Source organism: Mycobacterium hippophais (genome assembly GCF_027529605.1).
Classification (GTDB): domain Bacteria; phylum Actinomycetota; class Actinomycetes; order Mycobacteriales; family Mycobacteriaceae; genus Mycobacterium; species Mycobacterium arseniciresistens.
Map to the genome: position 1 here is coordinate 474,710 of NZ_JAPZPY010000003.1, position 57,017 is coordinate 531,726.

Annotated in this window: 56 protein-coding genes (1 of these 56 cut by a window edge); 31 read left to right on the forward strand and 25 right to left on the reverse strand. The window is 69.4% G+C overall.

The features are described 5' to 3' along the window. From O6P37_RS10820 to O6P37_RS10900, 17 genes are all read left to right on the forward strand, one after another. A protein-coding gene (locus tag O6P37_RS10820) for a type I polyketide synthase (protein WP_269894045.1) crosses the window boundary here: on the forward strand, nt 1-3,572 show its 3' portion. The gene continues 2,833 nt to the left of window position 1, outside the view; 3,572 of the gene's 6,405 nt are visible here — the last part of the coding sequence; the start codon falls outside the window, past its left edge; it ends in the stop codon at nt 3,570-3,572. Nucleotides 3,573-3,815: 243 nt separating this feature from the next. Further along, nucleotides 3,816-4,349 carry a hypothetical protein gene (locus O6P37_RS10825; RefSeq protein ID WP_269894046.1) on the forward strand — a complete coding sequence of 178 codons (534 nt, stop codon included), beginning with the start codon at nt 3,816-3,818 and terminating at the stop codon, nt 4,347-4,349. A 6-nt stretch (nt 4,350-4,355) separates the two neighbouring features. Beyond that, on the forward strand, nt 4,356-4,820 hold the full coding sequence (locus tag O6P37_RS10830) for a type II toxin-antitoxin system Rv0910 family toxin (protein WP_269894047.1): 465 nt from the start codon (nt 4,356-4,358) through the stop codon (nt 4,818-4,820). 38 nt (nt 4,821-4,858) lie between these two features. Next, nucleotides 4,859-5,707 (forward strand): NRDE family protein, encoded by an 849-nt coding sequence (locus O6P37_RS10835; protein ID WP_269894048.1) that lies wholly within the window; start codon nt 4,859-4,861, stop codon nt 5,705-5,707. Continuing rightward, nucleotides 5,704-7,371: a long-chain-fatty-acid--CoA ligase gene (locus O6P37_RS10840; protein ID WP_269894049.1), complete on the forward strand. Its 1,668-nt coding sequence runs from the start codon at nt 5,704-5,706 to the stop codon at nt 7,369-7,371. Before O6P37_RS10835 ends, O6P37_RS10840 begins: the two co-directional genes overlap by 4 nt. Further along, complete coding sequence (locus O6P37_RS10845) at nt 7,368-8,309, forward strand: metallophosphoesterase family protein (RefSeq protein ID WP_269894050.1); 942 nt, start codon at nt 7,368-7,370, stop codon at nt 8,307-8,309. Before O6P37_RS10840 ends, O6P37_RS10845 begins: the two co-directional genes overlap by 4 nt. A 17-nt stretch (nt 8,310-8,326) precedes the next feature. Beyond that, on the forward strand, nt 8,327-8,833 hold the full coding sequence (locus O6P37_RS10850) for a hypothetical protein (protein WP_269894051.1): 507 nt from the start codon (nt 8,327-8,329) through the stop codon (nt 8,831-8,833). Nucleotides 8,834-8,848: 15 nt separating this feature from the next. Then, a complete protein-coding gene (locus O6P37_RS10855; RefSeq protein ID WP_269894052.1) occupies nt 8,849-11,344 on the forward strand; it encodes an FtsX-like permease family protein in 2,496 nt (831 codons plus the stop codon). A gap of 17 nt (nt 11,345-11,361) precedes the next feature. Continuing rightward, a complete protein-coding gene (locus tag O6P37_RS10860) occupies nt 11,362-12,030 on the forward strand; it encodes an ABC transporter ATP-binding protein (RefSeq protein WP_269894053.1) in 669 nt (222 codons plus the stop codon). After that, complete coding sequence (locus O6P37_RS10865; RefSeq protein ID WP_269894054.1) at nt 12,027-13,493, forward strand: cytochrome P450; 1,467 nt, start codon at nt 12,027-12,029, stop codon at nt 13,491-13,493. The genes O6P37_RS10860 and O6P37_RS10865 overlap by 4 nt, the downstream gene beginning before the upstream one ends. Continuing rightward, nucleotides 13,490-15,067: a flavin-containing monooxygenase gene (locus tag O6P37_RS10870; RefSeq protein WP_269894055.1), complete on the forward strand. Its 1,578-nt coding sequence runs from the start codon at nt 13,490-13,492 to the stop codon at nt 15,065-15,067. The genes O6P37_RS10865 and O6P37_RS10870 overlap by 4 nt, the downstream gene beginning before the upstream one ends. A 32-nt stretch (nt 15,068-15,099) precedes the next feature. Then, nucleotides 15,100-16,542, forward strand: coding sequence for an amidase (locus O6P37_RS10875; protein WP_269894056.1), 1,443 nt, complete (start codon nt 15,100-15,102; stop codon nt 16,540-16,542). Further along, entirely contained in the window at nt 16,539-17,615 is a 1,077-nt protein-coding gene (locus O6P37_RS10880) for a TIGR03617 family F420-dependent LLM class oxidoreductase (protein ID WP_269894057.1), read from the forward strand. Before O6P37_RS10875 ends, O6P37_RS10880 begins: the two co-directional genes overlap by 4 nt. A 66-nt stretch (nt 17,616-17,681) precedes the next feature. Continuing rightward, complete coding sequence (locus O6P37_RS10885) at nt 17,682-18,293, forward strand: maleylpyruvate isomerase family mycothiol-dependent enzyme (RefSeq protein ID WP_269894058.1); 612 nt, start codon at nt 17,682-17,684, stop codon at nt 18,291-18,293. 236 nt (nt 18,294-18,529) lie between these two features. Next, nucleotides 18,530-19,615, forward strand: a complete 1,086-nt coding sequence (locus O6P37_RS10890) for an oxygenase MpaB family protein (protein ID WP_269894059.1) — start codon at nt 18,530-18,532, stop codon at nt 19,613-19,615. Between the two features lie 105 nt (nt 19,616-19,720). Continuing rightward, complete coding sequence (locus O6P37_RS10895) at nt 19,721-20,347, forward strand: TetR/AcrR family transcriptional regulator (RefSeq protein ID WP_269894060.1); 627 nt, start codon at nt 19,721-19,723, stop codon at nt 20,345-20,347. A gap of 19 nt (nt 20,348-20,366) precedes the next feature. Next, a complete protein-coding gene (locus tag O6P37_RS10900) occupies nt 20,367-21,929 on the forward strand; it encodes a carotenoid oxygenase family protein (RefSeq protein ID WP_269894061.1) in 1,563 nt (520 codons plus the stop codon). Here the strand turns inward: O6P37_RS10900 and O6P37_RS10905 are convergent. From O6P37_RS10905 to aroA, 3 genes are all read right to left on the reverse strand, one after another. After that, nucleotides 21,914-22,762: an aldo/keto reductase gene (locus O6P37_RS10905; RefSeq protein WP_269894062.1), complete on the reverse strand. Its 849-nt coding sequence runs from the start codon at nt 22,760-22,762 to the stop codon at nt 21,914-21,916. The two genes, O6P37_RS10900 and O6P37_RS10905, sit on opposite strands and share 16 nt — an antisense overlap. A 129-nt stretch (nt 22,763-22,891) precedes the next feature. Beyond that, entirely contained in the window at nt 22,892-23,872 is a 981-nt protein-coding gene (gene rsgA / locus O6P37_RS10910) for a ribosome small subunit-dependent GTPase A (RefSeq protein ID WP_269894063.1), read from the reverse strand. Next, nucleotides 23,869-25,176, reverse strand: a complete 1,308-nt coding sequence (gene aroA / locus O6P37_RS10915) for a 3-phosphoshikimate 1-carboxyvinyltransferase (RefSeq protein WP_269894064.1) — start codon at nt 25,174-25,176, stop codon at nt 23,869-23,871. Before aroA ends, rsgA begins: the two co-directional genes overlap by 4 nt. A 114-nt stretch (nt 25,177-25,290) precedes the next feature. Here aroA and O6P37_RS10920 point away from each other — a divergent pair, with 114 nt between their 5' ends. The 3 genes from O6P37_RS10920 (at nt 25,291) to O6P37_RS10930 (ending at nt 29,171) form a co-directional block, all read left to right on the forward strand. Continuing rightward, entirely contained in the window at nt 25,291-26,043 is a 753-nt protein-coding gene (locus tag O6P37_RS10920; RefSeq protein ID WP_269894065.1) for an SOS response-associated peptidase, read from the forward strand. A gap of 56 nt (nt 26,044-26,099) precedes the next feature. Continuing rightward, nucleotides 26,100-27,566 (forward strand): DUF7782 domain-containing protein, encoded by a 1,467-nt coding sequence (locus tag O6P37_RS10925; protein WP_269894174.1) that lies wholly within the window; start codon nt 26,100-26,102, stop codon nt 27,564-27,566. Nucleotides 27,567-27,647: 81 nt separating this feature from the next. Then, on the forward strand, nt 27,648-29,171 hold the full coding sequence (locus O6P37_RS10930; protein WP_269894066.1) for an aldehyde dehydrogenase family protein: 1,524 nt from the start codon (nt 27,648-27,650) through the stop codon (nt 29,169-29,171). A 10-nt stretch (nt 29,172-29,181) separates the two neighbouring features. Here O6P37_RS10930 and O6P37_RS10935 read toward each other — a convergent pair whose 3' ends face one another. Continuing rightward, entirely contained in the window at nt 29,182-29,961 is a 780-nt protein-coding gene (locus tag O6P37_RS10935; RefSeq protein ID WP_269894067.1) for a class I SAM-dependent methyltransferase, read from the reverse strand. Between the two features lie 78 nt (nt 29,962-30,039). Here O6P37_RS10935 and O6P37_RS10940 point away from each other — a divergent pair, with 78 nt between their 5' ends. Continuing rightward, nucleotides 30,040-30,759: a YqjF family protein gene (locus tag O6P37_RS10940; RefSeq protein ID WP_269894068.1), complete on the forward strand. Its 720-nt coding sequence runs from the start codon at nt 30,040-30,042 to the stop codon at nt 30,757-30,759. Here the strand turns inward: O6P37_RS10940 and O6P37_RS10945 are convergent. Together O6P37_RS10945 and O6P37_RS10950 are read right to left on the reverse strand one after the other, a co-directional pair. Continuing rightward, the gene (locus O6P37_RS10945) at nt 30,756-31,613 is read right to left on the reverse strand and encodes an SDR family oxidoreductase (RefSeq protein ID WP_269894069.1); all 858 of its coding nucleotides are present in this window, start codon (nt 31,611-31,613) and stop codon (nt 30,756-30,758) included. The two genes, O6P37_RS10940 and O6P37_RS10945, sit on opposite strands and share 4 nt — an antisense overlap. Nucleotides 31,614-31,634: 21 nt before the next feature. Then, nucleotides 31,635-32,123, reverse strand: coding sequence for a YbaK/EbsC family protein (locus O6P37_RS10950; protein WP_269894070.1), 489 nt, complete (start codon nt 32,121-32,123; stop codon nt 31,635-31,637). 220 nt (nt 32,124-32,343) lie between these two features. On the opposite strand from O6P37_RS10950, the gene O6P37_RS10955 reads away from it, so the two are divergent. Both O6P37_RS10955 and rsrA read left to right on the forward strand, forming a co-directional pair. Next, nucleotides 32,344-32,976: a sigma-70 family RNA polymerase sigma factor gene (locus O6P37_RS10955; RefSeq protein ID WP_269894175.1), complete on the forward strand. Its 633-nt coding sequence runs from the start codon at nt 32,344-32,346 to the stop codon at nt 32,974-32,976. Beyond that, nucleotides 32,973-33,293 carry a mycothiol system anti-sigma-R factor gene (gene rsrA, locus O6P37_RS10960; RefSeq protein ID WP_269894071.1) on the forward strand — a complete coding sequence of 107 codons (321 nt, stop codon included), beginning with the start codon at nt 32,973-32,975 and terminating at the stop codon, nt 33,291-33,293. The genes O6P37_RS10955 and rsrA overlap by 4 nt, the downstream gene beginning before the upstream one ends. A gap of 74 nt (nt 33,294-33,367) precedes the next feature. On the opposite strand, the gene O6P37_RS28510 is transcribed toward rsrA, so the two are convergent. Beyond that, nucleotides 33,368-33,460, reverse strand: coding sequence for a 50S ribosomal protein bL37 (locus O6P37_RS28510; RefSeq protein ID WP_003882799.1), 93 nt, complete (start codon nt 33,458-33,460; stop codon nt 33,368-33,370). Between the two features lie 145 nt (nt 33,461-33,605). On the opposite strand from O6P37_RS28510, the gene O6P37_RS10965 reads away from it, so the two are divergent. Both O6P37_RS10965 and O6P37_RS10970 read left to right on the forward strand, forming a co-directional pair. Then, on the forward strand, nt 33,606-33,821 hold the full coding sequence (locus O6P37_RS10965) for a biotin/lipoyl-binding carrier protein (RefSeq protein WP_264010909.1): 216 nt from the start codon (nt 33,606-33,608) through the stop codon (nt 33,819-33,821). Nucleotides 33,822-33,858: 37 nt separating this feature from the next. Beyond that, complete coding sequence (locus O6P37_RS10970) at nt 33,859-35,349, forward strand: sensor histidine kinase (protein WP_269894072.1); 1,491 nt, start codon at nt 33,859-33,861, stop codon at nt 35,347-35,349. A gap of 118 nt (nt 35,350-35,467) precedes the next feature. Here the strand turns inward: O6P37_RS10970 and O6P37_RS10975 are convergent, their stop codons facing one another. The 11 genes from O6P37_RS10975 to O6P37_RS11025 all read right to left on the reverse strand — a co-directional run bounded on the left by O6P37_RS10975 (nt 35,468) and on the right by O6P37_RS11025 (nt 45,149). Beyond that, nucleotides 35,468-35,722, reverse strand: coding sequence for a WhiB family transcriptional regulator (locus O6P37_RS10975; protein WP_110319505.1), 255 nt, complete (start codon nt 35,720-35,722; stop codon nt 35,468-35,470). Nucleotides 35,723-35,980: 258 nt separating this feature from the next. Then, the gene (locus tag O6P37_RS10980; RefSeq protein WP_269894073.1) at nt 35,981-36,934 is read right to left on the reverse strand and encodes a diacylglycerol/lipid kinase family protein; all 954 of its coding nucleotides are present in this window, start codon (nt 36,932-36,934) and stop codon (nt 35,981-35,983) included. Between the two features lie 52 nt (nt 36,935-36,986). After that, the gene (locus O6P37_RS10985; protein WP_372503643.1) at nt 36,987-37,655 is read right to left on the reverse strand and encodes a 3-oxoacid CoA-transferase subunit B; all 669 of its coding nucleotides are present in this window, start codon (nt 37,653-37,655) and stop codon (nt 36,987-36,989) included. Between the two features lie 5 nt (nt 37,656-37,660). Further along, nucleotides 37,661-38,356 carry a 3-oxoacid CoA-transferase subunit A gene (locus O6P37_RS10990; protein ID WP_269894074.1) on the reverse strand — a complete coding sequence of 232 codons (696 nt, stop codon included), beginning with the start codon at nt 38,354-38,356 and terminating at the stop codon, nt 37,661-37,663. Beyond that, entirely contained in the window at nt 38,353-39,597 is a 1,245-nt protein-coding gene (gene pcaDC, locus O6P37_RS10995; RefSeq protein WP_269894075.1) for a bifunctional 3-oxoadipate enol-lactonase/4-carboxymuconolactone decarboxylase PcaDC, read from the reverse strand. Before pcaDC ends, O6P37_RS10990 begins: the two co-directional genes overlap by 4 nt. After that, nucleotides 39,594-40,796, reverse strand: coding sequence for a lyase family protein (locus O6P37_RS11000; protein WP_269894076.1), 1,203 nt, complete (start codon nt 40,794-40,796; stop codon nt 39,594-39,596). Before O6P37_RS11000 ends, pcaDC begins: the two co-directional genes overlap by 4 nt. Then, entirely contained in the window at nt 40,793-41,350 is a 558-nt protein-coding gene (pcaG, locus tag O6P37_RS11005) for a protocatechuate 3,4-dioxygenase subunit alpha (protein ID WP_269894077.1), read from the reverse strand. Before pcaG ends, O6P37_RS11000 begins: the two co-directional genes overlap by 4 nt. Continuing rightward, nucleotides 41,347-42,144 carry a protocatechuate 3,4-dioxygenase subunit beta gene (gene pcaH / locus O6P37_RS11010; protein ID WP_269894078.1) on the reverse strand — a complete coding sequence of 266 codons (798 nt, stop codon included), beginning with the start codon at nt 42,142-42,144 and terminating at the stop codon, nt 41,347-41,349. The genes pcaG and pcaH overlap by 4 nt, the downstream gene beginning before the upstream one ends. A 16-nt stretch (nt 42,145-42,160) precedes the next feature. Beyond that, entirely contained in the window at nt 42,161-43,510 is a 1,350-nt protein-coding gene (locus tag O6P37_RS11015) for an MFS transporter (protein ID WP_269894079.1), read from the reverse strand. A 31-nt stretch (nt 43,511-43,541) separates the two neighbouring features. Then, a complete protein-coding gene (locus O6P37_RS11020) occupies nt 43,542-44,399 on the reverse strand; it encodes a shikimate dehydrogenase (RefSeq protein WP_269894080.1) in 858 nt (285 codons plus the stop codon). A 105-nt stretch (nt 44,400-44,504) separates the two neighbouring features. Continuing rightward, a complete protein-coding gene (locus O6P37_RS11025) occupies nt 44,505-45,149 on the reverse strand; it encodes a TetR/AcrR family transcriptional regulator (protein WP_269894081.1) in 645 nt (214 codons plus the stop codon). Nucleotides 45,150-45,238: 89 nt separating this feature from the next. Here O6P37_RS11025 and O6P37_RS11030 point away from each other — a divergent pair, with 89 nt between their 5' ends. Both O6P37_RS11030 and O6P37_RS11035 read left to right on the forward strand, forming a co-directional pair. Then, nucleotides 45,239-47,062, forward strand: coding sequence for a bifunctional sugar phosphate isomerase/epimerase/4-hydroxyphenylpyruvate dioxygenase family protein (locus tag O6P37_RS11030; protein ID WP_269894082.1), 1,824 nt, complete (start codon nt 45,239-45,241; stop codon nt 47,060-47,062). Between the two features lie 64 nt (nt 47,063-47,126). After that, the gene (locus tag O6P37_RS11035; protein WP_269894083.1) at nt 47,127-47,567 is read left to right on the forward strand and encodes a hypothetical protein; all 441 of its coding nucleotides are present in this window, start codon (nt 47,127-47,129) and stop codon (nt 47,565-47,567) included. Here the strand turns inward: O6P37_RS11035 and O6P37_RS11040 are convergent. From O6P37_RS11040 to O6P37_RS11050, 3 genes are read right to left on the reverse strand one after another with little or no spacing between them, the layout of a single operon-like run. Next, entirely contained in the window at nt 47,513-48,004 is a 492-nt protein-coding gene (locus O6P37_RS11040; RefSeq protein ID WP_269894084.1) for a GNAT family N-acetyltransferase, read from the reverse strand. The genes O6P37_RS11035 and O6P37_RS11040 overlap by 55 nt on opposite strands. After that, nucleotides 48,001-49,092 (reverse strand): isochorismate synthase, encoded by a 1,092-nt coding sequence (locus O6P37_RS11045; RefSeq protein ID WP_269894085.1) that lies wholly within the window; start codon nt 49,090-49,092, stop codon nt 48,001-48,003. Before O6P37_RS11045 ends, O6P37_RS11040 begins: the two co-directional genes overlap by 4 nt. Then, entirely contained in the window at nt 49,089-49,700 is a 612-nt protein-coding gene (locus O6P37_RS11050; RefSeq protein ID WP_264010878.1) for an acid phosphatase, read from the reverse strand. The genes O6P37_RS11045 and O6P37_RS11050 overlap by 4 nt, the downstream gene beginning before the upstream one ends. 50 nt (nt 49,701-49,750) lie before the next feature. Between O6P37_RS11050 and O6P37_RS11055 the strand changes: the two genes are divergently transcribed. Next, nucleotides 49,751-50,593, forward strand: coding sequence for a ParA family protein (locus tag O6P37_RS11055; RefSeq protein ID WP_269894086.1), 843 nt, complete (start codon nt 49,751-49,753; stop codon nt 50,591-50,593). Nucleotides 50,594-50,602: 9 nt separating this feature from the next. Next, nucleotides 50,603-51,310, forward strand: a complete 708-nt coding sequence (locus O6P37_RS11060; protein ID WP_269894087.1) for a PP2C family protein-serine/threonine phosphatase — start codon at nt 50,603-50,605, stop codon at nt 51,308-51,310. 15 nt (nt 51,311-51,325) lie between these two features. Here O6P37_RS11060 and O6P37_RS11065 read toward each other — a convergent pair whose 3' ends face one another. After that, a complete protein-coding gene (locus O6P37_RS11065) occupies nt 51,326-52,537 on the reverse strand; it encodes an Rv3212 family protein (RefSeq protein WP_269894088.1) in 1,212 nt (403 codons plus the stop codon). Between the two features lie 19 nt (nt 52,538-52,556). Next, nucleotides 52,557-54,029 (reverse strand): DEAD/DEAH box helicase, encoded by a 1,473-nt coding sequence (locus tag O6P37_RS11070; protein WP_269894089.1) that lies wholly within the window; start codon nt 54,027-54,029, stop codon nt 52,557-52,559. A 254-nt stretch (nt 54,030-54,283) separates the two neighbouring features. Between O6P37_RS11070 and O6P37_RS11075 the strand changes: the two genes are divergently transcribed. Next, nucleotides 54,284-54,988 (forward strand): ferritin-like fold-containing protein, encoded by a 705-nt coding sequence (locus tag O6P37_RS11075; protein WP_269894090.1) that lies wholly within the window; start codon nt 54,284-54,286, stop codon nt 54,986-54,988. Nucleotides 54,989-54,992: 4 nt separating this feature from the next. Here O6P37_RS11075 and O6P37_RS11080 read toward each other — a convergent pair whose 3' ends face one another. Beyond that, on the reverse strand, nt 54,993-55,826 hold the full coding sequence (locus O6P37_RS11080) for a hypothetical protein (RefSeq protein WP_269894091.1): 834 nt from the start codon (nt 55,824-55,826) through the stop codon (nt 54,993-54,995). 245 nt (nt 55,827-56,071) lie between these two features. Between O6P37_RS11080 and O6P37_RS11085 the strand changes: the two genes are divergently transcribed. Further along, a complete protein-coding gene (locus tag O6P37_RS11085; protein WP_269894092.1) occupies nt 56,072-56,329 on the forward strand; it encodes a DUF3107 domain-containing protein in 258 nt (85 codons plus the stop codon). Here the strand turns inward: O6P37_RS11085 and O6P37_RS11090 are convergent. Then, nucleotides 56,316-56,996: a TetR/AcrR family transcriptional regulator gene (locus tag O6P37_RS11090; RefSeq protein WP_269894093.1), complete on the reverse strand. Its 681-nt coding sequence runs from the start codon at nt 56,994-56,996 to the stop codon at nt 56,316-56,318. The genes O6P37_RS11085 and O6P37_RS11090 overlap by 14 nt on opposite strands. Between the last annotated feature and the right edge of the window lie 21 nt (nt 56,997-57,017).

Genomic DNA, 57,017 nt, shown 5'->3' on the forward strand with positions numbered 1-57,017 from the left:
TCGTGCCCGGGGCGATGCTGTTGGAGTTGGCGTTGCAGGCGGGCCACAAGGTGGGCAGCCCGCGGGTCGACAAGTTGACGATGCACACCCCGATCGCCCTACCGACGACCGGTGCGGTGCAACTGCAATTGCTCGTCGGTGAACCCAAGCGGGGTCGCAGGCCGGTCTCGATCTATTCGCGCCCGGAGCCGGAGAAGTCGTCGACCTCCGAGCCGCTCTACACCCTGCACGCCGACGGCGTGCTCACCACTCCCGCCGGCGACAGCGGTGATGCACCGGGCATGGAGTTCTGGCCGCCGACCGGGGCGAAGATGGCACTCGACACCACCGAGGCGTACACGATGCTGGCGGCTCTCGGGTACCAGTACGGCCCGGTTTTCCAAGGAATGCGCAATGTCTGGCGCCGTGGCGACGAGGTGTACGCCGAGGTGGCCCTGCCCGACTCGATCCGCGACGCCGACAAGTACGGACTTCACCCGGCCCTGCTCGACGCGGCGATGCAGACGATCGTCGCAGCCGCCGAGAGCACCGGGCTCACCGGGCTTGCACTGCCGTACCGGTGGGAGAACGTCTCTCTGTTCGCCGTCGGCGCCAGCGCGCTGCGGGTGCGCATCAGCCCCGCCGGGAAGGACCGGGTGAGCTGGCTGCTCTCCGACAGCAGTGGACGCACCGTCGGGACCGGGGTGCTGCAACTCCGAACCGTCGCGGTGGACAAGCTCGCCGAACGCGGATTGTCGGAGAAGAAGAACTCGCTGTTCCAGGTGGACTGGATGCGCGTGACAGTGCCCGCCGGTCGTCGCCCGAAGGCCGCGGAGTGGGCAGTGGTCACCGACCGGCATGCCGACACGGCCGCCGGCGAGGTGATCGCCGAGCGGCACGGCCTCCAGAGCCACCAGGACATCACCGCCCTTGCGTCGGCGATCGACCTGGGCCACCCCTCGCCGGCTGTCATCGTGTGGTCGGCGATCGAGGCGTCCACCTCGGTCGATGTGCGTGACCGCCTGGTGTGCACGCTCCAGCAACTTCAGCAATGGTTGGCCTCGGAACACTTCGCCAACAGCCGGCTGGTCATCCTCACGCGTGGCGTGCATTCGCTGGACAACAGCGGCGGCCTGACCGACCTCGCCGGCGCTGCGGTGTGGGGCCTCGTCCGCAGCGTTCAGTCCGAGAACCCGGACCGGATCGTGCAGATCGACCTCGACAACGCCGACATCACGTTCGACACCATCGCCACCGCGATCGCCGCCGAGGAGCCCGAACTGCTGTTGCGTCGTGGCGACTTCTACGGCAGGCGAATCCGGGCCGAGCTCGACAACGCGATTCAGGTCGGCGAGCGGCTGCGGTCGGGGTGGTCGCTGAACCTGCCGCAGACCGGAAACCTGGAAGATGCATCCATCGTCGCCGAAGAGCGGATCGCCGACGCGTCGCTCCCACCCGGGACGGTGTCGGTAGAGCTACGCGCGGCGGGCATCTCCTTTCCCGTGGTCCTCGCCGAACTGGGCCGCCCGGCGGGTGTCCCGTCGGTCAGGCACGGCGGCGCCGGCGTCGTGCGCGCTGTCGCCGACGGCGTCACCGCGTTCGAAGTCGGCGATCGCGTCTTCGGACTCGTCGACGACATCGGGGACACTGCTGTCGCCGACGAGCGCGTGCTGGCGGTCATGCCGCCGGCGTGGTCGTTCGCCGAGGCCGCGACGGCACCGGTCGCCTACCTCACCGCGGCCCACGCAATGGACATCGCCGAACCGCAACGGGGCCAGTCGATCCTGATCCATTGCGCCACGAGCGGGGTGGGTACCGCTGCCGTGAACCTCGCGCGACGGGCCGGTCTCGACGTGTTCGCCACAGCCAGCCGCGACAAGTGGCCGACGCTCCGCGATCGCGGTTTCGACGCCGAGCGCGTCGGTGATTCGCGGTCGGCGGCCTTCGGTCAGCAACTCTTGTCGGCACACGGGGGAGCCGACATCGTCTTCAACATGGTGACCGAGGACCTCACGGCCGCGGCCCTGGAGGTCGTCAAACCCGGTGGGCGCTTCATCGAGATCGGCCGCGCCACCGTGCTCGACGACCAGACCGCCGAGGTATGCCGGCCCGACATCACCTATCGCACATTCGAACTGACCGACATTGCACCCGATCGGGTGCGGACGATGCTGTCGGAGCTGGCGGCCGCCTTCGCCGGCGGGGAGCTTGCGGCGCTTCCGGTGACGTGCTTCGACGTGCGGCAGGCGGGGACGGCATTGCGCCATGCCGGCGAGTCGCACCGGGTCGGCACCGTGGCGCTGACCTGGCCCGCCCCCTTCGACCCAGCGAAAACCGTCCTGGTCACGGGCGGGACCGGCGCCATCGGCCGCGTGGTCGCCGGACACCTTGCGCAGCGCTACGGGGCCCGTCACCTGTTGCTCACCAGCCGAACCGGGCCGGCGGCAGAAGGCATGGAAGAGTTCGTCGCCGACATGGCCGCTGGCGGAGTGGACGTGGAGGTAGCAGCATGCGACGTGGCGGACAGGTCGGCGCTGGAGGGGCTGCTGAGCCGGATACCCACCGACCGGCCGCTCGGGGCGGTCATCCATCTCGCAGCCACGCTCGCCGACGCGACCCTGCCGAGCCTGACCGCTGAGCACATCGACGCCGTGCTTCCCGCCAAGGCCGTCGGTGCCCAGAACCTGCATGACGCGACCAGCAGACACAACTTGTCGATGTTCGTGATGTTCTCCTCGGCCGCAGGGACTTTCGGTGCGCCCGGGCAGGCGAACTACGCGGCGGCGAACACGTTCGTCGATGCGCTGGCGCAGCACCGCTACAGCCGCGGTCTGCCTGCGACGTCGATGGCGTGGGGCTGGTGGGCGGAGGTGTCGGCGAACACCAGCACCCTCGACGAGACGGACCGGGCCCGGCTGACGCGTATCGGCATCGTCCCGATGCCGTCGGCGGCGGCCCTGGACATGTTCGACGCCGCAGTCGCCACCGGTCTGCCCTACCTGGTGCCGATCGGGATGAATCTCGGCCTGCTGCGGGCCGCCGCGGCGGTCACCGAACTCCCGCCGCTGTTCCGCGCGTTGTTGCACATCCGGCCGCGAGCGACTCAGCAGATGGGTGACTCCGGCGAGCTGGCGAAGCGACTGGTGGGCCTGGACGCCGAGCAGCAGCACTCGACGATCATCGATCTGCTTACCGTCCCGATCGCCATGGTGCTCGGCTACTCATCGCCATCAGACGTGACGCCAGACCGCGAATTCCATGACATGGGAATTGATTCGCTGAGTTCAATAGAGTTGGGCACCCACCTGCGCGCCATCACCGGACTCAAGCTGTCCAACTCGGTGATCTTCGAGTATCCGACCGTCAGTCTGCTGGCCCGCCATGTGCTGAACCAGCTTGCGCCGGACGACGCGGACCGGTCCGACCCGATCCTGGCCGAGCTGGAGATGCTGCTCGAGAAGCTCTCCGACATCCATACCGAATCACCGGTACCAGTCGAGGTCGTCGATCGGCTCAGTGCATCGCTCGGACGCCTGCGGGTGGACACCGCCGACGGTACCGGGGATCGCCAATCCGTCAGCCTCGACGCCTGATCAGGGGAGACCAGTCATGACCCACGCAGAATCCACACAGTGTGACCTCGAGCGGGAATTGGGAATCGACTTGCCTGCGGCGCGTGGGCTTCCGCCGCAGGCGCGATCCGATTTTCTCTTCGTCGTCCGGACCGCACTGGAACGGGAACGGGCTCACGCCCGCTCGGACATGGACGCCAAGCTCGCGGGACGGTCGGCGCTGACCCGATTCGCCGTGCGCACAACGGTTATCGGGAGGCGCAAATGAGCGATCCGCTGGTCGACCACGAGATCAACGAATTGGCGGTCGTCACACAGGTTCCCGTCGACCGTATCGGCTACCTGGCCGTGCTCGGGGCCGACGACCTGCACATTCTGCGCAAAGCAGTCACCATCAAGCTGCATGAGCGATATTCGGCAGATTACCGCCGACTGGGCCTGATGGTCCGCTTCATGCCCAAGCGGATCGCAGCGCGGATCGGGGTGAAGCTCCTCCCGCCCCGTATCCTCGGCCGCGCGGCAGGCCCGGTGTTCCACAGCAGAACGGGGCGCACCCTGGCCAAGATGTCCGACATCCCGCCCGAGGTGATCGCGGAGGCGGCACCGTTCATGGACCCCCGCACCATCGGGCGGGTCGCCGCCGAAATCCCCACCAGCTCACGTGAACTGGTGAACGGGATCATGGACGAGCTGATCCGCCGCGATGATCTCGCGACCATCGACAGGCTGCTCCTCTACATGGGTGACGATGCCGACGAACCGCACGGGCCCGCGGCCGCCACCCACGACCGGATGTGAGCCGCCGTGGCGAAGATCGACGTCGAACAGACCTTCGCGGTACCGGCGGGTCTGCTGTACACCACCATCTGCGACATGGACTCCTGGAGCGAGTGGTTCAGCATGCACAGCGAGTTCGTCGAGAAGCCCCCGGACAAGTTGCGGGTCAACTCCCGCTACATCCAGGTCCTTCAGGTGATGGGTATGCCGTTCACGGTCGAGTTCACGGTCACCGAGTTTCGTCCGCCCCGCGAACTGGTCCTCGCCGGGCGGGGCTCTGCAGGCATGACCTGCACCTTCGCCTTCGGTGTGTCGCGCGCACCCGGGCCGGCCGGGACCACCTTGGCGATGACCGGCGAATTCGAGAGTCCGATGCTCAACGACCAGCTCGAGACGGTTCTCGTGGACACGCTGAGCAGCCAACTGACGCTGTCCCTGGAACGGCTCGCGGCGCTGGCCCGAGGGCGGGCAGCCCGAAAATCGGCCATCTGACCGGCGGGCCAAAGGACGTGCAAGGAGATTCTCGCATCGTGTGCCTGGTGCTCATCGGATGGCGCGCCCATCCGGATTACCGACTCATCGTCGCGGCCAATCGGGACGAATACCATGTCCGGCGGTCGACAGCCTTGCAAACATGGCCGGAGGCTCCGGGTCTCATCGCAGGCCGCGACCTCGACTGCGGATCTGCTGGGCCGGGGATCTGGCTGGGTCTGCGACGCGACGACCCCGAGTACCGGTTCGCGGCGATCACCAACGTCCACGACGGCGGCCAAGCGCGGCCGGACGCCGGATCGCGGGGTGGCATCGTCCGGGACTTCCTCTGCGAGAACCGGGATTCGCCCCAGCAGTACGCACATCGCGTCACATCCGCGGCCGACGAGGCCTTGCCCGGCTACCAGCTCCTGGTGTGCGACCTGCGGGACCTGTGGTGGGCGGGCAACAGGTCGACGTCCTCGCCGCGGCGACTCGATCCGGGCTTCCACGCTGTCGGCAACGATGCCGAACCCCACGCCGTCAACGACGAGGGCGCCGCGGCAGAAGGTGCCGCCTCGCTCAAGGCCCGTCGCGGTCTGGAAGCGTTCGCCGCGACCGTCGCCACCACGACCGGCAGCATCGAGAGTTACTTCACGATGCTGTCCGACCGGACACCGGTGCCAGCCGATGGTGGGTCGGCGGGCGGGCTTCCGCCGACGCTGCACCGGATGTTCTCGGCGCGATTCGTGTCCAACTCCCTGTACGGCACACGTTGCAGCACCGTCGTTCTCATCCGCGAGGACGGAACCTACACCGTTGCGGAACGCTCATACGGGCCGCGAGGTAGGCGAGTCGACGACGTCGCGTTCGAGGGCCGGATGGCGACGGTAGGTGGCCTGCGATGAGCAGATTCAGCGAGGCGATCGCTGCAGCAGCGCAGAATTCCGGCAAGGGGCTGCGCGTCGTCCGGCCGGACGGGCGGAACACGCACCTCGGGTGGTCGGACGTCCGGGATCGCGCCCAGCACATCGCCGGGGCGTTGCATGAGCGCGGCGTCGGGCCCGGCGACAGGCTCGCCGCGCTGGTGAGCGACCCGTCCGAGGTGGCGCCGCTGGTGCAGGCGGTGTGGATGCGCGGTGCGGCGATCACGATGCTGCAGCAACCCACGCCCCGCGCCGACCTGCAGGCGTGGGTGCAGTCCACCCTCGCCATGGTCGGTGTGCTCGATCCCAGACTGTGCGTTCTCGGAGGACAATTCGTCGATCTGGCCGCCACCTTGCGGGACGCCGGGGTCGTCACCGCCGTCGTCGATGACCTCGACGGCGGCTCGCCCATCGCCGCGGTGTCCTGCGACGAGGAAGCCGATGCCCTGCTGCAATTGAGTTCGGGGTCGACCGGCACGCCGAAGGTCGTGGCCATCACCCATCGCGGCATGTTCGAGAACTGGTCCGGAATCGCCGGTGTCTACGGCGTCGAACCGTCAGACGTGCTCGTGAGCTGGTTGCCGCTGTTCCACGACCTCGGGATGAACATCTTCATGGCCGGGCCGATGCAGTCCGGGATGGACGTCGTGACCGTCTCTCCGGATTACTTCCTGACCACACCGTCGATATGGCCGGAGTTGATCACCGAGTACCGCGGCACGATGACCGGTGGGCCGAACTTCGCCTATGCGGTGATGGCACGCACGCTGGCGACCGCCGACCGGGGCGCATTCGACCTGTCACACTTGCGGATCGTCGTCAGCGGCGGCGAACCCATCGACGCGGGGACACTACGCCGGCTCGTCGACGCCGGCAGTCGGTTCGGGCTGCGGGAGACCTCGTTCGTCGTCGGCTACGGAATGGCCGAAGCGACCCTGGGCATCTGTGGGACACACCCGGGGTCACCGATCCCCACCGAGACCATCGACGTCGACCGGCTGGAGAGCGACGGGTACGCGGCGGTGGCGCCCCTGCAAGGGGGGTATCGCAGGCGCGAGATGGTGGTGCTCGGGCGGCCGGTGCCTGGCATGGGTGTCCGGGTGGTCGACGAGAGCGGAGACCGGTTACCACCGCGCAGCGTCGGCGAGCTACAGATCCGCGGCGGGGCTGTCACCAAACGCTTTCGCACCGTCGACGGCTGGCAGGACGCCTGCGACAGCACCGGGTGGCTGGCCACCGGCGATCTGGGATACCTCACCGACGCCGGCGAGATCGTCATCTGTGGCCGCAAGAAGGACACCATCATCGTCGCCGGTCGCAAACTGTTCCCCACCCACATCGAGTGGGCCGCCGGTCAGATCGACGGTGTCCGCAGTGGCAACGCCGCAGCGGTGCGCATCACCGTCGACGAGCGGGAACACTTCGCGGTCGTCGTCGAGTCACGTGCACACACCGACGCCGACCAAGTCGCGCGTATGCGGCAGGCGATCACCCTGCGGGTCCTCGAGGAGGTCGGCATCGCGCCCAAGAACGTCCTGGTGGTGGGACCGGGCCAGGTGCCGAAGACCTCCTCGGGCAAGGTGCGGCGCACGGCGGCCGCCGCTCTGCTCGACGTCGTCACCGAACCGGCCACCGGGGCGCGGTGATGGGCGCGCTGCTGGCGGTGTCGGATCTGCATATCGGCCACCGGGGCAATCGCGATGTCGTGGAATCGATCACGCCGCACTCACCCGATGACTGGCTCATCGTCGCCGGTGATGTCGGCGAGAAGATGGCCGACATCGTTGCGACGTTGCAGCTGTTGCGGGAACGTGTCGCGAAGCTGATCTGGGTGCCGGGAAACCACGAATTATGGTCTTTGGCAACAGATCCGGTCCGGTTGCGTGGCGAGGACCGATACCGGCATCTCGTCGACCTGTGCCGCCGCCTCGACATCACGACGCCCGAGGACGACTTCCCGGTGTGGCCGGGCGGAGGGACCGCCGCGCCAGCCGTGGTCGCCCCGCTGTTCCTGCTGTACGACTACTCGTTCCTGCCCGCGGGAGCGCGCGACCGCGCTGAGGGGCTCGCGCTCGCCGAACGGCACCGTGCCGTTGCGGCGGACGAACACCTTCTCGACCCACATCCGTACGATGATGTCGCGCAGTGGAGTGCCGCGCGGGTGGACTACACAGTTCGGCGCTTGGCGACGGTCGACCCGAAGATGCCGCTGGTGCTGGTGAACCACTATCCGTTGCGGCGTGAACCCACCCGGATGCTGCTGCGTTCGGAGTTCTCGATGTGGTGCGGCACCGTGCGCACCGAGGACTGGCATCGGCGGTACAACGTGGCGTGCGCGGTATACGGCCATCTGCACATCCGCCGGACCGACTACTTCGACGGTGTCCGATTCGAAGAAGTGTCGTTGGGATACCCGCGGGAGTGGCAACGTCGCGGGTGTCCCGATCCGATTCTGCGACAGATTCTTCCGGCACCGGCGCGGCCGCCGGTCACCTTCGGCGGCGGCCGCCGGGCGGTGACCGACCTGCACCGCGCCGTCACCCGACTGCTGCCGTTCCGGGCAAATCGGACACCGGCCACATGACCCCCCTAGGAGGAACCATGGATCGTCATCGGCTCTGGAGGGCTGCGCGGCTCCCGATCGGATTGACATGCCTCGTCGGCCTTCTCCTGGGATGCCAGGACCGGCAGGAGCCGGCCGTTCCGGTGCAGGCGCAGACCACCAGCACGGTCGCCGGTGACGGCCCGCCCATCCCAGTCCCCTCGCCGGGCGAACTCAACGCCGGCTTCATGATCGGCCTGGACCCGTCGACCTCGGAGGCGGTGCGCATCGCGGCCGTGGAGGGTTCCGACATCGATCCGCAGTTGCCCACTTTGCTCAAACAGGCCTCGGTCGAGAACGGCGTCAAGATCACCGTCACCGGCACCGAGTACGTCGGCGACGGTGTGGTGCACGCCAGCTCCGACATGCTCGTGCGGGGCAAGCCGGTGGAGGGCAAGGTCACGATACCGTTCGTCGCCAGCGACGGCCGGTGGAAGCTGCAGAAGGCGTGGGCGTGCCAGCAACTCGCCAATGCGAGTCTGCAGTCGCCGGCGTGCACGGGCTGATCGGGCGAGCTGGTGGTGCTGACCGTCGTTGACCGGCTGCGGATCTTCAGCCTGCGGGAACTGTGGGCCCATCCCGGCCGGACCATCGCCTCGGTGACCGTCATGGCGATATCCGCGGCTTTCCTGGTCGCCATGGTGGGCATCTCGGGATCGGTGTCGGGCACCGTGCGCCAAGTCGCGGACACCGTCGGCGGCAACGCGCCCATCGAGGTGTCCGGGATCACCGACTCCGGTTTCAACCAGCAACTACAGCAGGCCATCTCGGACACACCCGGTGTCGCCGTGGCTGCACCCCTGATGAGAACTCAGGTCAACACCTCGGCGGGTCCGGCGATGCTGATCGGAGCCGATCTTTCGGGAACCGAGCTCACCAGCCCGCTGATCCGAGCGGGCGAACGTCACCTCGCCGCGCTGATGAACACACCGGGCGGTGTTCTCATCGGTCCTGCGCTGGGCGGCGCGCCCGGATCGGCGATCACCGTCGGAGACCACGAATTGACGGTCGCGGCTGCACTGGACGACAGGAGCGCCGAACGGGTCAATCAGGGGCGCTTCGTGATGGCGCCGCTGGCCCAGGCCCAGCGGATCACGGGCAGGCCCGGGCGTGTGGACTCGGTGCTCGTCGCACTCGAACCGGGCGCTGACCTCGCAACGGTGCGCGCTGCGGTGGCCACAACGGTGGCGGGCCGAGCCGTCGTCGGCGATTCGATCGAGCGAGTCGCGCAGACCGGCAACGGCATCAGAATCTTGCAGTACCTGACGCTGATGAGTGCCGGTGTGGCCTTCATCGTCGCCGCTTTCCTCATCTACACCGTCATGGCCATCGCCATCAGCCAGCGGCGGCCGGCGCTGTCGATGTTGCGGGCGATCGGTGGCAGGCGACGAACGTTGATCCTCAATTTGCTCGGCGAGTCGGCTGCACTGGGAGCCCTCGGCGGCGTCGCCGGCGCCGCTGTCGGTGTCGCAGTGGGACGCTTCGTCGTCGCCGGTCTGCCCACCGCGCTCGTGCAGTCGACCAACCTGCGTCTGGAATACACCCTGCCGTGGTACGCGGCACCCGCGGCGGTGATCATGTCGGTCGGCATGACCCTGGCGGCAGCTGCCGTCGCGGCTTACCAGATCTACCGGGTCTCACCGCTGCACGCGCTGGTCCCCGTCGAGGTGGCGACCGAGGCCGGGCCGCCGAGATGGCTGCGGTTGTGCGCGATCGGGTCGTGGGCAGTGCTGCTCGGCGGCGCGGTGGCCATCCATCGTGCCGGGACGGAGAACCTCATCCTCGCCGCGTTGGCGATCGCGCTGTTCTTCGGATCCGGTATCGCGCTGTGTGTGGGTCTGACCCCGCACCTCGTCGCGACCACCGCTGCTGTCGCACGGATCGGGGGTGGCTACCGCCGGCTTGCCGCCGCCGCCGTCGAACGCTCGACGATGCGGGTCTGGGCCACACTGATGACCGTGGTCATCGCGGTGGCGATGACGGTCACGATCACCGGCGCGAACGATGACACCATCACCGCTGCCAAGGGCTCGATGTCGTCCTATGACCAGACTCCGGTCTTCGTGTCGTCGAACCCGTCCACGGAACTCCCCGCCGGAGCGCCGCTGCCCGAACGCGTCGCCGCGCAGGCGGCCCAGCTTCCCGGGGTGGCCCGCGTCGTCAACGGACGGGTCGCGTTCGGCAGCGTCAACGGGGTCCGGATCGCGATGAACGGATTGGCCACCGGGACGCACAGTCCCATCTACGAACTGACCGACGATCAACACCGCGGCCCGCTGCTGGCCGGTGACGGTGTGGTGCTGAGCAAGGCACTCGGCCGGTCGCTCGGGGTGTCCGCGGGCGACGACCTCGCGCTGCAGACGCCCACCGGCGTGAAGCAGGTGCGGGTACTGCAACTCATCCCGTACCTGTCCGTGGTCAACGGGGTGATCGGGATGAGCCTGCCGCAGTTGCAGTCGTGGTTCGATCTGCCGGGCTCGACGCTGCTCGAGGTCTACACCACGGCGGGAACCGACGACGCTCGCGTCCTCGACGCAATCAGGATGCTCGCCCCCGCAGGCGTCCACGTCTTCTCCGGCGCCGAAGCCCTGCGTAGTTCCGAGGCCGCACTGGATCAGGTGGCGGCCATCGCCAATGCGATGTGGGTGATCGTCGTGGTGATCGCAGCGATCGCCCTGCTGAACACACTGACGATGTCGGTGCTGCAACGACGCCGTGAATTGGCGGTGCTTCGCGCGGTGGGCGCGAGCCGGCGCACCGTCCTGCAGATGGTCGTCGCGGAAGCAGCAGGCATCGGTCTGGTCGGCGGTGCGGTCGGCCTGCTGTTCGGCCTCGCGTCGCAATACTTCTACGACATGGCGACGCCCACGATCCTCAACTTCGACGTGCCCTATCAACCCGGTTTCAGCGCAGTCGGTTTCGCCTCGTTGGCTTTGCTCCTGACGCTACTGGGCTGCATACCTCCCGCCGTGCGCGCGGCCCGAATCGACATCATCCGCGCTCTGGCGACCAGCTAGCCGCGAAAGGAAACGCTGTGCTCGAAGTACATGACGTATCAAAAGGCTTCCATGTCGGTGGAGCACGTATCCAGGCTCTCGACGGTGTGACGATGAAAGTCGATCCGGGGGAGTTCGTATCGATCGTCGGTCCGTCGGGGTCGGGGAAGAGCACGCTGTTGCACCTGATCGGGGCGCTGGACACGCCGGACTCGGGCACGGTCAAGCTCGACTCCGAAGACATCGGCGTCATGACCGACCGGCAACGCGCAGAACTGCGCCGCCGCCGGATGGGTTTCATCTTCCAGTTCTTCAACCTCCTCCCCACCATGTCGGCATGGGAGAACGTCGCGGTGCCACGGCTGCTCGACGGGCAGTCGCTGCGCTCGTCGAAGGCGAAGGCCACGGAGCTGCTGACCCAGCTCGGACTGGCCGATCGAATCGATCACCGGCCGTCGGAGTTGTCCGGTGGGCAGATGCAACGCGTGGCGATCGCCCGGGCGCTCATCATGGACCCGCACCTGCTGTTGGCCGATGAGCCGACGGGAAACCTCGACACCCGCACCGGCGCGGCAATTCTGGCCTTCCTCGCGCAGGTGCCGGCAGGTGCCCACGGTGAACGGGCGGTGGTGATGGTCACCCACAATCCGGATGCTGCCGCGCAGACCGACCGCGTGATCACACTGCAGGACGGCCGTGTGACGTGACCGCACCGGATCGCAACCCGCGCAGGCGATGCCCGGCGTCGGCGGCCGACCGCGAATCTCCGGCCCCGCCGGACCTGGCTTCCAGACCCGAACACTGGTGCCACCGGCCACCGCCGGTCGCGCGCGGACTGCCGTGGCTCGGTGTTGCGCACCGGATTTCCCGCGACAAGTTCGACTTCGCGCCCGAGATCGCCCGCCGTTACGGCGACCTCGTCAGACTGCCGGTGCCGGGGAAGCGGGCGGTGTACCTCATCACCAGTGCCGAACTGGTCGGCCAGGTCTTCGTGCGAAGGGCAGGCGAGCACTGTAAAGGGGCGATGCTCAACGCCGCGATGGCACCCGTTCCGGGAACACCGATACCGGTGATGGAAGGCATCCAGTGGCGCCGAATACGCCGACTGACCACGCCGTTCTTCAGCGTCGCCGGGCTGAAGGCGGTGCTGGTGACGATGGACGACGTCCTCGACACCCACGTCGACAGGCTGGCGTTCTACGCCCAGGGCGGCACGACGGTCGACATGGAGCAGATGGTGTCGCACGCCTCGATCGACGTCATGCTGCGCACGATTCTCAACCGTGCGCTGCCGGAGAAGCAGTACCGGCGCATCGCCCGCCATTTCCGTTCGGCGTCGGAGGGTGCCGCGACCCGATGGGCGTGGTTCTGGCTGCCTGCACCGCTGCGCTATTTGCTGTCGTTCCCGAAAGACGCCCGCGCGACACCGTTGATGGCTTTGATGTATCTGCTGGTGCGCCACACCGACACCGGTGATGCCGGGGGAGATGACCTGTTCGCCGTGCTGCGACGGGCTACCTCGGACGACGGCTCCACGCTCACCGAACGGCAGTTGGTGGCCCACATGTTCACCTTCGTGTTCGCCGGCTTCGAGACGACCGCCGCGGCGCTGGCGTGGACGTTCGCGCTCCTGGCCGTTCATCCCGAGGCAATGATCAAGGCGCAGAACGAGGCTGCCTCACTCGGCAGAACACCTCGTCACGAAGACGTGGACCGCCTGCCCTACCTGCGCGCATGCTTCGACGAAGCGCAGCGCATGCAGGGTCTGCCCTACTACTCACGGGACTCGATCGCCGATCAAGTACTCGGCGGATACTTCGTCCCGGCCGGATCGGTGCTGCTGTGCAGCCCGTACGCGATGCAGCATGACCCCCGGTATTGGAGGCAACCAGAGCTCTTCCGGCCCGAGCGCTGGTTCGAGGATCCGATAGAACGCAACGCCTACCTGCCCTTCGGAATCGGGGAGCGGCGGTGCATAGGCGCCAACATGGCCAACGTCGAAGGCGTGCTCTATTTGGCGAAAGCGCTGTACCGGTTCACCTTCCGGGTCCCTGATGACTGGCGACCACAACGCCACTTCCACATGTCCACCTCGGTGCGCGGCGGAGTACCCACGACGATCGGGCACCACCGTAAGGCGACGGCACCTTCGATGAAGGAACGCTTGTGACCAGCGCACCCGGCCTCGAGTCCGGCGAACACTCGGCCGCGTCACGCACCGCGCCCGGCCGACAGCCCGACGTGGAGGTGGCCATCGTGGGCGCCGGGCTCGCCGGTGTGGGTATCGCGATCGCACTGATGCGGGCGGGCCTCACCGACTTCGTCATCATCGATCGCGAATCCGACTTCGGCGGCACCTGGCACGTCAACCGATACCCCGACGTCGGCGCCGACATCCCCGGGTTGCTCTATCAGTTCTCATTCGCCAAACATCCTTGGTCGCGGGTTTTTCCGAAGGGCGAGGAAGTCAAGTCCTACATCGACGCCCTCGTCGCGGAGTACCGGCTGCGGGACCGGTCGCGCCTGGGCACGGAGGTGAAGTCCCGAACCTGGGACGAGGAACATCACCTGTGGCGCCACGATCTGGGCGACGCCGGCGAACTGACGAGCCGCTTCGCCGTCTCCGCCGACGGGATGTTCATCGAGCCACGGCGGCCCGACATCACCGGACTCGACGACTTTCAGGGCGACGTCATGCTTTCTCAGCAGTGGCGCCATGACTACGACTTCACCGGCAAGCGGGTCGGGATCATCGGGACCGGTGCTTCCGGAGTGCAGATCATCCCCCGGTTGGCGCGCAGCGGCGGGCACCTGACCGTGTTCCAGCGGCGAGGGGCCTGGGTGTTCCCCAAGCCCGATCTGCCGATCCCGCGTCCAGTTCGCTGGCTGTTGACCCGGGTCCCGGGGCTATATGCGGCGCTGTTCGCGGTGCTGACCTGCCTGGTGGGCAACTACTTCGGATGGCTCGCCACGCACGGGTCGCGGCTCGAGAGATTCCTGTGGGCGGGACACGTTCTGATACGAGGTTTCATCCGACTTCAGGTCCGCGACGCCGAGACGCGACGCGGGTTGCTGCCGACCTATCCCATGGTTTGCAAACGCCCGACCATCTCGAACCATTACTACGCTGCATTCGACCGGCCCGACGTCTCTCTGGTGACCCAACCGATCGAACGCGCCGACGCCCATGGACTGCTCACCGTCGACGGCGAGCACCATCGGCTCGACGTGCTCGTGCTGGCCACCGGTTTCCGCATGGCGGCCAGTTCGACCGGCCGGCGCGGAAGCCCACTGCGCGGAGCCGGAGGCTTCGAGCTCGCCGACTACTACGAGCGAACTCCGGACGCCGCGGAGTTCCAGGGTCTCCTGCTGCCGGACATGCCGAACAACTTCATCGTGTGCGGCAGATACAGCTGGGCGGGTCCGTCGCACTGTTCCATCGTCGAGCGGGCGGCGATCATCATCGTTCGAATGATCACGGAGACCAAACGACAAGGCGCCACCCGCTTCCAGGTCACCGCGGAAGCGGCCGCACGGTTCTCCGATCGCATGATCGCGCGCCAGGAAGGATCATTCGCTCACACCACCGGCTGCCGCGCCGCCAAGACCTACTTCCTCGACGAGCACGGTGTGTCGTCGGTGTACCGCCCGACCTCGATGACCCAGGCGATGCACGAGGCGCGCAACCTGTCGATGACGGATTTCGAATTCGGCCGTCTCCGAACGGCACCGAATGACCGGTGAAGACCACCGGCCACCGACGCGGGCAGGTGACAGTGCCGCCGCCTGACGATGCCGCCGAACTCCACGCAGTGGGGGAGTGGACGGCCGTCGCCCTCACCCGGCGGGCAGTTGCCGGGCAGATCACCGCGACCGAGATCGTCCGCAGCACGCTGCACCGCATCGCGCATCTCGACCCGCTGCTCAACGCATTCTCCGCAGTTTTGGCCGAGCAGGCCTACCGTGACGCGAGCCGTCTCGACGAGCTTGCGAACAACGGCGGGCCGTGCGGTCCGCTGCATGCCGTGCCGGTGGCCGTCAAGGACAACCTTGCGGTCGCGGGATGCGTCACCGCCTTCGGCACCGTCGCCAACAGCACCCCCGCCGGCGCGGATTGCGAAGTCGTGCGCCGGCTGCGAGACGCGGGAGCGATCATCGTCGGCACGGTGCGGATGTCGGAGCTCGGTCAGTGGCCGTACACGGAAACCACACACGGCGGCATCACCCGCAACCCCTGGGACAGCTCGCGTACCGCGGGCGGATCGAGTGGGGGAAGCGCCGTGGCGGTGGCGAGCGGCATGGTCCCGGTGGCGCTGGGCAGCGACGGCGGCGGCTCCATCCGCATCCCGGCGGCGTGCTGCGGGGTCTACGGACTCAAACCGTCCCGCGGCCGAGTGACGTCGGCACCGCGGACCGCGATGTGGTCGGGGCTGGCGACAATCGGCCCGATCAGCCGGACCGTCCTCGACGCAGCCGTCGTGGGCGACGTCATCCGCGGCAACACCCCCCAGGACCGGTACATGCTCGCGGACCCTCCGACCTCTTTCACCGTCGCAGCCCGAACCGACCCCGGCCGCCTGCGTATCGGATGGCTGACCGAGCTGGGCCGAACCGCAACGGCCGTCGCCCCGGAACACGTCCGCGCCGTGCGCGCCACCGCGCAGTTGCTCGCCGATCTGGGTCACGACGTGACGCCCATCGACGTCCGACTGCCCGAGCCGGGACCGGCCTTCCTGCCGCACTTCCTTGCGGGCATCCGGGAGGCGGCCGACTCCGTGGAACACTTCGGGTTGCTGGAGAAGCGAACTCGATCGACCTACCGGCTGGGTCGCTGGGTGACACCGGCCGTGCTGCGTCTGGCCGCCATTGCCCGCGACCGCATGACCGCGCAGGTCGACACTCTCTTCAACGACGTCGACGTGCTGCTCGAACCCACACTGGCGCAACGGCCTCCCCATGCCGGCGCCCTCGACGGTGGCGGCCCGCTGCGCCACCTCATCGGGTCACGGCCGCTGGCGGCGTTCACCTCTCTCTGGAATCTCACCGGCCATCCCGCGGCGGCGCTTCCGGCAGGCGTGGACGCAGACGGATTGCCTGTCAGCGTCCAACTTGTCGGCCGCCTCGGCGACGAGCCGAGTCTGATCGGTCTCTCGGCGCAGATCGAGCGCGCGCGACCGTGGCCTGCCGCCGATGTCGAGGTCAGGGAGTTGACGACATGAGCCCCAGATGGTCGTTGCGGCGCCGATTCGGGGGACCGTCGCGCCGCAGCGCCGCCCCGATGAAGGTCGACGTCGTGCTCACCGGGGAAGCGGGAGACTGGGACCGGGCGGCCGAGGCGGAGGCATTGGGCTACGACGGCGCCTGGGCGCCGGAGATCAGCCACGACCCCTTCCCGCTGCTCGCGCTGGCGGCCGACAGAACGAACACCATGACCGTGGGCACGGCGATCGCCATCGCGTTTGCGCGCAACCCGATGTCGTTGGCGATTTCCGCCAATGACCTTCAGTTGTACTCGGGCGGCCGGTTTGTGTTGGCGGTCGGCTCGCAGGTGCAGACCCACGTCGTCGAACGGTTCTCGATGCCGTGGTCGCGCCCAGCGGACCGGATGCGGGATTACCTGATGGCGATCCGGGCGATCTGGCGCAGCTGGGAGACCGGTGAGCCTCTCGATCACCGCGGTGAGTTCTACCGCCACACCCTCATGCCTCCGTTCTTCAATCCCGGACCCAACCCGCACGGCAACCCACCGATCCTGGTCGCCGGGGTGGGCCCGCGGATGACCCGCGTCGCGGGCGAGGTGGCCGACGGATTCATGGTGCACGGATTCACCACCGAGAAGTACCTGCGCGAGGTCACCGTGCCGGCGCTCGGTGACGGGCGGACAGACCGCGGTGAGCGTGGGCTAGACGGCTACACGATCTCAGGCTTCCCGTTCATCGTCACCGGCGAGAACGACTTCCAGTGCCGCGTCGCAGACCTGGCGGTGCGCTCGCAGATCGCTTTCTACGGATCGACACCCGCCTATCGACCGGTGCTCGAACTGCACGGGTGGGAGCACGTCGGCGATGAACTGCACCGCCGGTCGAAACGTGGCGAATGGGCGAAGATGGCCGAGCTGATCACCGACGAGATGTTGCACACGTTCGCCATCGTCGCATCACCTGACGACGTCGCGTCCGCGCTGATCGATCGGTACGGCGAGATTTTCACCAGAGTCGGTTTCTACGCGCCCTATCCCATGCCGAAGGGATTTTGGGACCCGATCATGAAGGCGGTGAAATCGGTTGCGTGACAATACGCGTGGCGAAGTGAGGGAAGCGCACCGGCGAAGAGTGCTCGAATCGAAGAGGTGGTGTGGGTGAGTCTGCGCGAAATGATTGCGGACGAACGCAGTGAACTACTGGAGTTCCTCCAGACATTGTCTGCCGAGCAGTGGGAGGTGCCGTCGTTGTGTGAGGGCTGGCGGGTTCGGGACGTGGTGGCACACCTGTGTTGGGACAACATCTCAATTCGCAGGTACTTACTGGTGGGCGCGCGGTACCGGTCGCCCGACCGCGTGAATCAGCACTACGTCGACGCCGCCAAGGACGTGACCACCGCCGAGCTGCTCGACGATCTGGCCTCCACCGTCGACGGAGGCTGGATCAGCCGCGTGACACCCGCCGGAGTCCTGGCGGATCTTGTCGTGCACCACCAGGACATTCGGCGTCCACTGGACGCGCCGCGCACCGTCGACGCCGCGCGGCTACGGCACACCCTCGACAAGCCCAACCGGTTCGCGCACCCGCGACGCTTCATGGCGGGGCTGCGATTCACCGCAACCGACCTGGACTGGTCGACTGGTGACGGACCCGAAGTGAGCGGATGTGGTGAGGCTCTGGCGCTCGCGATCGTCGGACGCGGCTCAGTCCTCGGTGAACTGGCAGGTGAGGGCGTCGCTGTACTCGCTGACCGCATGGGCGCCGGCTGAGTCTGCCGTCCGGGTCCCACAACTGAATCCGCCGCTGCGGCACCGCTACCGCGGCCACTGCAGCGCAGGCGACCGCGGTAGGAAGGTGGTTTTACATGGACGCACACAATCGGGTGCGGCGCAGTGACGGGGAGCCGCTCGAGTGGCTGCGATACAGGCCGACGGAGGATCGGCCGCTCGGTGCACGAATCGCCGCGTGGGAGCGCCGGTTGTCCGACCCTGTGCGGTCGGAGATCGTGGCCGGGGCCGAGCTGTCGGAGGATGAGATCGAAGCCCTGAACTTCGTCGGCGACCCGTTGTCGGAGGATTTCCTGCTGGCGGCGAAGGCTGCCGGTCTAGACCGAGAAGACGACTTCGCCGCCCTGAGCACCCTGCGCGCGGCCGGTGACTCGGCCGCTGAGGCATTGTGGCGCAACATCAATCATGTACCGTCATTCCTCGACTTCGAGGCGATGCGCATGGTGGCCGGCTTCAATCGTCGCAACTTCTTCGCCGGTCCGTACTTCGTCGCCGGTGCTCTGCCATTCACCTACGCCGACCCGAATGTGGCGCACGTCCTCGACTTCGGTGGCGGTCTCAGGCGCAACGGAGGGCAGGTGAAGAGGTTTCGCGAGACTCTGCGGGGAGTCACTTCGGTCAACGATGTCGAGGCACTCAAGCCGGGCGGACGCGCATGGGAACAATGGGTGCGTATCCGACTGATCCATTCTCGGGTGCGGATGGGGATCTCCCGCACCGCCGAATGGGACTACCGCGTCGGAGTTCCCGTCAGCGCGTTGCGTATAGCCGGTGGTTCCTATGTCTTCGCCTCATTCGTCCCGCAGGTCTACCTCAGCGTGGGCGCGACCGCGTCAGCTCAGGAGATCGAGGCGATCACCCGGGTCTGGCAGTGGATCACCTACCTCCTCGGCGGTCCGCTCGAATTCCTTCTCGGTGACCTCGATGAGCAAGAGGTCGTCAACCGCAAGCTGCTCGAACACACCATGATCACGTCATCGGATCCCGTCGGTACCCGGTTGGCCCACGAGTGGTTCCTCTGCTGCGCCCGGGACGGTATTCTCGGCGTTCGCGTTCCGCTCCCGTTCGTCCATGCACTCGCGCGGCGCGCTGTCATCGGAGGACTTCCGCGTGAGCCCGGGTTCGCTGCGGCGGTGATCGACTACCTGCAGATACCTCGTCACCCTGTCGCCGACCGATTCGTGACGATCATGACCGTGTTCATGCGCGCACTGGCACGATGCGGTCGGTGGCGGCCCGTAAGGAACATCTTCGAACTCGTCGGCGAGGCGCTGACCTCACGGCTGATCAGGCGGCTGGAGTAGCCGGCCCCCGCCGGTCGGCGCCGTGCAACGGACCTGCCGCACGAGCGTCGGCATCGGCCCGATGAGAACGCCGCTCGACCCGTCATGGCCTCGTAGGCTCGAGGTGTGAACTCGCAGAGGCGTGGTCGTGGTCGGCCGGCCGGGTCACGAGTCGATCCCGCGCAGCGGCGAGCGGCGCTGCTGGATGCCGCCGAACGGGCCATCCGCGCCAAGGGGCCGTCGGTCGGACTCGTCGACATAGCCGCTGAAGCGGGCTTCGTCCGCTCGGCGGTATACGCGATCTATCCCAACCGGGAGGCATTGCTCGCCGCGCTGAGCGAGCGCACCGCCGCCCGCCTGCTCAGCGAGATCACGCGCCGCGCAGCCGGATCAACCGACCTCCGGCAACGCATGGCGCTGTTCTTCGACGTCATCTGCGGATGGATCAGCGACGAACCGAACATGCACCGAGCGTTGAGCGGCGATCCGGCCACCGGCGTGTTCGAACAGCTCGCCGCGGCGGTCGAGGTGATGTTGACGTCCGCGTTCGCCACCGATGAGCGCAGCCCCGCCGCGGCGCCGTGGTCGCGTGCCATCGTCGGATCCGCGGTCGCGGCCGCGGAATGGTGGTGCCGCACCGGGGCGATGTCTCGTGCCGGCCTGGTCGAGTACCTGACCACATTGTGCTGGGACGGCGGATCGGCGCTGCCGTTCCTCAACGAGGACATCGCCGCCATTGACAAGGGGCGATGAAAAAGACAGAGTGTCTAATATGACCTTCGGGGAGTCGGGCGCCACGCCGGACGCGACGGAGCCGTCGCACTATTGGGACGACATCGCCGGGGAGTTCGACCTTCCCGTCACCGAAGTCGACGGCCGCATTCCCGAGGAACTCGTCGGCACGCTGTACCGCAACGGCTCTGGACGGTGGACCGTCGGCGAGTCGCGGGTGGAATCGATCTACGACGCCGACGGCATGGTCAGCGCGTTCATCCTGGACGGCACCGGTGTCCGATTCCGCAACAAGTTCGTGCGTACGCGCCACTATGTGCGCTCGACCGAGGCGGGCCGTGTGGTGGATCGCGGATTCAGTTCCCAGCGGCCTGGCGGATCGCTGGCCAGTGCGTTTCGTCTACCCGCCAATACCGCCAACACCAGCGTCATGGTCAATCCCGACCGGCTGCTCGCACTCTGGGAAGGTGGCCGACCACACGAGCTCGACCTCGACACGCTCGATACGATCGGCCTCACCAGTCTGTGCGGCGCTCTCAAGGGGCCCGTCGGCGCGTACTCGGCTCACTACTCCCACGACCCCGTCGCCGATACCAAGATCAACTTCGGATTCGATCCGTACTTTCCGCGTATCGACCTGCCGTGGGCACTGCGTGGCACCCGCGGCGGTGAGCGGCGCCGCCGCATCCGCGAAGTCCTCGGCGAGGCTGTACCGCGGGTACGCCTGCGGCTCTACGAAACCGACGCCGGTGGTGTCACCAGATACCTGCGTTCGGTGCCTCTGCCGGGTATGGGCATCATCCACGACATGGCCCTCACCGCCCGGTACGCCGTATTCGTACTGTCGCCCCTACGGATCAACGCCATGGCACTGATGGGCCGCAATTCCTTCTGGGACGCCATGGACTTCCGCGCCGACGTACCGGCGTACTTCGTTCTGGCGCCACGTGACGGCGGACCGGTGCGGATCGCGGAAACCGATCCGTTCTTCCACTGGCACTTCACCAATGCCTATGACGACGGCGACGACGTCGTGGTCGAGCTGCCGCGCTTCGCCCCGAAGACCTACCTCGGGATGAAGCGCTACACCGCCCACATCCGATCCGGCACCGGACAGATCAACCGCTCGGGCGACAGCGACGCCGTCGTGCTGACCCGCTTCAGAATCTCCCCGACGGGCCGGGTCACGGCGGAGCCGCTGACTGACTTCGGTTGCGAGTTCCCGCAGATCGACCAGCGCCGGTCCACGGCCCAGCACCATTTCACCTATGTGGCGGTCCAGCAGCCCAGGCGATTCCGCGGGCAGGGCATCGCGCGAGTCGATCACCGCACGGGCGATGCACAGCGGTACTGTTCGCCCGGGCAGTACCTCGTGGAACCGACGTTCGTGCCGCGCCCCGGAGGGACCGCAGAAGACGACGGATGGATCCTCACAGTCGGATATGACGAAGGCCGGCATCGGAGTCGGCTGATGATCTTCGAGGCACCCCGTCTCGACGATGGACCGATCGCAGAAGCGTGGCTGCCGTTTCACGTACCGATGAGTTACCACGGGGCCTTCAGCCCGAGGGTCGCGCGCCCGTCGGGTCAGTCCGGCACGTAGTCGAATTCGCTCGGGTTCGGGCCCAGCCGCCCGTCCTCGCCGTTGTCGAGCGCGCTGAGCGCATCGACGTCGGCCTCGCCCAGTTCGAAGTCGAACAGCGCGAAGTTCTGCTTGATGCGTTCGGGCGTCACCGATTTCGGGAACACGATGTCGCCGCGCTGGATGTGCCAGCGCAGCACCACCTGGGCCGGCGTCCTGCCCGTCGCCTCGGCGATCCGCGTGACCACCGGATCGTCGAGCACCTTGCCCTGCGCGATGGGTGACCACGCCTCGGTCGCGATGTGGTGCTCCTTGCCGTACGCCCGGACCGCGTCGTTGGTGAAATACGGATGCACCTCGATCTGGTTGACGACCGGAGTCGTCTCGGTCTCGCGCGCGAGCCGTTCGAGATGGTCGATCTGGAAGTTCGACACCCCGATGCTGCGCGCGCGGCCGTCCTTCTTGAACTCCTCGAGCGTCTGCCAGGTCGACACGTAGTCACCGTCGTAGAGGGTCGGCAACGGCCAGTGGATGAGGAACAGGTCGACGTAGTCGAAGCCCAGCGCCTCCAGCGTGCCGTCGAAGGCGCGGCGCGCGTCGTCGGGCCGGTGGAAGCCGTTGTTCAGCTTGCTGGTGATGTACACCTCGCTGCGGTCGATGCCGGAATCGCGGACGCCCTGCCCGACGCCCCGCTCGTTCTGGTACATCTCCGCGGTGTCGATGTGCCGGTAGCCGATCTCCAGCGCGGTGCGGACCGCGCCTGCGGTCTCGTCCGGTTCGATCTGGTACACCCCGAAGCCCAGCTGCGGGATGTGCGTGCCGTTGTTCAGCGAGATGGTGGGAACAGTGCTCACAGGAGGATCTCCTCAGGATCGGGTCAAGGTCTGCTGACGGGGTGCCCACTGAGGCAACCGCGCACACCCCGCCGGGCATCCGTCACCGGGCTGTCAGCTCGCTGTGAATTCCCCCGGGTTCGAACTGGGTCAGGCGTCCTTGAGGGCGGCGAGCAGACGGCGCGCCGCGCTCACCCGGTCGGCGGCCGGTCCGGTCAGGGCGTCCAGCGCGCACCCGGGGTCGGCGGGCGGCCCCATGTGGCGGCACCCACGGGGGCAGTCGGCGATGGCCTCGGCCAGGTCGGCGAACGCCAGTAGTACGTCCTCGGGCGCGATGTGCGCCAGGCCGAACGAGCGCACCCCGGGGGTGTCGACCACCCAGCCGGATTCGGCCAGCGGCAACGCGATCGACTGGGTCGAGGTGTGTCTGCCCTTCCCGACGCCGGACACCACGCCGATCGCCCGGTGCGCGTCCGGCACCAGTCGATTGACCAGCGTCGACTTGCCCACCCCGGAGTGGCCGAGCAGCACGGTGACCGCGCCGGTCAGCAGGGGGGCGACGACGTCGAGCGGATCGTCACGACCGGCGGTCACGACGGTCAGGTCCAGCCCGGCGAACTGGGCGGCGAACGGCTCCGGCGGGGCGAGGTCGGACTTGGTGAGGCAGAGGATCGGCCGCAGGCCGCCTGCGTACGCGGCGATCAGCGACCGCTCGACGAAGCCGGTGCGCGGCGGCGGATCGGCCAGCGCCACCACCACGAGCAGCTGGTCGGCGTTGGCGACCACCACCCGCTCGGTCGGGTCGGTGTCATCGGCGGTGCGACGCAACACCGTTCGGCGTTCGCTGCGGCGGACGATGCGGGCCAGGGTGTCGGGCCGCCCGCTCAGGTCGCCCACCACGTCCACGTCGTCGCCGACGACGATCGGCGTCCGGCCCAGTTCGCGTGCCCGCATCGCGGTCACGGTGCGGTCCGGATCGCCGTCGAGCGCACACCCCCATCGGCCCCGGTCGACGGTCACCACCATCGCGTTGCGCGCATCGGCGTGGTCCGGGCGGGTCTTCGTCCGCGGTCGCGAGCCCCGACCCGGTCTGATCCGGACGTCGGACTCGTCGTACTCGCGAGGGCTCAACTACCTGCCTCGGGCCCGATGGTCTGGCCGGCCAGCATGTCCGCCCACAGCTGCGGGAACTCCGGCAGCGTCTTGGCGGTGGTGGCGATGTCCTCCACCTCCACGCCCGGTGTGCGCAGGCCGACGATGGCGCCCGCCATCGCCATCCGGTGGTCGGCATAGGAGTGCCAGGTGCCGCCGTGCAGCGGAACGGCCGTGATCACCAGGCCGTCGTCGGTCTCCTCGCACCGCCCGCCGAGGCCGTTGATCTCGTTCGACAACGCCGCCAACCGGTCGGTCTCATGGCCGCGCAGGTGGGCGACGCCGCGAAGCCGCGACTCCGAACCCGGGGTGGCCAGCGCCGCCAGCGCGGCCATCGTGGGGGTCAGTTCGCCGACCTCGTGCAGGTCCACGTCGAACCCGCCGAACTGGCTGCCGCCCTGCACCTCCAGATAGGCATCGCCGTGGCGGACCGTCGCCCCGAGCTTCTGCAGGATCGCCAGGATGACGCCTGCCGGCTGGATGCTGAGCTGCGGCCACCCCGTCACGCGCACGGCGCCGCCGCTGACCACCGCGGCCGACAGGAACGGCACCGCGTTCGACAGGTCGGGCTCGATGACCCACCGCCGTGCGGCGACCGGGCCCGGCCGCACCCGCCAGCGCAACCGCTCGGTGTCGTCGACCTCCACCCCGGCGTCACGCAGCATTGCCACCGTCATCCCGATGTGCGGCGCCGACGGCACCGACTCACCGGTGTGAACGACGGTCAGGCCGTCGGTGAACGCCGCGCCCGACAGCAGCAACCCCGAGACGAACTGCGACGAGGCCGACGCGTCGATCTCCACCGTGCCGCCGGCCACCGAACCACCGCCCGACACTTGGAACGGCAGGCCGTCGCCGTCGACCCCGACACCGAGGGCTCGCAATCCGTCGAGCAGCGGGGCGATCGGTCGGGCGCGAGCCTGTTCGTCGCCGTCGAACGTGACCGTCTGCGTGCCCAGTGCCGCGAGCGGGGGCACGAAACGCAGCACGGTGCCGGCCAGGCCGCAGTCCACCCGCGCTCCGGCGGCGGGTGCGATCGCCCCGCCGACGACCAGCTCGGTGAGGTCACCGCCGACCGGCTCCACCGTGACCCCGAGGGTCTGCAGCGCGCCGATCATCAGGTCGGTGTCGCGGCTGCGCAGCGCGCCGCTGACCGTCGACGAACCCTGCGGGGTGGCCAGCGCCGCCAGCAGCAGTGCGCGGTTGGTCAGGGACTTCGAGCCCGGAACGGTGACCGTCGCATGGACCGGGCTGGGCGTCGACGGTGCCGGCCAGTTGCTCACGACTCACCATCCTGCCCTGTCGGTGACCGGCGGCCAAAGGCTCACCCGGACCGTCGCGGCGCGGATCCCGTTCTGCCGGCCATGCTGTCGGCGTCTTCTGCCAGTATCGGAGGCATGTGTGGACGATTCGCCGTGACCACCGATCCCGCGCTGCTCGCCCAGAAGATCGAGGCGATCGACGAGGCCACGTCGGCGGCCAAGGACACCGGCGGCCCGAACTTCAACGTCGCGCCGACCACCACCATCAGCACGGTCGTCAAGCGGCACACCGACCCCGAGGACGAGTCGACACGGCGCGTGCGCCTGATGCGGTGGGGCCTGATCCCGCCATGGGTGAAGACCACCGAGGACGGTGCCCCCGACAACAAGGGCCCGTTGCTGATCAACGCGCGGTCGGAGAAGGTGACCAGTTCGCCGGCGTTCCGCAACTCAGCGAAGAACAAGCGTTGCCTGGTGCCGATGGACGGCTGGTACGAGTGGCGGGGCGAGAAGGGCGCGAAAACGCCGTTCTACATGTACGGCGGCGACGGGGAGCTGCTGTACATGGCGGGACTGTGGTCCACCTGGCGGCCGAAGGAGGCGCCCAAGGACGCACCGCCCCTGCTCAGCTGCACGATCATCACCACCGACGCGGCCGGCCCGCTGGCCGAGATCCACGACCGGATGCCGCTGACCATCAGCCGCGCCGACTGGGACCGCTGGCTCGACCCCGACGCCCCGGTCGACGAGGGGCTGCTGCGCGGCCACGGCGACCTCGACCGCATCGAGATCCGGGAGGTGTCCCGGCTGGTGAACAGCGTCCGCAACAACGGCCCGGAGCTGATCGAACCCGCCAAGCCCGAACCCGAGCAGGCGACGCTGCTTTGACGGGGTCCTCGGCCCCGCTGCGTGACACCGCTGTCGTCGACGCCCTCGCGGCCGACATGCGGGCGGCGGAGTACACCACCGACGGGGTGACCGACCTGCTGGGCGCCGATGCGGGCGCGGCGTTCAGCCGGGGACTGTGGTGGTCGGCGCTGCGCGCCATCGACCGGGCCGGGCCGGACCGGCAACGACTCGCCGTGTTGGTGCGGCTGTTCCTGCTCGGGGCCGACGAACCCCGCGACCGCGTCGCGCTCGCGCTGCCCACCGCCGGCGTCGATGCCGTGGTCGCCGCCGGCGTGCTCGAGTCCACGCCGCACGGAACCCTGCGCGCCGCACTGGACATCCGGCCGCACGGTGACGGTGCCCGCGACTTCCTGGTGGTCTCGGATCTGGATGCGGCGGTGCGCCCGGGACCGGTGCGCCGCGACCACGTCCTCGGCATCGGCGGCGCGTCGGTCTCGTTGGCCCACGCGGTGATCCGCACACCCGTCGGGCGGGCTCTCGATCTCGGCACCGGGTGCGGGATCCAGGCACTGCACCTCGACGCGCACTGTGACGCCGTCGTCGCCACCGACACGAACGCGCGGGCGCTCGCGCTGGCCGCGGCGACCGCGCGCCTCAACGGCATGTCGTGGGATCTGCGGCAGGGCAGCATGTTCGAACCGGTGGCCGGTGAGCGCTTCGACCTGATCGTGTCGAATCCGCCGTTCGTGGTGGGCGCCGGGGCGCTGGATTACCAGTACCGCGACTCCGGGATGGCCGGCGACGCGTTGTGCCGCACGCTCGTCGAACAGGCCGGTGACCACCTCGAGCCGGGCGGCACCGCGCAGATCATGGCCAACTGGATCGTGCGTGACGGCGGCGGGGACGGGGCGTGGCGCGACCGGGTGCGCGGGTGGCTGGCCGGCACCGGCCTGCACGCCTGGGTCGTGCAGCGGGAATTCGCCGACCCGGTCAGCTACGTCTCGCTGTGGACCTCGGATGCGGGGGAGCTGCCCGAGGACGCGGCGCGCCGCGGCGGCCAGTGGCTGGATTGGTTCGCTGACCAGGGCATCGCCGGGATCGGCATGGGCATGATCACGCTGCGGGCGCCGCGGGCCGGCGAGCGCCGCCCGCCCGACCACGTGCTCGAGGAGATCACCGGCGCCGACGAGGCTCTCACCGGCCCCGAGGTCGAGGCGTTCTTCGCACGCCGCGAGTACCTGCACCACACCACCGACGAGCAGCTGCTGGCGGTCCGGCTCACGACGGCGCCGGTGCTGCTCGAGGAGCACTCATTGCCCGGCGCCGACGGCTGGCAGGTGGTCGGCGCCGCGGTGCGCAGACCCGGCGGGCCCGCCGCGGTCCTCGGGGTCGATGAGGTGTCCCGGGCACTGCTGGCGGGCTGCCGCGGCGAGGTGCCGCTCGGCACGCTGATCGAGCTGCTGGCCGCGTTCCACGGCGTCGAGGCCGATGCACTCGCGGCGGCCGCGCTGCCGGTGGTGCGGGAGGCGGTCGGCCGCGGAATCCTTTATGAGGCGCACTGAAAGATCGCAGGGGCAAAATCAGCGAAAACTGACGTAGTGGACGGGCTGTCGCCGGCCGGGCGTCGGTGTGATGCTCTTCACATGACCGATCTCGCTTCGCGGCCCGATGTCGCCGTCATCGACGTACACAACCCGGCCAACGGCCGAACCGTCGGCACGGTGCCGATCCACTCCGCCGAGACCGTCGCCGCTCGGGCGCGCGAGCTGCGCGTGGCGCAACCCGAGTGGGAGGCGATGGGCCCGCGAGGGCGCAAACGCTGGCTGCTCGCATTCCAGGAGTGGGTTCTCGACAACGCCGAGCGACTCGCCGACGTGCTGCAGTCCGAAACCGGGAAGACCCGTGCGGAGGCGAGCGCCGAACCCACGTGTGTGGCCGACTCGCTGAACTACTGGAGCGGGCACGCCGAGCGGTTCCTCGCCGACGAGCGGCCCGCGTCGCTGAACCCGTTGACCATCACCAAGAAGCTCACGACGGCCTACCGCCCGTATCCGGTCGTCGGCGTGATCACGCCGTGGAACTTCCCGTTCGTGATGCCCGGGATGGACGTGATACCCGCGCTGGCCGCAGGGGCCGCCGTGCTGCTCAAGCCGTCGGAGGTGACACCGCTGTCGGCCGTCGAGTTCGCCCGCGGCTGGGCCGAGGTCGGTGCGCCGCCGGTGCTCGCCGTGTGCACCGGACTCGGCGAGACCGGAGCCGCGCTGATCGACAACGTCGACTATCTCCAGTTCACCGGTTCGACCGCGACCGGACGCAAGGTCGCCGTCGCGTGTGCCGAGCGCCTGCTGCCCTTCAGCCTCGAGCTCGGCGGCAAGGACCCCGCCGTGGTGCTGGCCGACGCGGACCTCGAGCGGGCGGCCAACGGCATCGCCTGGGGCGGCCTGTTCAACTCCGGGCAGGTGTGCGTCTCGGTCGAGCGCGTCTACGTCGAGGCGCCGGTGTACGACGCCTTCGTCTCCCGGCTCGCACAGACGGTGAGCGGCCTGCGTCAGGGTGAGGACGACCGCGGATACCGCTTCGATGTGGGCGCACTGGCCACCGCGGCGCAGCGCGACATCGTGGCGCGCCACGTCGACTCCGCGGTGGCCGCGGGCGCGCGGGTGCTGACCGGCGGCAAGCCGACCGGTGTCGGCACCTTCTTCGAGCCGACCGTGCTGGTGGACGTCGACCACTCGATGGCGTGCATGACCGAGGAGACGTTCGGACCGACCCTGCCGGTGATGAAGGTCGCCGACGAGGACGAGGCCGTCCGCCTGGCCAACGACTCGCCCTACGGGCTTTCGGCGACGGTGTGGACCGCCGACCTCGAGCGCGGTGAACGCATCGCCCGCCGCCTCGACGCCGGAGCGGTCAACATCAACGACGCGATGTCCAACGTCTTCTCCTACGCGGTGCCGATGGGCGGATGGAAGAACTCCGGAGTCGGCGCCCGCTACGGCGGCGCTGCCGGTGTGCTCAAATACTGCCGCCCACAGGCGATCACGACGCCGCGCATGCCGACGCCGAAGAAGGAGTTGATCTGGTATCCGGTTTCGCGGCGACGGAGCCGGTTCGCCTTCGGCATGGTCCGCGCCGCGGCCGCCCGCGGCAGGCGCCGGCTCGGCTGAACGGCGGCGGTCACCCCCGCCGCAGGGCGCTCACCACGACGTAGGGCGAGGTGAACGTCACCGTGCTCGAGGAGTCCACGTGCCCGCGCAGCGCGGCCTCGAACGCGGCGGCCAGCCGCTCGCGCTGCTCGTCGTCGACTCGACGGAACGTCTCGACGTGCATCGGGGATTCCTCGCGCAGGAAATGCATCGCCGCGTCCAGGGATTCGAACTCCCAGGTGTGCCGTGCCCGCCGGATGTCGATGGCGTCATAGCCGGGTGCGAGGCGGTCGGCGATGGTGTCCTCGTCGCCCCACTGGTCGGGGGAGAACCCCGACCGCTCGGGCGGGCCGAGCACCTCGACCACCGGGTCGAACAGCGGGTTGTGCGTGTCGCGCACCCACGACGAGAACGCGAACACGCCGCCGCCGCGGAGCAGCCGGTTCACCTCGGCGACCTGGCGGTCCGGGTCGACGAAGATGATGCCCATGTTGGACACCACCGCGTCGAACGACGCGGCGGGCAATCCGGTATCGGACGCGTCGCCGGTCCGCCAGTCCACCGCGCCGTCGGTGTCGTGCCGTGCGGCCATGGCGACGAGGTCCCGCGTGATGTCGACACCGGTCACCTGCGCGCCGCGGGCGGCTGCCGTCAACGCCGCGTTGCCGGTGCCGCAGGCGAGGTCGAGCAGTGCCGTCCCGGCCAGCGGGCGTCGCCGGTCGACGGCGTCCACCACCTCCCCGGCGATGTGCGCAATGCGCTGGGCAACGGCTTCGTAGCGGCCGGCAGACCACATCGTCGGCGAAGACATCGCACCAGCGTGCCACGATGACGGAGTGGACAGTGGAGCTGCTCGCCGGCACGCACGAGCAGAAGGTGCGACTTCCCCATGACGGCGCCGGTTTTGCCGCGCCCGGTGTTCTTCGACCAGTTCTGGTCGGAGCTCACGTTCGTGCACTGGCCGGTCGACCCGGGTGCCGTCGCGCATCTCTACCCCGCCGGTACCCGCCCCGACGTGTTCGGCGACGGCCTCACCTACGTGGGGCTGGTGCCGTTCGTCATGCGCCACACCCGGTTCGGCACCACGGTGCCACTGCCGTACTTCGGGTCGTTCGCCGAGACCAACGTCCGGCTGTACTCCGTCGACGGGGCAGGTCGCCACGGCGTGCTGTTCCGATCGCTGGAGACGCAGCGCGCCGCGGTGGTGCCGGTGACGCGGATCGGCCTCGGAGTGCCCTACACCTGGGCGAAGATGCGGGTCGCCCGCTCCGGCCGCCGCGTGTCCTACTCGAGCGTGCGCCGCTGGCCCCGCCGGGGACTGCGCAGCGCACTGACGATCGACATCGGCGACCGTGTCGAGCCGACACCGCTCGAGGTCTGGCTGACCGCGCGCTGGGGTGCGCACACCCGCAAGGCGGGCCGGACGTGGTGGTTTCCGAACGAGCACGCCACCTGGCCGCTGCACGAGGCGGACGTCGTCGCACTCGACGACGACCTGGTGTCCGCCGCGGGCGTCACGACGGCGGGTGAGCCGCTTCGTGCGCTGTACTCGGCGGGAGTGCATGCCCGCTTCGGGCGGCCGAGCCGGGTGACCCAGGTGGGGTCCTAGGGCGCCGAGTACCCGGGTGGGTTGGGGGTGTCCACCCACAGGTCGACGCCCAGGTCGGAGCCGGGCACGCAGTCGTAGACCGACAGGTCGGTGACCCCGGAGTCGAGCAGCACGTCCTCGCACAGCAGGCTCTGGCCGGTGAACTCCCGTGCCGGCCTGGTCAGGATCGCGTACGCCGCGTCGGAGTAGACCTCGGGTTTGCGCGCCCTGGCCATCGCCTCGTCGCCGCCGAGCAGGTTCTGCACCGCGGCCGTGGCCACCATCGTGCGCGGCCATAGGGTGTTCGACGCGATGCCCTCGTCGCGCAGCTCCTCGGCGATCCCCAACGCGCACAACGTCATCCCGAATTTCGCCATCATGTACGCGGTCGGGGTGAGCCACTGTTGTTCGAGCCTGATCGGCGGTGACAGCGTCAGGATGTGCGGGTTCTCCCTGCCCTTCATGTGCGGGATGCAGGCCTGGGACACCGCGTAGGTGCCGCGCACCTGGATGCCGTTCATCAGGTCGAACCGCTTGAGGGGCACCTCCTCGACCGAGCCGAGGTTGATCGCCGAGGCGTTGTTGACGCAGATGTCGATGCCGCCGAACCGTTCGACGGCCTTGGCCACCGCCGCGGCCACCGAGTCGCCGTCACGGATGTCGCCGACGATCGGCAGCGCCTGCCCGCCGGCCTTCTCGATCTCCTCGGCCGCGGTGTAGACGGTGCCCTCGAGCTTGGGGTGGGGTTCGGCGGTCTTGGCGATCAGCGCGACGTTCGCGCCGTCGGCGGCGGCGCGCTTGGCGATCGCCAGGCCGATGCCGCGGCTGGCGCCGGAGATGAACATGGTCTTCCCGGAGAGGGGCGTGGCTGCCATGGGGTCACCATATGCCCGGCGTCAGGCCGTGATGTCGGCGGTGACCGCATCGGTGAGCCGCACCAGATCGGCGGGCGCCACCGCGACGTCCCAGCCGCGCTTGCCCGCGCTGCACAGCACCCGATCCCAGCGCAGCGCCGAGGCGTCGACGACCGTCGGCAACGGCCTGCGCTGCCCGAACGGTGAGATGCCGCCGAGCACGTAACCGGTCGACCGTTCGGCCGCCGCGCGTTCGGCCATCGCCACCTTCGGGACGCCGAGCGCCGCGGCCGCCGCCTTGAGCGAGAGCTTCGCCGGCACTGGCAGGACCGCGACGGCCAGGGCGGCGGGCGCCGCCACGATCAGCGTCTTGAACACCTGGGCGGGTTCCACGCCCGTGCCCGAGGCCAGCGCCGCCACCGCCTCCTCACCGAAGGACTCGGCGCGGGCGTCGTGGGCGTAGCGCAACACCTCATGCGGCACGCCCGCGGCGAGCAGCGCCGCGATCGCCGGGGTCGCCGCTCGTGCCACCGGCTCAGGGTAGTGCCGACGATCGGGGAACAAGTCGCCGCGGGTCTGCTGTTATTGACTGCAGTTCCGGCTGCTGATGCAGCGGCCGGCCACCTGTCGGGAGCAGCCACTAGGATCGGGAAGAAGGGGACCTACGGTGCCAACGGTTTGCCTGGAACGTCCGGTGGATCTGCCGGGCTTGTTCGGCGGCGCCGCGACAGAAGGGACGGTGTCGACCCTGATGACCGACGTCGACGGTTCAGCGCCCGAGAGATCCACCGAGAGCGATGCCGAGCTGACCGCCCGGTTCGAGAGGGACGCGATCCCGCTGCTCGACCAGCTCTACGGCGGTGCGCTGCGGATGACCCGCAATCCCGCCGACGCCGAGGACCTGCTGCAGGAGACGATGGTCAAGGCGTATTCCGGTTTCCGGTCCTTCCGCGAGGGCACCAACCTCAAGGCGTGGCTGTACCGCATCCTGACCAACACCTACATCAACAGCTACCGCAAGAAGCAGCGTCAGCCGGCGGAGTACCCGACCGAGGAGATCACCGACTGGCAGCTGGCGGCCAACGCCGAGCACTCGTCGACGGGGCTGCGGTCGGCCGAGGTGGAGGCGCTCGAAGCGCTGCCGGACACCGAGATCAAAGCGGCGCTTCAGGCATTGCCGGAGGACTTCCGGATGGCGGTCTACTACGCCGACGTCGAGGGATTCCCGTACAAGGAGATCGCCGAGATCATGGACACGCCGATCGGCACCGTGATGTCCCGGTTGCACCGGGGCCGCAAGCAACTGCGCGACCTGCTGGGCGACGTCGCCCGGGACCGCGGATTCATCCGGGCCGAGCAGGCGCCCGAGGAGGTGCCGTCATGAGTGATCAGCCACGCGACGAGGCCCGTGCCGACGAGCGCTGGACCCCGCCGGTCGGGCCCGTCGACCCCGAGCACCCCGAATGTGCGGCAGTGATCGCCGAGGTGTGGACGCTGCTCGACGGTGAGTGCACCGCGGAGACCCGCGACAAGCTGCAGCACCACCTCGAAGAATGCCCCGCCTGCCTGCGCCACTACGGCGTGGAGGAGCGGGTGAAGCACTTGATCGCCACCAAGTGCAGCGGTGAGAAGGCGCCCGACCGGCTCCGCGAGCGGTTGCGGATCGAGATCAGCCGCACCACCATCATCCGCGGCGGCTGACCGGCCGCAGGCACCCCGACACGACGACGCCCGCCCGTCCACGAAGGACGGGCGGGCGTCGTCGATTCTGAGGGCTAGCGCACTGACTTCGAGCCGGCGTTGGGTCGCTTCCCGTGATTCGCCTTCGAGTGCTTCCGGTCACGCTTCTTGCGGCCACGCTTGGCCATGGCAGTTCCTCCGTACGTTCTTCGGTATTTCCGGCCCGCGTCCCACGGGCGGCACCACGACATTGTCTCACGGCCCGGCGAATGCTCTAGCCACGCGGGGTTGTGGTTCGATAGAGGCGCTAAACCGAGAGTGAGTGGGGTGAAGATGGCCGAGGACGTTCGCGCCGAGATCGTGGCCAGTGTGCTCGAGGTCGTGGTCCACGAAGGTGATCAGATCGGCGAGGGCGACACCCTGGTGCTGCTGGAGTCGATGAAGATGGAGATCCCGGTGCTCGCCGAGGTCGCCGGGACGGTCACCAAGGTCAACGTCAGCGAAGGCGACGTCATCCAGGCCGGTCATCTCATCGCGGTCATCGGCTAGCCACACCCGGTACTCGACCACTTCGACGTGATCCTCGATGTCCACCCTCGGTGACCTGCTCGCCGAGCACACCATGCTGCCCGGCAGCGCCGTCGACCACCTGCACGCCCTGGTCGGTGAGTGGCAGCTGCTGGCGGACCTGTCCTTCGCCGATTACCTCATGTGGGTGGGCCGTGACGACGGCGTCCTGGTGTGCGTCGCGCAGGTGCGGCCCAACACCGCGCCCACGGTGCTGCTCGCCGACGCGGTGGGCACGCTGTCGGACGACCAGCGGCTGCCGGTGGTGCGCTCGGCATTCGACACCGGCGTCATCGTCACCGAAGATGAAGCGACGCAACAGAACTCACCGGGCCTGAACGTCGAGGCGGTTCCGGTGCGCTGGGACGGCAAGGTGGTCGCGGTGCTGACCCACCAGACTGCGCTGGCCGCCAGGCGCACGGCGAGCCCACTGGAGAGCGCGTACCTAGACTGCGCCGCCGACCTGCTGCACATGCTGTCCGAAGGCACATTCCCCAATGTCGGTGACCTCGCGATGTCCCGCTCCAGCCCACGCGTCGGCGACGGATTCATCCGGCTGGACGGCGCGGGCACCGTGGTGTTCGCCAGCCCCAACGCGATCTCGGCGTATCACCGGATGGCGCTGACGTCGGAACTCGAGGGACACAACCTGGTGGCGGTCACCCGCCCGCTCATCTCGGACCCGTTCGAGGCCCAGGAACTCGCCGATCACGTCCGCGACTCGCTCGCGGGCGGCTCCAGCATGCGCATGGAGGTCGACGCCGGCGGCGCCGCGGTACTTTTGCGCACCCTGCCGCTGGTGGCGCACGGCGAGGCCGTCGGCGCCGCGGTGCTGATCCGGGACGTCACCGAGGTCAAACGCCGCGACCGGGCGCTGCTGTCCAAGGATGCGACCATCCGCGAGATCCACCACCGCGTCAAGAACAACTTGCAGACGGTGGCGGCGCTGCTGCGGCTGCAGGCCAGGCGCACCAACAACGCCGAGGGCCGCGAGGCGCTGCTGGAGTCGGTGCGCCGGGTGTCGTCGATCGCCCTGGTGCACGACGCGTTGTCGATGTCGGTCGACGAGGAGGTCAACCTCGACGAGGTCGTCGACCGGATCCTGCCGATCATGAACGACGTGGCGACCGTGGACACCCCGATCCGCATCAACCGCGTCGGTGACCTCGGCGTGCTCGACGCGGACCGGGCCACCGCCCTGATCATGGTGATCACCGAACTGGTGCAGAACGCGATCGAGCACGCGTTCGACGACGGCACCGCTCAGGGCTGCGTGACGATCCGCGCCGAGCGGTCGGCGCGCTGGCTCGACGTCGTGGTGCACGACGACGGGCGCGGACTGCCCGACGGCTTCAGCCTCGAGAAGTCCGACCGGCTGGGCCTGCAGATCGTGCGCACCCTGGTGTCGGCTGAACTGGACGGCTCACTGGGCATGCACGACGTCGCCACCGGGGGGACGGACGTGGTGCTGCGGGTGCCGTTGGGGCGTCGCACCCGGCTGCCGCAGTAACGCACGTCACATCCGGAAAACGAAATTCGCTCATCGAATTGACAGGAAAAGCCTGCGAAAAAAGTGACGGCCCCGACGTTGTCGTCGGGGCCGTCGCTCGCGCGGATCTGACTGTGGGTCAGACCCCGCTGCGGGCCTTGGTGCGGGCGTTGCGCCGCTTGAGCGCGCGACGCTCGTCCTCGCTCATCCCGCCCCACACTCCGGCGTCCTGGCCGGAATCCAACGCCCAGGTCAGGCAGTCGGTGGTGACGGGGCAGCGATTGCAGACCAGCTTCGCGTCAGCGATCTGAGCAAGCGCGGGACCGCTGTTTCCCACGGGGAAGAACAGCTCGGGATCCTCGTCGCGACAGACCGCCTTGTGGCGCCAATCCATAGTTCTAACTCCTCATCAGTCACTAGCTTGTATGCGCAGCAAAGCGCACGAGCTTTTCTTCGGCTGTTAACGCGTGCACACGAAATGTTTCTGCACTGTTGCATCCGATGTTTTCACAGGCTGAACAGATGTCAATAGAACTGCGTTAACACGTGTGCTATCTCACTCCGGCACCGCGTTACCGGAGCGCTTACCCATGTGTACTACACTCAACCCATCTGCGCCCTGAATTCTATGGGCGAGCGCCATAAGTCCAGGTCAGAGCGGTGTGACGGGCGGCGCAACCACCGCAAGAGCGTCGGGCACCGACGTGAACGTCATCGTTTCGCGCAGTCCGGCGTAATCGCCGTCGATCTGGCAGGCCACCGGGACGTCGGCGGTTACCCGCAACCTCGCCAGGTCGTCGTCGCGCAGCAGGTGGCGTGCCTCGATGCGCGGCGTGCGCGACAGCATCCGACGCACCAGGCGCAGGTTCGCCCAGACGTTCATGCTGGTGATGGCGAAGACGCCGAGCCCGGTCTCGAACGAGGTGTCGGGGTTGGTCCACACCGGGCGCGTGTTGGCGTAGGTCCATGGACTGGAGTTGGACACGAACGCGAAGTGCACGCCCGACACCGGTTCGGCGTCGGGCAGGTGCAGTGTCAGCGTGGGCTCCTTGCGGGCGCTGGCCAGCATCTCGCGCACCGCGACGCGGATGTAGCGCGACGCGGTCACCGTTCGGCCCTTGGCCCGCTGCGCCTCGACGGCGGCCACGACGTCCCCGTCCACCCCCATGCCCGCGGTGAACACCGCCCAGCGTTCGCCGCAGTCCATCAACCCGATACGCCGCCAGCGGCCGTTGCGGCGGTAATCGCCGAGCAGGTCGACGAGCTGGTTGGTGGCCTCGGTGGGGTCGGGACTGATGCCGAGCGCCCGGGCGAAGACGTTGGCCGACCCGCCGGGCACCACGCCGACCGCGGGCGCCGGGACACCGGGGCCGCGTTCCGACAGCACGCCGTTGACCACCTCGTTCACCGTGCCGTCACCGCCGTGCACGATCAGCACGTCGACCTCGTCGCGGGCCGCGTCGCGGGCGATCTCGATCGCGTGGCCGCGGTGGTCGGTGTGCACGACGACCAGTTCGGCCCGGCTCTCCACCGCGTGGGCGAGCAGGTCACGCGCCGCAGGGGTGGTCGACGTCGCATTCGGGTTGACGATCAGCACGGCGCGCACGAGGCCAAAGCCTAGCCAAGAGCAGCACGGCTGCGCCGCTGACACCGACCGGTCAGTGCAGCTGGACTCCCAACCGGTCGCCGAGGTCCGCCACGCTGATGCCGAACGTCTCGACCACCCGCACCGGGCGCTCCCCGGTGCGGTCGAGTTCGAAGATCGCCAGGTCGGTGTAGACCCGGTTGACGCAGCGCCGGCCGGTGAGGGGGTAGGCGCACGCCGGCACCAGCTTGGCGGCGCCGTCCTTGGTGAAGAGATTCATCATCACGAAGATCTGCTTGGCGCCGATGGCGAGATCCATCGCTCCGCCGACTGCCGGGATCGCGTCGGGCGCGCCGGTGTGCCAGTTCGCCAGGTCGCCGTGATGGCTGACCTGGTAGGCGCCCAGCACGCAGACGTCCAGATGGCCGCCGCGCATCATCGCGAACGAATCGGCGTGGTGGAAATACGAGGCACCCGGCGTCTCGGTGACCGGGATCTTGCCGGCGTTGGTCAGGTCGGGGTCGATGGCGTCACCCACCGCGACGCCGCCCATGCCCAGCATCCCGTTCTCGGTGTGCAGCACCACGCCGTCGGCCGGTGACAGGTGCTCGGCCACCCTGGTCGGCAGCCCGATCCCGAGGTTGACGTAGGACTCGGCGGGGATGTCGCGGGCGATCAGGGCGGCGATCTCGTCGCGGTCGAGGGGTTCGCGGTCGAGGCGCTCGACGGCGTCACTTCGGATGGTCGTCACACCGCCACCTCCGTATCTTGTTGTGCTGCAGACAGATCGAGGATGCGGTCGATGAAGATGCCCGGGGTGACCACACATTCGGGATCCAGCTCGCCGGCGTCGACCACCCGGGACACCTCGACGACGGTCGTCTCGGCGGCGGTGGCCATCACGGGGCCGAAATTGCGCGCGGTCTTGCGGTACACCAGGTTGCCGGCCCGGTCGCCGACGTGGGCGGCGATGAGCGCGACGTCACCGCGGATCGGGTATTCCAGCACGTAGTCGCGACCGTCGATGGTGCGCGCCTCCTTGCCCTCGGTCAGTGGGGTCCCGACGCCGGTCGGGCAGAAGAACGCGCCGATCCCGGCGCCCGCGGCCCGGATGCGTTCGGCGAGATTGCCCTGCGGCACCACTTCGAGGTCGACCTCGCCGGCGCGGTACAGCCGGTCGAAGACGTAGGAGTCCGCCTGGCGGGGGAACGAGCAGATGACCTTGCGTACCCGGCCGGCCGCCAGCAGCGCGGCGAGGCCGGTGTCACCGTTGCCCGCGTTGTTGCTGACGATCGTCAGGTCGCCGGCGCCCTGGTCGATCAGCGCGTCGATCAACGTGGTAGGCATCCCTGCCATGCCGAAGCCGCCGACGAGCACCGTTGCCCCGTCGGCGATCCCGGCGACCGCCTGCTCGGCTGTGGTGTGGATCTGGGTGCGGCTCACGAGGGCTCCTCCTCGGTGTCTCGGGTGGGGTTGTCTCGAGCGGCGTCGTCCTCGGCGAGCACCCGTCCGGCGATGCGGAACGCGGTGTTCGCGTCGGGCACGCCGCAGTAGATGGCCGTCTGCAACAGCAGTTCCTTGATCTCGTCGACGCTCAGGCCGTTGCGCCGGGCCGCCCGAACGTGCATGGCCAGCTCCTCGTGGTGGCCGCGGGCCACGAGTGCGGTGAGCGTGATCAGCGAACGGCTCCGCCGATCGAGGCCGGGGCGGGTCCAGATGCTGCCCCAGGCGTACTCGGTGATCAGCGTCTGGAAGTCGGCGCTGAACGGGGTCGTCTGCGCCTGCGCGCGGTCAACGTGGTCGTTGCCGAGCACCTGCCGCCGGACGGCCATTCCGGCGTCATACCGGGTGGTTTCGGCGCGCTCACCGTCGCCCAGCGACCGCGAGCGCGCCGAAATCGCGTCGGGCCGGTGCCGGTGGACGTGTTCGACGACGAGTTCGGCGACCCGTTGCGGGGCCTCGGCCGGTGCGAGATGGCCGACGCCGGGCAGCACCACGAGCCGGCCGTCGGCGACGCCGTCGGCGATCCGTCGCAGATCCTGCGGCGGCGTCGGCACGTCGTCGCTGCCCGCGATCGCGAGTACCGGCGCTGCGATCTCCGCGAGTCGCGCGGTCACGTCGAACGCGGCCAGTGCCTCGCACGCCAGCGCATACGATTCGGCGTCGGTGGCCCGCAGCGCGGTCAGCAGTGCCGCGCCGGCCTCGGGTGCACGGTCGAGGAAGCCGGGGGAGAACCAGCGTTCGGCCGCGACGTCGACGAGGGCATCGACTCCCGACGCGCGGACGGTGTGGGCGCGCTCGCGCCACCCGGCGGGCGTGCCGATCACGGCGCCGGTGCAGATCAGTGTCGCCGAGTGCACCCGGTCGGGTGCGGCCAGCAGCAGCTGCAGGCCCACCGCGCCGCCGAGCGAGTCGCCAGCGTAGTGGAATCCGCCTGCCGTGCACGCCTCGTCGGCGAGTGCCAGCACCGCCGCGGCGAGGTCGTCGACGTCGAACGGGGACGCCGGCGGGCTGTGGCCGTGCCCGGGCAGGTCCCATGCCACCACCCGGAAGTGGCCGGTCAGGTGCTGCGCGGCCGGTCCCCACAGGGATTGCGCGGACGTGCCCAGTGAGGGCCCGAGTAGCAGCAGGGGGCCTCCTGCCGGCCCGCCGAAGTTGGTCGCGACCAGACGCGGGCCGGTCATGACGGCTCCTCGAGGCGCCGCCGGGCCCGTGCCAGCACCGACTCGATCAGCAGGTCGGCCGCACCGGTGTACTGCGCGGCGGCGGGCCGGCCGGTCAGATCCGACATCGACCGCTGCTCGGCCGAGACATCCTCGGCTGCAGCCAGATTGGTGGCGGCGCGACCGGTGTCGACCTGCAGCCCGGTCAGCAGCGCCGTGGTCTGGCCTGCGGCGGCCGCGGTGCGCCGGCTGAGGGTGCGCAGCGTGCCCCACTCGGCGTGCCAGGCCCCGTCGGCCCGCTCGTCGACACTCGAGGCCGAGGCGACGTGCAGGCCGGCGGCCAACGACGGCGCATTCAGTGCAGCGCTGCGGATGAGCACCGACATCACCGGGTTGCGCTTGTGCGGCATCGTCGACGACCCACCCGCCTGCCCTTCGGTGAACTCGCCGATCTCGGGCCTGCTGCCGGTCGCGACGTCGGCGGCGATGTGTCCCCAGGCGTCGCAACACGTGACCAGGGCGTCACCGATGCGGGTGACGATCGATCGGGTGGTGTGCCACGGCATGGCCGGTGCCAGGCCGAGCGCCTCGGCAGTCGCGTTGGATAAGGCGAGGGCGGCGTCGGCCGATCCGGTGAGTTCGGTTGCCGCGGCGAGGGTGCCGACGGCGCCGCCGGCCTGCACCGGTAACGGGGGCAGGCTGCCGACGGTGTCCGCGGCGTCGAGCACTCCCGTGAGCCAGTGCGCGGTCTTCATGCCGACCGTGCTGGGCAGCGCCGCCTGGGTGAGCGTGCGGGCGAGCATCGGCGCACGCCGGTGTGTCTCGGTCAGGCGCACCAGTAGTGCCATCTGCAGGCACATCTCGTCGCTGACGGCCGCGAGTGTGGCACGCGCGCACAGCATCAGCGCGGTGTCGACGACGTCCTGACTGGTGAGTCCGCGGTGCAGCCACCGGGCGGTCTGATCGCCGGTGCGTTCACGCAGCATGGCGACCAGGCCGGTCACCGGATTGCCGTCGCGTTCAGCGCCCCCGGCGAGGGTGCCGATGTCCGACGGCGAGATCACGGCGCCCAGGTCGGCCCGCGCGGCGGCCGGCGCCACCGCGGTGTCGACGAGTGCCTCCAGCCACGCGTCTTCCACCGCGACCATGGCGGCCAGGAACGACCGGTCACTGAACAGCTCACCGGCGCGCCCGTCGCCGGGCGAGAGGAGATCACTCACGGCCGGTGTCCCGGGAAGCGCAAGAACACCGTCTCGTCCGCGCCGCCCTGCAGCCGGACGTCGAATCGCAACCCGGTCGCGTCGCGGCGGGCGACCAGCGTCTCCCGGCGGTCCTCGGGCAGCGAGGCCAGCAGCCGGTCGGCGGCCAGCCCGGCACCGGGGACGTAGATCCTGGTGAACAATCGGTTGAGCAGTCCACGCGCGAACAGCGTGACGGCGAAGAATGCGGCGGTGTCCGGTTGCACTGCACCGGGTTCCACGGTGGTGAAGGAGTACCGGCCGTCGTCGTCGGTGCTCGCCCGGCCCCAGCCGGTGAAGGTCCAGCCGTCGCGGTGCAGCGAGCCGGTGGCCGAGGGCAGCACTCCATCGGCGCCGGCCTGCCAGATCTCGAGCAGCGCGTCGGGCACCGGCTCTCCTGCGCCGTCGGTCACGCGCCCGTGCAGCCGGATGGCTCCCGGTGTGCCCGGTCGCACCAGCTCGTCGCCGCCGGGGAACGGCAGCGCGTAGCCGAAGAACGGACCGATCGTCTGACCCGGTGTCGGTGCCATGGTCATCGGCTGCCGTTTCCTTCCACCGGCGTCTGCGCGGCGCCGGACAGCACGATGTCCCACCGGTAGCCGGTGGCCCATTCGTGGGTGGTCACGTCGTGGTCGTAGGCGGCGACCAGGCGGTCGCGCGCCTTCCGGTCGGTGATCGACTGGTAGATCGGGTCCAGCGCGAACAGCGGATCGCCGGGGAAGTACATCTGGGTGATCATCCGCTGAGTGAATTGTGTTCCGAACAACGAGAAGTGGATGTGGGCGGGCCGCCACGCGTTGTGGTGGTTCCGCCACGGGTACGGGCCCGGCCTGATGGTGGTGAAGCGGTACCAACCATCGCCGTCGGTCAGGCAGCGGCCCACGCCGGTGAAGTTCGGGTCCAGCGGCGCGGGGTGCTGGTCGCGCTGGTGCAGGTAGCGGCCCGCGGCGTTGGCCTGCCAGATCTCGACGAGCTGGTGGCGGACCGGTCTGCCGTCGCCGTCGACGACCCGCCCGGTGACCACCGCCCGCTCGCCGATCGGTTGGCCTGCGTGCTGGATCGTGAGATCCGCCTCCAGCGGATGCACGTCGCGATTCCCGAAGCACGGGCCGCTGAGCTCGACCGCCTCCGGGTCCACGGCGTGCAGCGACGCCAGGGGATGGCGCAGCCGGCTGCTGCGGTAGGGCGGGTAGGTCAGCCGCGGCTGGAATTCCTCCACACCCGCGCCGCGGTATTCGTCGGCGATCGAGGCGATCTCGGCGCTGATCTCGTGCTGGCTGCGCAGTGCGCTGTCCGGCGCGAGGTCGCCGACGGCGATGGCGTTCTCCACGAGTTCCTCCCGGTGCTCAGCCGTTGACCAGCGTCTTGGGCGAATCGGGCATCCCGAGCAGTTCGGTCGGGACGCTCTTCGTCTCTTTCGCGGTCATCGCCGACAGCGCGGCGATCAGGCAGACGATTGCCGTGAAGATGCTGATGACCACCCAGCCGCCTTCGCGGACACCACCGAGCGCGGTGACGATGGTCGGGGCGAATCCTGCCAGCAGGAAACCGATCTGGGTACCGATCGCCATGCCGGAGAAACGGACCTGGGTGCTGAACATCTCGCCGTAGAACGACGGCCACACCGCGTTGGCGGCGGCGTACCCGAACGAGAACGTGGCCACCGCGAGGGCGAAGGTCAGCAGCGTGTTGTCGTTGCTCATCGACAGCATGTAGAAGGGCATCAGGGCCGCCGACGACAGGGCGCCGTAGATGAAGACCGGCTTGCGTCCGATCCGGTCGGCGAGCATGCCGAACAGCGGTTGGGTGAACAGCGCGACGACGTTGGCGACGACGACCAGCCACAGCGTGATGCCCGCGTCGAGGCCCACCTTCTTGCCGTAGGCGATCGCCAGGGTCCCGAACACCGTCGACACGGCGGCGATGAACGCGCACAGCACCACGCGGATGACGTCTCTCCAGTGGTTCTGCAGCAACGGCTTCAGCGGCATCCTGGCGATGGCGCCGGTGGCCTTGGCTTCGTCGAACTCCGGAGTCTCGTGCAGGCGGCGGCGGATGAAGTAGGCCACCACGACGACGATCGCGCTCAGCCAGAACGGCACCCGCCAGCCCCAGGACATCTCGGCGTCGTCGGGCAGGGAGACGAAGGGCAGCATCACGAGCTGGGCGAGGATGAGGCCGCCCTGGGTTCCGGTCAGCGTCCAGGACGTGAAGAACGCGCGCCGGTTGTCGGGGGAGTGTTCCAGTGTCAGCGAGCTGGCGCCGGCCTGTTCGCCGGCCGCGGAGAAGCCCTGCAGCAACCGGCACAGCACGAGCAGTCCCGGTGCGAGCCAGCCGGCCGTGGCGAAGGTGGGCAGGCAGCCGATCGCGAAGGTGGACACCCCCATCAGCACCAGGGTGAACATCAGCACGTTGCGTCGGCCGAGGCGGTCGCCGAAGTGGCCGAGGACGAAGGCGCCGACCGGCCGTGCGACGTAGGCGACGCCGAAGGTCGCGAACGACAGCACCAGTGCGGCGTCGTCGCCGGAGGGGAAGAACACCTTCGGGAAGATCAGCGCGGCGGCGGTGCCGAAGACGAAGAAGTCGTAGTACTCGACGGCGCTGCCCATGAAGCTGGCGACGGCGGCGCGGCCGGGTGTTCGTCGCGGTGTATCGGCTCCGCCGCTGTCGGATTCGGTGATTGTCGTGCGGCTCATGACTTCTCCTGTTCGGTCGGGCGGTGGATGGTCAGCCGACGAGGCTGCGGAAGTGCCGGGACATGCGGTCGGCGTCAGGGGTGATGCCGGTGATCAGGGCGAAGGCCTCGGTGGCCTGGTGCACGGCCATGTGGCCGCCGTCGAGGGTGCGGCAGCCCGCCTGCCTTGCGGCGGTGAGCAGTTCGGTGTCCAGCGGCCGGTAGACGATGTCGGCAACCCAGAGCCGCGGGTGCAGCAGCTCGGCGGCCAACGGCAGGCCCGGGTGTTCGGCCATGCCGGTGGGCGTGCAGTGCACCAGGCCGTCGGCGGCGGGCAGCAGCACCGACAGCTTGTCGGGGGTGGAGGCGTCCACCCGGGCGTCGGTGTGGCGGATGCCGAGCTGGTGCGCGAGCGCGGTCGCCCGGTCGACGTCGGCGTCGACCACCGCGAGGTGCTCGGCGCCGAGTCGCAGCAGTGCGTCGCCGACGGCCGCGCCCGCTCCGCCGGCGCCGATCATCACCACCGACGCCCTCGGCGCCCCCGGCAGGCCCTCGTCGAATCCGATCGCGAAGCCGGTGGTGTCGGTGTTGTAGCCGACGTCGCCGTGCTCGGCGAAGACCACGGTGTTCACCGCGGCCACCGAGGCCGCGAGCTCGTCGATGTGGTCGAGGTGTTCCATCACCAGCCGCTTGCAGGGGTGGGTGATGTTGAGCGCGTCGTAGCCCATGGCGCGCGCCCATTCGAGGATCTCGCCGATCCGCTCGGCCGCGATGCCTGCGGTGTTCAGGTCGATGATGCGGTACAGGTAGTCGATGCCCTGTTCGTGGGCTTCGCGCATGTGCAGCTTCGGCGTCAGGGACGGTCCGACGCCGGTCCCGACCAGACCGACCAGGTAGGCGTCGTCGCTCATTCCGTCTCCTCAATGTACTAACTAGTACGTACGTCGAGGAGAACACAGTGACCGGGCTCACGTCAAGACTGTGCTGTGAAGCGGGTCTCGGGGCTACGGGGCCGATCAGGGTGCGGAGGTGAGCCAGCCGACGACCACGTCGCCGATCATCTTGCGCAGGTGGGCGCGCCGCGCGGGTTCGGTGAAGTCGATGCCGAACAGGTAGCCGAACGTGTACCGGTTGGCGACCTGGAACACGCAGAACGAGCTGATCACGATGTGAACGTCCAGTGCGTCGGCGTCCTGCCGGAAGACGCCCTGGCGCCTGCCGTTCTGCAGGATCTCGTCGAGCAACGTCGTGGCCGGCCGCGACAGCGTGCGCAGCGATTCCAGCCGGCCGATGAACTCGCCGCGGTGGATGTTCTCGATGGAGACCAGGCGGATGAACTCCTGGTGGGCGATGTGGTGGTCGAAGGTCAGTCCGGCCAATGCGCGCAGCGCGTCCACCGGGTCCACGTGGTCGACTTGAAGCCGCTGCTCGGCCTCGCGGATCCCGAGGTAGGCCTTCTCCAGCACGGCCATGTACAGCTGCTCTTTGCCGCCGAAGTAGTAGTAGATCATCCGCTTGGTGGTGCGGGTGCGCTCGGCGATCTCGTCGACCCGCGCGCCCGAATACCCGGATTCGGCGAACACCGCGGTCGCGACCTCGAGCAGTTCGGACCGCGTGCGTTCGGCGTCGCGCTGCAGTTCGGGCCGGGACTCGGTCGACACGTCGCCGAGCCTAGCCGCGTCGGTGGGAGCGCAGGCCCTTGTGGCTTAACTAACTATTTCGTACATTAGTGACGATTGGAGGACGGCCCATGAGGACTTCCATCGCCACCGTCTCGCTGAGTGGCTCGCTGACCGAGAAACTGCACGCCTGCGCCGCCGCCGGATTCGACGGCGTCGAGGTGTTCGAGCCAGATCTCATCGCCAACGACCGCAGCCCCGAGGAGATCCGCAGCCTCGCGCGGCGGCTCGGCCTGTCGCTCGACCTGTACCAGCCGCTGCGCGACATCGAGGGCGTCGACGAGGCGACGTTCGCCGAGAACCTGCGCCGCGCCGGCGCCACCTTCGCCACGGCCGCACGGCTCGGCATCGACACCATCCTGGTGTGCAGCAACGTCGCCACGGCCACCGTCGACTCCGACGAGGTCTCGGCCGGACAGCTGCGCCGCCTCGGCGACCTCGCCGCCGAATACGGCATCAGGGTCGCCTTCGAGGCACTGGCGTGGGGCCGCTTCATCGACGACTACCGCCGGGCCTGGCGTGTCGTCGAACTCGCCGACCACCCCGCCGTCGGTACCTGCCTGGACAGCTTCCACGTGCTCTCGCGCGGCCACGATCCGGCTGACATCGAGCGGATCCCGAGCGACAAGATCTTCTTCCTGCAGCTCGCCGACGCGCCCGCGCTGACCATGGACGTGCTGTCCTGGAGCCGTCACCACCGCCTCTTCCCCGGCGAGGGCGCGTTCGACCTGCCCGGGTTCCTGTCCCGCGTGCTGGCCACCGGCTACGACGGCCCGCTGTCACTCGAGGTCTTCAACGACACCTTCCGCCAGACCGACCCCGAGCGCACCGCGGTGCACGCGCTGCGGTCACTGCTCTGGCTGCAGGACAAGACCGCGCACCGCAAGCCGGAGGGGTGGCGCCGCGACGTGGTGGCGCTGACCCCCGCCAAGCCGCCCACCGCGTTCGACTTCGTCGAGATCAAGGCGGAGGAGACCACCCACGTCGAGGTGCTCCTCGAGCAGTTCGGCTTCACCTCGGCGGGGCGCCACCGCACCAAGCCGGTCTCGCTGTGGGTCGCGGGCGATGCCCGGGTGGTGCTCAACGAGCAGCAGGCACGCGATCAGGCGCCGCACGTCGCGGCCGTCGGCTTCCAGGTGCCCGACGGCGGCGAAACCACCCGGCGCGCAAGGGAACTGATGGCCCCCGTCGCCTACCGCCGGACCTACGCCGCGGAGCAGGCGCTCGGCTCGGCGGTCGCTCCGGACGGCACCGAGCTGTTCTGGGTCACCGAACCCGCCGCTGGGTCGGCGCCGGCCTGGGTGGACGAATTCGACAGCGGCCGACCGCCGACGCCGACGGCGGTCCGCGCGATCGACCACGTCAACCTCTCGCAACCGTGGCACACCGCAGAGGATGCGGTGCTGTTCCTCACCAGCGTCTTCGGCCTGTCGGCCGGCACGCCCGCCGAGGTGCCCGGGCCCACCGGTCTGGTGCGCAGCCAGGTGTTGCGGACCGTCGACGGCGCGGTGCGGATACCGCTGAACGTCGCACCGCAGGTGCTCGACGGCGTGAAGATGCCCCAGCACGTCGCCTTCGCGTGCGCGGACATCTTCGCCGTGGCCCGGGCGGCGCGCAGCCGCGGAGCCCGCTTCCTGCCGGTGCCCGACAACTACTACGACTACCTGGCGGGCCGGTTCGGCCTGGATGCCGCGGTGGTCGAGGAGCTCAACGAGCTCGACCTCCTCTACGACCGCGACCCCGACGGCGGCGAGTTCGTGCACTTCTACACCCGCACGGTCGGCACGGTGTTCTTCGAGTTCGTGCAGCGGCGCGGCCACTACGACGGCTACGGCGCCGACAACGCCCCGGTGCGACTGGCGGCACAGCGTGGTCCCCACGTCGCTACCGTGTGACGGTGACCGAAAGACGTTCGCAGCGCCACGGGCCGGACACCGACCTGACCGATCGGCGGGCCCGGTGACTGTGCCTGCGCCGTCGACCGTACGGATGGCGGCGGTGCTGGTGCTGCTGCAGGGGGCGGCCGGACTCGCGGCGGCGGTGTTCTACGTGGTGAGTGGGCTGTCCGGCGAGCAGGAGCCGGGCCTGAACTCCTACGGCACCGCGGCCTGGTTCGCGATCATCGGCGGCGCCGTCGCGGCCGCGGGCTGGGCGCTGTGGACCGGCCGCAGGTGGGGTCGCGGCGTGGCGGTGTTCGCCCAGCTGCTCCTGCTCGGGGTGTCCTGGTACGTCGGCGTGGGCTCACACCAGTGGGCCTACGGCATCCCGCTGGCGCTGACCGCCCTGGTGGTGCTGGTGCTGCTGTTCAGTCCGGCGACGCTGGAGTGGCTGGCCGCGCCGGGCGATCAGGGCGCCGGTGGGGCTGCCAGCGCCGACAATTCGGGGCCCGACACCCGGTAGGTGATCCAATCGGTCTGCGGCTTGCCGCCCAGCGCGTCGTAGGTGGCGATGGCGTCGGCGTTCCAGTCCAGCACCGCCCAGCTCAGCCGCGAGTAGCCGTTCTCGACACACTCGCGGGCCAGTGTCGAGAGCAGCGCGCGGGCCAGGCCGCGGCGGCGGAACTGCGGGCGGACGAACAGGTCCTCGAGGTAGATGCCGGCGACACCGTCCCAGGTCGAGAAGTTGTAGAACCACAGCGCCGCCGCGGCCGGCGTGCCGTCGACCTCCGCGATGTGACCGAACACCACCGGGCGATCACCGAAAAGTGCCGTGCCGAGCTGACTCTCGGTCACCGTGCACTCCGCGGCGGCGCGCTCGAACTCGGCGAGCTCGTGGATCATCGCGGCGAGCTCGGCCTCGTCGCCCCGCCGCACCCGCCGGATCGTCGTTCCGCTCATGTCTGCACCCCCAGGCCGGACAGGATCGTCCTGAACTTCGTCGTGGTCTCGTCGACTTCGTCGTCCGGATCGGATTCGGCGACGATGCCGCCGCCGGCCCTGGCGTCCGCGCTGCGCCGATCGGCGGACAGCTGCGCGCCGCGGATGGACACCACCCAACTTCCGTCGCCGCGGGCGTCACACCAGCCGACGGCGCCGGCATAGAAGCCGCGGTCACCCTCGAGTTCGGTGATCAGCGCGGCGGCCGTGCCGGCGGGGACGCCGCCGACCGCAGGCGTCGGGTGCAGCGCGACCGCCAGATCCAGTGCGGTGGTGGAAGTTTCGCGGAGGCGGGCGGTGATCGGCGTGTTCAGGTGCCACACCGCCGCGGTGCTGCTCAGCGCGGGCGTCGGCGCGATCTGCAGGTCGACGCACAGCGGGTCGAGTGCCTTGCGCATCGCGTCCACGACGAGCTGGTGTTCGTGGCGGTCCTTCGCGGAGTCGGCCAGCGCCGCCGCGTTCGCCCGGTCGGTGTCCGGGTCGGCCGAACGCGGGGCCGAGCCCGCGAACGGCCGGCAGGTCACCACGTCACCCCGGCGCGCCACCAGCAGTTCCGGCGTCGCCCCGACCAGCGCGGTGCCGGTGTGGTCACCACCGGCCGGGCTGAGGTCGACGAGATATCCGGTGGCGGAGGGATCGTCGGCCACCAGCCGGGTCAGCACGGTCCACGCGTCGACCGGCCCGTCGGCGATCAGGTGCAGCGACCGGGCGAGCACCACCTTGTGCAGCCCGGCGGCGGGGTCGTTGAGGCGACGCACGGCGGCCGCGACCCGCGCCCGGTGCTCGGCGGGCTCGGGCAGTGCCCGCGCCACGCGCACGGCCGGTAGCGGGAGCACGGGCCAGTCGGGCAGCGCGGCGGTGAAGCGCACCGCCTCGGGCGCCATCAGCGCGGTCGGCTGCGACACGTCGAAAGGCAGGGCGCCCACGATGATCGGCGCCTCACCGGCGTGGAGCGCCGCCTGCGCGTCGGCCAGTCGGGTGAATCCGGTGCGGGTGCCGGCGGCGACCACCACGCCGTCCGGGCCGGCGAGGACGAAGGGCGCGTTCACCGCGGCTTACACGGATCCGTGTGTCCCGTGAGCCCCTGCGCGATGATCTGGCGGACACCGTGCTCGAATCCGAGGACGGCGATCGAGGCCGGGGCCATCGCGAAGCGGATTCCCTTCGGCACGGGTAATTCAACCCACCGGGAGATCACCGAGCGGGAGAAGTGGGCGTGTCCGACGAAGACCACGTCGCGCGACTCCATGTACTGCAGCGCGAGGTCCACGGCGCCGTCGGCACGTTCGGTCACCGCGGCGACGCTCTCGCCGCCCGGGGCGCCATGCGTCCAGATCAGCCAGTCAGGCACCGACTCCCGAATCTGGGGTGTGGTCAGTCCTTCGTAGTCGCCGTAGTCCCATTCCTGCAGGAGTGGCGAGACTTCGTCGACCCTCAGACCGGCGAGTTCGGCGGTCCGTACGGCCCGCACCATGGGGCTGCTGATCACAAACGGGTCGTTCAGCTCCAAGTCGGCGATGGCCTCTGCGGCTTGTTCGGCACGTTCCCGGCCGAGATCGGTGAGGTCCAGGTCGGTGTGACTTGTGTGCCGTCCGGATCGAGACCATTCCGTCTCGCCGTGCCGGAGAAGAAGCAGCCGTTGCTGCAGAACACTCACCTCACCGATTCTGCCGCACGTCCAACGACCGGGTCGGTGCGCATGTGAGGATGAGCATCGTGACGGGGGTACTCGCGATAGCCAATCAAAAGGGTGGGGTCGCCAAGACGACGACGGTGGCATCGTTGGGCGCGGCGTTGACCGAGCAGGGCAGGCGGGTGCTGCTCGTCGACCTCGACCCGCAGGGGTCACTGACGTTCTCGCTTGGCCACGACCCGGACAAGCTCCCGGTGTCGGTGCACGAGGTGCTGCTCGGCGACGTCGAACCGGACGCGGCGCTGGTGGAGACGCCCGAGGGGATGACGCTGCTGCCGGCCAACATCGACCTGGCCGGCGCCGAGGCGATGCTGTTGATGCGCGCGGGCCGCGAATATGCGCTCAAGCGGGCACTGGCCAAGGTCACCGGACCGGAGGACGGCGCCGCCGCAGGCAAGAAGGCCAAGGACCGGTTCGACGTCGTGATCATCGATTGCCCGCCGTCGCTGGGCGTGCTCACCCTCAACGGCCTCACCGCCGCCGACGAGGCGATCGTGCCCCTGCAGTGCGAGACGCTGGCCCACCGGGGCGTCGGACAGTTCCTGCGCACCATCAACGACGTCCAGCAGATCACCAACCCGGGCCTGACGCTGCTCGGGGCGCTGCCCACGCTCTACGACTCGCGCACCACCCACAGCCGCGACGTGCTGCTCGACGTCGCCGACCGCTACGGCCTGCCCGTGCTGGCGCCGCCGATCCCGCGCACCGTGCGGTTCGCCGAAGCCAGCGCATCGGGGGCGTCGGTGCTGGCGGGCCGCAAGAACAAGGGCGCCCAGGCCTACCGGGAACTGGCGACGGCCCTGCTCAAGCACTGGAAGTCCGGCAAGGCGATGGCCACCTTCACCCCGGAGGTGTGAGCCGCCCCGATGGCCACCGTTTCGACCGCGGCGACTGCGACCGACAAGGGTCCGGTGCGGCCCACCAATCAGGACAGCGCGCTGGTCGAGGATCCGCTCTACGCGGTCGCCGACGGGTTCGGCACGTACGGCGACATCGCGAGCCGGCTCGCCGTTGAGGCGCTGAGCACGGTCTTCGCCGCCGCACCGGACCGGGCCGGGCTGTTCCGTGCGGTCGGTGACGCCAACACCCGCATCTGGGACCACGCCGCCACCCTGACCGGGAACGAGACCATGGGCACCACGCTCGTCGCACTGGCGGTGCTGTCCGACGCCGACGGCGGCCCGGTCGCGATGACCATCGGGGATTCGCGGCTGTACCGGATCCGCGACGGCGCGCTGGACCGGCTGACCGAGGACGACAGCGTCGTGGCCCATCTGGTGCGCGCCGGCGAGCTGACCGAGGACGAGGCCCGCTGGCACCCCAAGCGTCATCTGCTGACCCGGGCGCTCGGCATCTCACCGACGGTGGACCCGCGGGTGGTCGACGTGGACTGCCGCGCGGGGGACAGGCTGCTGATCAGCTCCGACGGGCTGTTCGGCCAGGTGCACGACGACGAGATCCTGACGGCCGCGGAGCCTGCGGACCCCGACGTGGCGGCGCGCGGACTCGTCGCGCTGGCCAACGGCGCGGGTGGCTCCGACAACGTCACCGTCGTGGTGATCGACCTGGCCTGACGGCCGCAGCCGCGGTCAGCCGAGCGCGACCAGTTGTTCGCCGCGCTGCTCGAGCAGCATCGAACCCGCCACCGCGGGGATGACGGGTGCGCTCGACGGGGGCCGCACCAGCGGGATGTGCCGTTGCCCGGCGCCGGTCGCGGCGTCGAACACGTCATAGCCGGAGGTGACCGGCACCAGTAGCCGTCCCGCGAGCGCGGTGGCCGGGCCGACCGCGGCGGCGCCGCCCGACGGGCTGACCGTGTACTTGTAGCGCAGTTCGTCGGTGTCGAAGACCATCACCGCATCGCCCGTCCACCAGGTGATCAGGTCACCCGCGCGCGACATGGCGGCCTGTGGCGACACCGGTCCGGGCAGCGGCGTGGTGGCGACCGTGGCGCCGGTCTCGTCGACGATGTTCACCACGGGCTTCGGGGTCGGCACGTACACCGCGGTCGAGACGTCGGACACCGCGATCACCCGGGCGCCGGAGTCGTCGGACACGCCGGGCTGGGGCACGAACTGGCTTTCCGGGGTGTCCTCCTCGTCGGACGGCCGCAGCAGCGTCAGCCGCAGGTTGTCCTCGCGGGGACAGGCCTCCAGCACCGACACCGCCGTCGAACTGGCCGCGGCCGACACCAGCCGGCACAGCGGCGACGGCGGGATGCCGGGCTTGATGCGGGCGTCCAGGTAGCCGTAGCTGAGCATCCGCACCATGTCCGAGCGCCACAGCTCGAGCCTGCTGTCGCCGGCCGACAGCACCGTGGTGCCGTCCGAGGACAGCGTCACCTCGGGGTCGGCGTAGGCGGTGCGCGCCGGCCCGCGGCGGCCGGTCTTGCCGTCGATGGTGCTCACCTGGCCGCAGCCGCGGGCGTCGGGGTACACCGCCACCGCGTCGTAGTAGACGTAGCTGACGCCGCACAGCTCGACGTCGCGTGCGTAGCTCCACAGCGTGGCCCCGGTCGCCGGATCGCGGCCCTCGACGTCGCGGCCGTTGCCGGTCACCACGGCGCCGGCCACCACCAGCGGAGTCGTCGTCTTGGGGCTGGGCACCGTCCAGCGCTGCTGCAGCGACGCCGGGACCTCGCGCGGTGTCTCCACGCTGGGCACCGGGGTGGCGGCGGGGCGGCTGATCGTGGCCCGCGCGTCACTGGTCCACCAGACCAGTCCCGCCGTCACCACGACCACTGCGGCGATGACGAGTGCCGCCACGATGTCGCCGCGGGTGCGGCGCTCGGGTGTGACCATCTGCCGGTCGCGTGGACCGCTAGCTGGCGCCGGCGGCCGCGGTCTTGCGGGGCCTGCGGCGACGGCGCCGCTTGGCCGGCGAACCGTCCGACGAGGAGTCGCCGTCGGCGCCCTGCTCGGGTGCGTCCGTTTCGGTCGCGGCGGCGTGCCCGTCGGTGCTGGCCTCGCCTGCGCGGGTCCGCCTGCGGTTGCGCGTCCGGGCCGGCTTGGCGTCGCGGTCACGCGGTTCGCGCTTCGGCCTGTCCGAGGTGCGGGTGGCTCTGCCGATGGAACCGCCGGCCTCGGCCGGGATGCCGAGCTCCTCGTAGAGGTGCGGCGAGCTCGAGTACGTCTCGGCGGGATCGGGGGTGTTCAGGCCGAGCGCCTTGTCGATCATCGTCCATCGGGGCAGCTCGTCCCAGTCCACCAGCGTGACGGCGATGCCGGTCTTGCCGGCCCGGCCGGTGCGGCCGATGCGGTGTACGTAGGCCTGCTCGTCCTCGGGGATCTGGAAGTTGATGACGTGGGTGATGTCGTCGATGTCGATGCCGCGGGCCGCCACGTCGGTGGCCACCAGCACGTCGACCTCGCCGGTGCGGAAGGACTTCAGGGCCTTCTCGCGCGCGCTCTGGCCCAGGTCACCGTGCACGGCGCCGACCTTGAACCCGCGCTCGGCCAGCTCGTCGGCGACCTTCTGGGCGGTGCGCTTGGTGCGGGTGAAGACCATCGTCGCGCCACGGCCCTCGGCCTGCAGGATGCGGGCGACCATCTCGACCTTGTCCAGCGCGTGCGCGCGGTAGGCGTACTGCACGGTGGTGTCGTGGGTCTGCGACGACTGCGGAGCCTCGGCCCGGATGTGGGTGGGCTGGTTCATGAAGGTGCGGGCCAGCGTGATGATCGGATCCGGCATGGTCGCCGAGAACAGCATCGCCTGGCGGGTGTCCGGCGTCAGCCGCAGGATGCGCTCGATGTCGGGCAGGAAGCCCAAATCGAGCATCTCGTCGGCTTCGTCGAGCACCAGCACCGAAAGGCCGCCCAGCTGCAGGTGGCCCTGCTGGGCGAGGTCGAGCAGCCGGCCCGGGGTGCCGACGACGACGTCGGCGCCGCTGCGCAGCGACTCGATCTGCGGCTCGTAGGGCCGTCCGCCGTAGATGGACACCACGGAGAACTTGCGGTCACCGGCCCGCAGGTGCTTCGAGGCCAGCGCGAGGTCGTTGTAGACCTGCAGGCACAGCTCACGGGTGGGGACCACGATCAGGGCGCGGGGGATACCCGACAGCTCCTTCTCGGTGTCGGTGGTGATGCGCTGCAGCAGCGGAACGCCGAACGCGTAGGTCTTGCCCATGCCGGTGCGGGCCTGACCGATGAGGTCGTCGCCGGCCAGCGCCATCGGAAGCGTCAGCTCCTGGATGGCGAACGGGTGCTCGATGCCCTCCTCGGCGAGGGCGCGGACGATCTCGTCGCGCACACCGAGTTCGGCGAAGGATTTGGTGAGAGGTGGCAGTGGAGTCATACGGAGTGGACAGAGCCTTTCGTGGTCATTCCTCGTTTGCGTCACGCGCGCACGAGTGGAACGAAAGACGCGGTCTCATCGCCCCGGAGGCGGGGCGTTGGCGATCCGCTGGGCACAGCGAGGTATCGGGCCCATGGCGTGCACGCACATTTCTCGGTCCGGCTCAGCAGCAGCTTTACGCCGGTATCCGCCCCCATGATAGCTGGTCGCACTCTGGTCGGGTTGCCCTGCGGGTCGGCGTCTAGAGTTGGGTCATGAATTCGACCCCGGCCGCGGCCACGCCCGAGCAGACGGTCAGCACGGCGACGTCGGGCGTCTCGGCCGCGCATCGGGGGGTCGACGAGCTGTTCGCACTGCTGGCCTACGGCGAGGTCGCCGCGTTCTACCGGCTGACCGAAGAGGCGCGGATGGCGCCCAATCTGCGCGGCCGGATCAACATGGCGAGCATGGCCGCAGCCGAGATGGGTCATTACGAGTTGCTGCGGGATGCGTTGCAGCGCAGGGGCGTCGACGTGATCCCCGCGATGACGAAGTTCGCCTCGGCGCTGGAGAACTACCACCGGCTGACCACGCCGAGCACGTGGCTGGAGGCGTTGGTCAAGACCTACATCGGCGACGCGCTGGCCGCCGACTTCTACCTCGAGATCGCCGACTCGCTGCCCGCCGAGGTGTCCGACGTGGTCCGCGGCGTGCTCGCCGAGACCGGCCACTCACAGTTCGTGGTCGCCGAGGTGCGCGCCGCCGTCACCGCCAGCGACAAGCAGCGCCACCGGCTCGCCCTGTGGTCGCGGCGGCTGCTCGGCGAGGCCATCACCCAGGCCCAGTACGTGCTGGCCGAACACGACGCACTCGTCGACCTGGTGGTGTCCAGCGGTGAGGGGCTGACTCAGCTCACCGAGTTCTTCGACCGGCTGCAGGCCACCCACAGCGCGCGGATGCAGGAGCTCGGCCTGGCCTGAGGCGTCACTGGGTGCAGGTGGCGATCATCGTGTTGGCCGCCTGAGACGCCAGGGTCGCCCCCGCGGCGTCGGTGATCGCGCAGTTGAGCTGACCGGTGACGCTGGTCGCGGTCACCGACTTCAGCTCCACGCCGGGGTCGAGCACGACGGTCTTCGTCCACGGCAACGCCACGTTGAGCTCGGTCTGCAGGGCGCCCTGGTTGTCGGTGTAGATCACCGTGACCAGGTCGAGGAGTGGCCGGTTGCCCGTCACCTGGTAGGTGACGGCCCTCGGGCTCGGCGCCGGTGGCGGCGGGGCGGCCGCGGCCGGTGGCGGTTCGGGCGCGGCGGCGGTCGCGCTCGGAGACGGTGTCACGGTGGTGACCGTCTCCGCAGGCAGCGACGTCGGCGGCGAGGTGGCGACCGGGGGCGCCGCGGTGGTGGCCGGCTGGCTGGTCTGCGGCGGCGGGACCACGGTCGCCGTCACCGACCCGCTGTCGCCGCCGCCCAGGATCACCACCGTGCAGATGACGGCCACGAGCAGGATCGCGCCCGCCACGCCGGCGATGAACATCCACCTGCGGTCGAGCAGCGGCTCGTGCTCGTACTCGGCGTAGTCGCCGTCGCCGGAGTCGTCGTCGGACTCGTCGGGGCTGCGGTAGTCGGTGTCGTAGCCGGTGTCGCGCAGGGAGTCGTAGCCGGCGCCGTACGGGTAGTCCTCGTATGCCGGATAGTCCTCGACGGGCGACCCGGGATCGGCATAGCCGACACGGCCGTCGGCGATCCTGGTCGTCGCTGCGTCGAACCGCTCGGTTGGCGCCGTCGTGTACGGCGAGTTCGCCGAATATCGCCTGTCCATCGGGTTTTTCCCCATCGTCTCGTCCACTACCGCGCCTGATGCTATCGGGGCAGAAGTGACGGATGAGGTGCGTCGAGCGGTGTGTCGGTCACGGTCGGGACTCGGTTCGATCGCGCTCCGGAACCGGCTTCGCTCAGCGCGAACCGCCCGCGGCGGCGCCGGTGCCGTCCCGTCCACTAGCCTGCTCAGCAGGAGAGCGCATCAGGTCGACTCTCGACGGTGCCGAGGCGAGAAGGGGTTTCAACGTGGAGGTCAAGATCGGTGTCACGGACAGCCCGCGCGAGTTGTCGTTCAACAGCGCGCAGACTCCCGCCGAGGTGGAGGAGGCGGTGTCCGCGGCTCTGAGCGGGAACGCGGGTGTGCTGGCGCTGACCGACGTGAAGGGCCGCCGCTACCTGGTGCAGAACAGCCGGATCGCCTACGTGGAGATCGGCGCCGCCGACGTGCGCCGGGTCGGCTTCGGTGTCGGCGTGGTGGGAGCCGAGGCCGTCAAGAACGGGTGAGCGGCACGTGTGACAGGCCGCCCCAGGCGAACTGCACCGTACCTTCGACGGCGGCGTCCTTGGAGATGGGACGCTCGCTGTCGAGCCAGTAGCGCGCACAGTCGACGCTGATGCCGACCAGGCCCACCGCGATCATCCTGGCGCGGTGCGCCTCGAGGCCGGAATCGCGGCTGATCAGGTCGAACACCGCGTCGGTGCACGCTTCGGTGGCGACCTTCACCTGCGAGGCGACCTGGGGCTCGGTGGTGTAGTCGTTCTCGAAGATCAGCCGGTAGCCCTGGCTGTCGTGCTCGATGAAGTCGAAGAACGCGTGTATCGCCGCGCGGAGGCGCTGCCGGTTGTCGGTGGTGGTGCGCAGTGCCTGGCGGACGCCGGAGACGAGGTTGTCGACATGGCGCTGCAGAACCGCGAGGTACAGCTCGAGCTTTGATGAGAAGTGTTGGTAGAGAACCGGTTTGCTGACCCCGGCCCGGTCGGCGATCTCGTCCATGCCTGCGGCGTGGTAACCGCGGTCGACGAAGATTTCGCTGGCGGCGACCAGTAGCTGGCTGCGCCGCTCGTCGCGGGGCAGCCGGTTGCCGCGGCGGCCGCTACCGGAGGACGGCGCGGTGTCGCCGCTGCCGGTCTTGGCACCTCTCCTCTCGGCGGTGTTGGCGAGATCGCTCATCAAGTCCTCAATCTGGATTCC

What these genes read in the sequence shown, in the direction of transcription:
- O6P37_RS11070 (WP_269894089.1), bottom strand. Translation starts at nt 54,029, where the DNA reads ATGACTCCACTGCCACCTCTCACCAAATCCTTCGCCGAACTCGGTGTG.
- O6P37_RS11015 (WP_269894079.1), bottom strand. Translation starts at nt 43,510, where the DNA reads ATGAGCCGCACGACAATCACCGAATCCGACAGCGGCGGAGCCGATACA.
- O6P37_RS11060 (WP_269894087.1), top strand. Translation starts at nt 50,603, where the DNA reads ATGGCCACCGTTTCGACCGCGGCGACTGCGACCGACAAGGGTCCGGTG.
- O6P37_RS10850 (WP_269894051.1), top strand. Translation starts at nt 8,327, where the DNA reads ATGGATCGTCATCGGCTCTGGAGGGCTGCGCGGCTCCCGATCGGATTG.
- O6P37_RS11040 (WP_269894084.1), bottom strand. Translation starts at nt 48,004, where the DNA reads ATGAGCGGAACGACGATCCGGCGGGTGCGGCGGGGCGACGAGGCCGAG.
- O6P37_RS10840 (WP_269894049.1), top strand. Translation starts at nt 5,704, where the DNA reads ATGAGCAGATTCAGCGAGGCGATCGCTGCAGCAGCGCAGAATTCCGGC.
- O6P37_RS10880 (WP_269894057.1), top strand. Translation starts at nt 16,539, where the DNA reads ATGAGCCCCAGATGGTCGTTGCGGCGCCGATTCGGGGGACCGTCGCGC.
- rsrA (WP_269894071.1), top strand. Translation starts at nt 32,973, where the DNA reads ATGAGTGATCAGCCACGCGACGAGGCCCGTGCCGACGAGCGCTGGACC.
- O6P37_RS10825 (WP_269894046.1), top strand. Translation starts at nt 3,816, where the DNA reads ATGAGCGATCCGCTGGTCGACCACGAGATCAACGAATTGGCGGTCGTC.
- O6P37_RS11030 (WP_269894082.1), top strand. Translation starts at nt 45,239, where the DNA reads ATGAGGACTTCCATCGCCACCGTCTCGCTGAGTGGCTCGCTGACCGAG.
- O6P37_RS11080 (WP_269894091.1), bottom strand. Translation starts at nt 55,826, where the DNA reads ATGGACAGGCGATATTCGGCGAACTCGCCGTACACGACGGCGCCAACC.
- O6P37_RS28510 (WP_003882799.1), bottom strand. Translation starts at nt 33,460, where the DNA reads ATGGCCAAGCGTGGCCGCAAGAAGCGTGACCGGAAGCACTCGAAGGCG.
- pcaDC (WP_269894075.1), bottom strand. Translation starts at nt 39,597, where the DNA reads ATGACCGGCCCGCGTCTGGTCGCGACCAACTTCGGCGGGCCGGCAGGA.
- O6P37_RS11065 (WP_269894088.1), bottom strand. Translation starts at nt 52,537, where the DNA reads ATGGTCACACCCGAGCGCCGCACCCGCGGCGACATCGTGGCGGCACTC.
- O6P37_RS10945 (WP_269894069.1), bottom strand. Translation starts at nt 31,613, where the DNA reads ATGGCAGCCACGCCCCTCTCCGGGAAGACCATGTTCATCTCCGGCGCC.
- O6P37_RS10935 (WP_269894067.1), bottom strand. Translation starts at nt 29,961, where the DNA reads ATGTCTTCGCCGACGATGTGGTCTGCCGGCCGCTACGAAGCCGTTGCC.
- O6P37_RS10955 (WP_269894175.1), top strand. Translation starts at nt 32,344, where the DNA reads ATGACCGACGTCGACGGTTCAGCGCCCGAGAGATCCACCGAGAGCGAT.
- O6P37_RS10930 (WP_269894066.1), top strand. Translation starts at nt 27,648, where the DNA reads ATGACCGATCTCGCTTCGCGGCCCGATGTCGCCGTCATCGACGTACAC.
- O6P37_RS11055 (WP_269894086.1), top strand. Translation starts at nt 49,751, where the DNA reads ATGAGCATCGTGACGGGGGTACTCGCGATAGCCAATCAAAAGGGTGGG.
- O6P37_RS10925 (WP_269894174.1), top strand. Translation starts at nt 26,100, where the DNA reads ATGCGGGCGGCGGAGTACACCACCGACGGGGTGACCGACCTGCTGGGC.
- O6P37_RS11090 (WP_269894093.1), bottom strand. Translation starts at nt 56,996, where the DNA reads ATGAGCGATCTCGCCAACACCGCCGAGAGGAGAGGTGCCAAGACCGGC.
- O6P37_RS11075 (WP_269894090.1), top strand. Translation starts at nt 54,284, where the DNA reads ATGAATTCGACCCCGGCCGCGGCCACGCCCGAGCAGACGGTCAGCACG.
- O6P37_RS10970 (WP_269894072.1), top strand. Translation starts at nt 33,859, where the DNA reads ATGTCCACCCTCGGTGACCTGCTCGCCGAGCACACCATGCTGCCCGGC.
- O6P37_RS10965 (WP_264010909.1), top strand. Translation starts at nt 33,606, where the DNA reads ATGGCCGAGGACGTTCGCGCCGAGATCGTGGCCAGTGTGCTCGAGGTC.
- O6P37_RS10940 (WP_269894068.1), top strand. Translation starts at nt 30,040, where the DNA reads ATGACGGCGCCGGTTTTGCCGCGCCCGGTGTTCTTCGACCAGTTCTGG.
- pcaG (WP_269894077.1), bottom strand. Translation starts at nt 41,350, where the DNA reads ATGACCATGGCACCGACACCGGGTCAGACGATCGGTCCGTTCTTCGGC.
- O6P37_RS10920 (WP_269894065.1), top strand. Translation starts at nt 25,291, where the DNA reads ATGTGTGGACGATTCGCCGTGACCACCGATCCCGCGCTGCTCGCCCAG.
- O6P37_RS10900 (WP_269894061.1), top strand. Translation starts at nt 20,367, where the DNA reads ATGACCTTCGGGGAGTCGGGCGCCACGCCGGACGCGACGGAGCCGTCG.
- O6P37_RS11020 (WP_269894080.1), bottom strand. Translation starts at nt 44,399, where the DNA reads ATGAGCGACGACGCCTACCTGGTCGGTCTGGTCGGGACCGGCGTCGGA.
- O6P37_RS10975 (WP_110319505.1), bottom strand. Translation starts at nt 35,722, where the DNA reads ATGGATTGGCGCCACAAGGCGGTCTGTCGCGACGAGGATCCCGAGCTG.